General features: G+C 62.6%; 53 protein-coding genes and 3 pseudogenes. 26 read left to right on the top strand and 30 right to left on the bottom strand.

Annotated elements, in window-relative coordinates; translation table 11 throughout:
- Positions 1 to 155: 155 nt before the first annotated feature.
- From AB4Z51_RS31435 to AB4Z51_RS31425, 3 genes are all read right to left on the bottom strand, one after another.
- The gene (locus AB4Z51_RS31435) at positions 156 to 1406 is read right to left on the bottom strand and encodes a flavin-dependent oxidoreductase (protein WP_028156622.1); all 1251 of its coding nucleotides are present in this window, start codon (positions 1404 to 1406) and stop codon (positions 156 to 158) included.
- A 241-nt stretch (positions 1407 to 1647) separates the two neighbouring features.
- Positions 1648 to 2484: an enoyl-CoA hydratase family protein gene (locus AB4Z51_RS31430; RefSeq protein WP_441498695.1), complete on the bottom strand. Its 837-nt coding sequence runs from the start codon at positions 2482 to 2484 to the stop codon at positions 1648 to 1650.
- A gap of 31 nt (positions 2485 to 2515) precedes the next feature.
- Positions 2516 to 3277, bottom strand: a complete 762-nt coding sequence (locus tag AB4Z51_RS31425) for an SDR family NAD(P)-dependent oxidoreductase (RefSeq protein WP_135215112.1) — start codon at positions 3275 to 3277, stop codon at positions 2516 to 2518.
- 210 nt (positions 3278 to 3487) lie between these two features.
- Between AB4Z51_RS31425 and AB4Z51_RS31420 the strand changes: the two genes are divergently transcribed.
- Genes AB4Z51_RS31420 through AB4Z51_RS31400 form a run of 5 tightly spaced genes read left to right on the top strand, consistent with a single transcriptional unit; the run spans position 3488 to position 9197 of the window.
- Positions 3488 to 4285, top strand: a complete 798-nt coding sequence (locus AB4Z51_RS31420) for an alpha/beta fold hydrolase (RefSeq protein WP_441498694.1) — start codon at positions 3488 to 3490, stop codon at positions 4283 to 4285.
- Positions 4286 to 4297: 12 nt separating this feature from the next.
- Positions 4298 to 5587 carry an acyl-CoA dehydrogenase family protein gene (locus AB4Z51_RS31415; RefSeq protein ID WP_135215114.1) on the top strand — a complete coding sequence of 430 codons (1290 nt, stop codon included), beginning with the start codon at positions 4298 to 4300 and terminating at the stop codon, positions 5585 to 5587.
- A gap of 2 nt (positions 5588 to 5589) precedes the next feature.
- Positions 5590 to 7116, top strand: coding sequence for a class I adenylate-forming enzyme family protein (locus AB4Z51_RS31410; RefSeq protein ID WP_441498693.1), 1527 nt, complete (start codon positions 5590 to 5592; stop codon positions 7114 to 7116).
- Positions 7113 to 8201 (top strand): NAD/NADP octopine/nopaline dehydrogenase family protein, encoded by a 1089-nt coding sequence (locus AB4Z51_RS31405; RefSeq protein WP_441498692.1) that lies wholly within the window; start codon positions 7113 to 7115, stop codon positions 8199 to 8201. Before AB4Z51_RS31410 ends, AB4Z51_RS31405 begins: the two co-directional genes overlap by 4 nt.
- 3 nt (positions 8202 to 8204) lie before the next feature.
- Positions 8205 to 9197, top strand: coding sequence for a 3-hydroxybutyryl-CoA dehydrogenase (locus AB4Z51_RS31400; protein WP_441498691.1), 993 nt, complete (start codon positions 8205 to 8207; stop codon positions 9195 to 9197).
- Here the strand turns inward: AB4Z51_RS31400 and AB4Z51_RS31395 are convergent.
- The 6 genes from AB4Z51_RS31395 to AB4Z51_RS31370 form a co-directional block, all read right to left on the bottom strand.
- Positions 9194 to 10240, bottom strand: a complete 1047-nt coding sequence (locus AB4Z51_RS31395) for a peptidase M29 (protein WP_028156630.1) — start codon at positions 10238 to 10240, stop codon at positions 9194 to 9196. The genes AB4Z51_RS31400 and AB4Z51_RS31395 overlap by 4 nt on opposite strands.
- 39 nt (positions 10241 to 10279) lie before the next feature.
- On the bottom strand, positions 10280 to 11047 hold the full coding sequence (locus AB4Z51_RS31390) for an ABC transporter permease (protein ID WP_135215118.1): 768 nt from the start codon (positions 11045 to 11047) through the stop codon (positions 10280 to 10282).
- A complete protein-coding gene (locus AB4Z51_RS31385) occupies positions 11044 to 11829 on the bottom strand; it encodes an ABC transporter permease (protein ID WP_135215119.1) in 786 nt (261 codons plus the stop codon). Before AB4Z51_RS31385 ends, AB4Z51_RS31390 begins: the two co-directional genes overlap by 4 nt.
- On the bottom strand, positions 11826 to 12671 hold the full coding sequence (locus AB4Z51_RS31380) for an ABC transporter ATP-binding protein (protein WP_441498690.1): 846 nt from the start codon (positions 12669 to 12671) through the stop codon (positions 11826 to 11828). The genes AB4Z51_RS31385 and AB4Z51_RS31380 overlap by 4 nt, the downstream gene beginning before the upstream one ends.
- Before the next feature lie 124 nt (positions 12672 to 12795).
- A complete protein-coding gene (gene ilvD / locus AB4Z51_RS31375; protein WP_166100142.1) occupies positions 12796 to 14490 on the bottom strand; it encodes a dihydroxy-acid dehydratase in 1695 nt (564 codons plus the stop codon).
- 75 nt (positions 14491 to 14565) lie between these two features.
- Entirely contained in the window at positions 14566 to 15549 is a 984-nt protein-coding gene (locus tag AB4Z51_RS31370) for an ABC transporter substrate-binding protein (protein ID WP_038958560.1), read from the bottom strand.
- A gap of 166 nt (positions 15550 to 15715) precedes the next feature.
- Here AB4Z51_RS31370 and AB4Z51_RS31365 point away from each other — a divergent pair, with 166 nt between their 5' ends.
- The gene (locus AB4Z51_RS31365; protein WP_441498689.1) at positions 15716 to 16624 is read left to right on the top strand and encodes an NAD(P)-dependent oxidoreductase; all 909 of its coding nucleotides are present in this window, start codon (positions 15716 to 15718) and stop codon (positions 16622 to 16624) included.
- Positions 16625 to 16648: 24 nt separating this feature from the next.
- Here the strand turns inward: AB4Z51_RS31365 and AB4Z51_RS31360 are convergent, their stop codons facing one another.
- From AB4Z51_RS31360 to AB4Z51_RS31345, 4 genes are all read right to left on the bottom strand, one after another.
- Entirely contained in the window at positions 16649 to 17212 is a 564-nt protein-coding gene (locus AB4Z51_RS31360; RefSeq protein WP_354123894.1) for a flavin reductase family protein, read from the bottom strand.
- Positions 17213 to 17221: 9 nt separating this feature from the next.
- On the bottom strand, positions 17222 to 18451 hold the full coding sequence (locus AB4Z51_RS31355; RefSeq protein WP_135215125.1) for an acyl-CoA dehydrogenase family protein: 1230 nt from the start codon (positions 18449 to 18451) through the stop codon (positions 17222 to 17224).
- A 189-nt stretch (positions 18452 to 18640) separates the two neighbouring features.
- The gene (locus AB4Z51_RS31350; protein WP_167768092.1) at positions 18641 to 19909 is read right to left on the bottom strand and encodes a CaiB/BaiF CoA transferase family protein; all 1269 of its coding nucleotides are present in this window, start codon (positions 19907 to 19909) and stop codon (positions 18641 to 18643) included.
- A gap of 660 nt (positions 19910 to 20569) precedes the next feature.
- Positions 20570 to 20893, bottom strand: a complete 324-nt coding sequence (locus AB4Z51_RS31345; RefSeq protein WP_135215178.1) for a hypothetical protein — start codon at positions 20891 to 20893, stop codon at positions 20570 to 20572.
- A 551-nt stretch (positions 20894 to 21444) separates the two neighbouring features.
- On the opposite strand from AB4Z51_RS31345, the gene AB4Z51_RS31340 reads away from it, so the two are divergent.
- The 3 genes from AB4Z51_RS31340 to AB4Z51_RS31330 all read left to right on the top strand — a co-directional run bounded on the left by AB4Z51_RS31340 (position 21445) and on the right by AB4Z51_RS31330 (position 26552).
- Positions 21445 to 21789: a response regulator gene (locus AB4Z51_RS31340; RefSeq protein ID WP_135215179.1), complete on the top strand. Its 345-nt coding sequence runs from the start codon at positions 21445 to 21447 to the stop codon at positions 21787 to 21789.
- Positions 21790 to 22028: 239 nt separating this feature from the next.
- Positions 22029 to 23558: an FAD-dependent monooxygenase gene (locus tag AB4Z51_RS31335; RefSeq protein ID WP_441498688.1), complete on the top strand. Its 1530-nt coding sequence runs from the start codon at positions 22029 to 22031 to the stop codon at positions 23556 to 23558.
- A 1005-nt stretch (positions 23559 to 24563) separates the two neighbouring features.
- Entirely contained in the window at positions 24564 to 26552 is a 1989-nt protein-coding gene (locus AB4Z51_RS31330) for an acyltransferase family protein (protein WP_135215129.1), read from the top strand.
- A 914-nt stretch (positions 26553 to 27466) separates the two neighbouring features.
- Here AB4Z51_RS31330 and AB4Z51_RS31325 read toward each other — a convergent pair.
- Positions 27467 to 28249 carry an outer membrane protein gene (locus tag AB4Z51_RS31325; RefSeq protein ID WP_071911808.1) on the bottom strand — a complete coding sequence of 261 codons (783 nt, stop codon included), beginning with the start codon at positions 28247 to 28249 and terminating at the stop codon, positions 27467 to 27469.
- A gap of 111 nt (positions 28250 to 28360) precedes the next feature.
- On the opposite strand from AB4Z51_RS31325, the gene AB4Z51_RS31320 reads away from it, so the two are divergent.
- The 4 genes and pseudogenes from AB4Z51_RS31320 (at position 28361) to AB4Z51_RS31305 (ending at position 30173) form a co-directional block, all read left to right on the top strand.
- Positions 28361 to 28963 (top strand): helix-turn-helix domain-containing transcriptional regulator, encoded by a 603-nt coding sequence (locus AB4Z51_RS31320; protein ID WP_135215130.1) that lies wholly within the window; start codon positions 28361 to 28363, stop codon positions 28961 to 28963.
- 356 nt (positions 28964 to 29319) lie between these two features.
- A pseudogene (locus tag AB4Z51_RS31315) lies at positions 29320 to 29567 on the top strand (SOS response-associated peptidase); the annotation flags it as partial.
- 211 nt (positions 29568 to 29778) lie between these two features.
- Positions 29779 to 29979 carry a hypothetical protein gene (locus AB4Z51_RS31310; protein ID WP_135215131.1) on the top strand — a complete coding sequence of 67 codons (201 nt, stop codon included), beginning with the start codon at positions 29779 to 29781 and terminating at the stop codon, positions 29977 to 29979.
- On the top strand, positions 29976 to 30173 hold the full coding sequence (locus AB4Z51_RS31305) for a hypothetical protein (RefSeq protein ID WP_028153017.1): 198 nt from the start codon (positions 29976 to 29978) through the stop codon (positions 30171 to 30173). Before AB4Z51_RS31310 ends, AB4Z51_RS31305 begins: the two co-directional genes overlap by 4 nt.
- Positions 30174 to 30211: 38 nt before the next feature.
- Here AB4Z51_RS31305 and AB4Z51_RS31300 read toward each other — a convergent pair whose 3' ends face one another.
- From AB4Z51_RS31300 to AB4Z51_RS31290, 3 genes are all read right to left on the bottom strand, one after another.
- On the bottom strand, positions 30212 to 30460 hold the full coding sequence (locus AB4Z51_RS31300) for a hypothetical protein (protein WP_014493719.1): 249 nt from the start codon (positions 30458 to 30460) through the stop codon (positions 30212 to 30214).
- Between the two features lie 454 nt (positions 30461 to 30914).
- Positions 30915 to 31106 carry a hypothetical protein gene (locus AB4Z51_RS31295; RefSeq protein ID WP_231142698.1) on the bottom strand — a complete coding sequence of 64 codons (192 nt, stop codon included), beginning with the start codon at positions 31104 to 31106 and terminating at the stop codon, positions 30915 to 30917.
- A 42-nt stretch (positions 31107 to 31148) separates the two neighbouring features.
- Positions 31149 to 31463, bottom strand: a complete 315-nt coding sequence (locus AB4Z51_RS31290; protein WP_135215132.1) for a hypothetical protein — start codon at positions 31461 to 31463, stop codon at positions 31149 to 31151.
- A gap of 127 nt (positions 31464 to 31590) precedes the next feature.
- Here AB4Z51_RS31290 and AB4Z51_RS31285 point away from each other — a divergent pair, with 127 nt between their 5' ends.
- Positions 31591 to 31749, top strand: a complete 159-nt coding sequence (locus AB4Z51_RS31285; RefSeq protein WP_193560894.1) for a hypothetical protein — start codon at positions 31591 to 31593, stop codon at positions 31747 to 31749.
- Positions 31750 to 31916: 167 nt separating this feature from the next.
- Entirely contained in the window at positions 31917 to 32102 is a 186-nt protein-coding gene (locus AB4Z51_RS31280) for a hypothetical protein (RefSeq protein ID WP_014493715.1), read from the top strand.
- 34 nt (positions 32103 to 32136) lie between these two features.
- On the opposite strand, the gene AB4Z51_RS31275 is transcribed toward AB4Z51_RS31280, so the two are convergent.
- Both AB4Z51_RS31275 and AB4Z51_RS31270 read right to left on the bottom strand, forming a co-directional pair.
- On the bottom strand, positions 32137 to 32310 hold the full coding sequence (locus AB4Z51_RS31275) for a DUF3606 domain-containing protein (RefSeq protein ID WP_085405743.1): 174 nt from the start codon (positions 32308 to 32310) through the stop codon (positions 32137 to 32139).
- A 96-nt stretch (positions 32311 to 32406) separates the two neighbouring features.
- Positions 32407 to 32676, bottom strand: coding sequence for a hypothetical protein (locus AB4Z51_RS31270; RefSeq protein ID WP_354134643.1), 270 nt, complete (start codon positions 32674 to 32676; stop codon positions 32407 to 32409).
- Positions 32677 to 33001: 325 nt separating this feature from the next.
- Between AB4Z51_RS31270 and AB4Z51_RS31265 the strand changes: the two genes are divergently transcribed.
- Positions 33002 to 34369 (top strand): NRAMP family divalent metal transporter, encoded by a 1368-nt coding sequence (locus AB4Z51_RS31265; protein WP_441498687.1) that lies wholly within the window; start codon positions 33002 to 33004, stop codon positions 34367 to 34369.
- A gap of 116 nt (positions 34370 to 34485) precedes the next feature.
- Here the strand turns inward: AB4Z51_RS31265 and AB4Z51_RS31260 are convergent, their stop codons facing one another.
- From AB4Z51_RS31260 to rocF, 4 genes are all read right to left on the bottom strand, one after another.
- Positions 34486 to 34770: a hypothetical protein gene (locus AB4Z51_RS31260; protein ID WP_135215133.1), complete on the bottom strand. Its 285-nt coding sequence runs from the start codon at positions 34768 to 34770 to the stop codon at positions 34486 to 34488.
- Between the two features lie 113 nt (positions 34771 to 34883).
- Complete coding sequence (locus tag AB4Z51_RS31255; RefSeq protein WP_441498686.1) at positions 34884 to 35426, bottom strand: c-type cytochrome; 543 nt, start codon at positions 35424 to 35426, stop codon at positions 34884 to 34886.
- On the bottom strand, positions 35413 to 36684 hold the full coding sequence (gene soxC / locus AB4Z51_RS31250) for a sulfite dehydrogenase (protein ID WP_441498685.1): 1272 nt from the start codon (positions 36682 to 36684) through the stop codon (positions 35413 to 35415). The genes AB4Z51_RS31255 and soxC overlap by 14 nt, the downstream gene beginning before the upstream one ends.
- A 160-nt stretch (positions 36685 to 36844) precedes the next feature.
- Positions 36845 to 37822 (bottom strand): arginase, encoded by a 978-nt coding sequence (gene rocF / locus AB4Z51_RS31245; RefSeq protein ID WP_135215136.1) that lies wholly within the window; start codon positions 37820 to 37822, stop codon positions 36845 to 36847.
- A 277-nt stretch (positions 37823 to 38099) separates the two neighbouring features.
- Here rocF and AB4Z51_RS31240 point away from each other — a divergent pair, with 277 nt between their 5' ends.
- Positions 38100 to 38360, top strand: a complete 261-nt coding sequence (locus tag AB4Z51_RS31240; protein ID WP_135215137.1) for a hypothetical protein — start codon at positions 38100 to 38102, stop codon at positions 38358 to 38360.
- Positions 38361 to 38379: 19 nt separating this feature from the next.
- On the opposite strand, the gene AB4Z51_RS31235 is transcribed toward AB4Z51_RS31240, so the two are convergent.
- Together AB4Z51_RS31235 and AB4Z51_RS31230 are read right to left on the bottom strand one after the other, a co-directional pair.
- Positions 38380 to 41124, bottom strand: coding sequence for an EAL domain-containing protein (locus AB4Z51_RS31235; protein WP_441498684.1), 2745 nt, complete (start codon positions 41122 to 41124; stop codon positions 38380 to 38382).
- Positions 41125 to 41185: 61 nt separating this feature from the next.
- Entirely contained in the window at positions 41186 to 42430 is a 1245-nt protein-coding gene (locus AB4Z51_RS31230; RefSeq protein ID WP_441498683.1) for a FecR domain-containing protein, read from the bottom strand.
- A gap of 131 nt (positions 42431 to 42561) precedes the next feature.
- On the opposite strand from AB4Z51_RS31230, the pseudogene AB4Z51_RS31225 reads away from it, so the two are divergent.
- From AB4Z51_RS31225 to AB4Z51_RS31215, 3 genes and pseudogenes are all read left to right on the top strand, one after another.
- A pseudogene (locus tag AB4Z51_RS31225) lies at positions 42562 to 44359 on the top strand (ShlB/FhaC/HecB family hemolysin secretion/activation protein).
- Between the two features lie 148 nt (positions 44360 to 44507).
- Entirely contained in the window at positions 44508 to 45338 is an 831-nt protein-coding gene (locus AB4Z51_RS31220; protein WP_063982042.1) for an alpha/beta hydrolase, read from the top strand.
- Between the two features lie 78 nt (positions 45339 to 45416).
- Positions 45417 to 45593, top strand: coding sequence for a hypothetical protein (locus AB4Z51_RS31215; protein ID WP_441498682.1), 177 nt, complete (start codon positions 45417 to 45419; stop codon positions 45591 to 45593).
- 50 nt (positions 45594 to 45643) lie between these two features.
- On the opposite strand, the gene AB4Z51_RS31210 is transcribed toward AB4Z51_RS31215, so the two are convergent.
- Positions 45644 to 45985 (bottom strand): phasin, encoded by a 342-nt coding sequence (locus AB4Z51_RS31210; protein WP_014493705.1) that lies wholly within the window; start codon positions 45983 to 45985, stop codon positions 45644 to 45646.
- Positions 45986 to 46137: 152 nt separating this feature from the next.
- A complete protein-coding gene (locus tag AB4Z51_RS31205) occupies positions 46138 to 46323 on the bottom strand; it encodes a hypothetical protein (protein WP_063982041.1) in 186 nt (61 codons plus the stop codon).
- A gap of 678 nt (positions 46324 to 47001) precedes the next feature.
- Between AB4Z51_RS31205 and AB4Z51_RS31200 the strand changes: the two genes are divergently transcribed.
- Positions 47002 to 47358, top strand: coding sequence for a hypothetical protein (locus AB4Z51_RS31200; RefSeq protein ID WP_063982040.1), 357 nt, complete (start codon positions 47002 to 47004; stop codon positions 47356 to 47358).
- Between the two features lie 50 nt (positions 47359 to 47408).
- Here the strand turns inward: AB4Z51_RS31200 and AB4Z51_RS31195 are convergent, their stop codons facing one another.
- Both AB4Z51_RS31195 and AB4Z51_RS31190 read right to left on the bottom strand, forming a co-directional pair.
- Positions 47409 to 47981, bottom strand: a complete 573-nt coding sequence (locus tag AB4Z51_RS31195) for a hypothetical protein (RefSeq protein ID WP_071911769.1) — start codon at positions 47979 to 47981, stop codon at positions 47409 to 47411.
- Between the two features lie 38 nt (positions 47982 to 48019).
- The gene (locus tag AB4Z51_RS31190; RefSeq protein WP_441498681.1) at positions 48020 to 48550 is read right to left on the bottom strand and encodes a GcrA family cell cycle regulator; all 531 of its coding nucleotides are present in this window, start codon (positions 48548 to 48550) and stop codon (positions 48020 to 48022) included.
- Between the two features lie 166 nt (positions 48551 to 48716).
- On the opposite strand from AB4Z51_RS31190, the gene AB4Z51_RS31185 reads away from it, so the two are divergent.
- Together AB4Z51_RS31185 and AB4Z51_RS31180 are read left to right on the top strand one after the other, a co-directional pair.
- Positions 48717 to 49325: a S24 family peptidase gene (locus AB4Z51_RS31185; protein ID WP_028152904.1), complete on the top strand. Its 609-nt coding sequence runs from the start codon at positions 48717 to 48719 to the stop codon at positions 49323 to 49325.
- Positions 49326 to 49424: 99 nt separating this feature from the next.
- Positions 49425 to 49700: a hypothetical protein gene (locus AB4Z51_RS31180; protein ID WP_441498680.1), complete on the top strand. Its 276-nt coding sequence runs from the start codon at positions 49425 to 49427 to the stop codon at positions 49698 to 49700.
- Between the two features lie 39 nt (positions 49701 to 49739).
- On the opposite strand, the gene AB4Z51_RS31175 is transcribed toward AB4Z51_RS31180, so the two are convergent.
- Positions 49740 to 50714: a quinone oxidoreductase family protein gene (locus tag AB4Z51_RS31175; protein WP_441498679.1), complete on the bottom strand. Its 975-nt coding sequence runs from the start codon at positions 50712 to 50714 to the stop codon at positions 49740 to 49742.
- 227 nt (positions 50715 to 50941) lie between these two features.
- Between AB4Z51_RS31175 and AB4Z51_RS31170 the strand changes: the two genes are divergently transcribed.
- From AB4Z51_RS31170 to AB4Z51_RS31160, 3 genes and pseudogenes are all read left to right on the top strand, one after another.
- Positions 50942 to 51139, top strand: a complete 198-nt coding sequence (locus tag AB4Z51_RS31170; protein ID WP_028152902.1) for a hypothetical protein — start codon at positions 50942 to 50944, stop codon at positions 51137 to 51139.
- A gap of 146 nt (positions 51140 to 51285) precedes the next feature.
- A complete protein-coding gene (locus tag AB4Z51_RS31165) occupies positions 51286 to 52233 on the top strand; it encodes an AAA family ATPase (RefSeq protein WP_354115674.1) in 948 nt (315 codons plus the stop codon).
- Positions 52234 to 52238: 5 nt separating this feature from the next.
- Positions 52239 to 52386, top strand: a pseudogene (locus tag AB4Z51_RS31160) (VWA containing CoxE family protein); the annotation flags it as partial.

Raw genomic sequence — 52386 nt, 5'->3', positions numbered from 1 at the left:
CGATCGCGGACACGACACGCTTGCGAAGATCCAGAGAATAAGGCTTGCCCATCCATGCTGGCCTCCAACCCAGCCAGAATGGTGAATCAGAAACACACCGATTTGGGAATCCCAAATCGATTCAACCTAACCCCATCCCGCTTTAGCAGCGAGTCCTAAGCGCGCACCGCCGCCAGACCCGGCACTGCGGCGAAGCCGGCCTTGGTGGCGTAGCCGCGGACGATCGCCTCGCGCTGGGAATAGCTCAGCACGTTGTCGACGTTGTCGAAGCCATCGGGCGCAAGCTGCTCGACTGCGTCGATGACGCCCTCGGGACCGCCGCGCCGGTTGGATCGGACGATGTCAGCGGTCATCGGCAGACGCTTCTTCTCATATTCAAGCAAAGCCTGGCGCGGATGCTCGGCGCGCACCAGCGCATCGGCAAGGCAGCGCGCGTCGAGGATCGCCTGAGATGCGCCGTTGGAGCCGACCGGATACATCGGATGCGCGGCGTCACCGAGCAGCGTAACGCGCCCGGACGACCAATAAGGCAAGGGATCGCGGTCGCAGGTCGGATATTCGTAGAATTCCGGCGTTGCCGAGATCAGGCTCTTGACGTCGATATAAGGCACCGAGAAGCGCGCGACATGCGGCATCAACTCCTCGCGCCGGCCGGGCCGCGACCAGTCTTCCTTCCGGGGCGGCGGGGCATTACCTTCGCCGACCTTCACCAGCACCGCCCAGTTGGTGAGACGGCTCGCCGGGCTCGATCCCTCTGCGATCGGATAGATCACCACCTTGGCGTTGAGGCCGCCGGCCACGATCATCGACTTGCCGGTGAGGAACAGCGGCCAATCGCGCGCACCGCGCCATAGCATCAGGCCGTTCCAGCACGGCGGTCCCTCGTTCGGGAACAGCGTGTCGCGAACGCGTGAATGGATGCCGTCAGCGCCGATCAGGATATCGCCGCGCGCAGTATGGATGTGCGCGCCCGAGCGGTCGAAGAAATAAGCGGTGACGCCGCCCTCGTCCTGCGTGAAGGCGCCGAGGCGGCAGCCGGTGTGAATTGCCTCCGGTCCGAGCCGCTCCTCGACGGCGCGATGGATGACGCCCTGAAGGCGGCCGCGGTGAATCGAGAATTGCGGCACGTCATGGCCGGCGTCGATGCCGCGGGCTTCACGCCAGACCTCCTGGCCGTGGCGATTGAGGTAATAGAGCTGGTCGGTGCGGATCGCGACGTCGTCGAGCTGCTGGAGGAGACCGAGGCCGGCAAGCTCCCGCATCGCATGCGGCAGCGTGTTGATGCCGACGCCGAGTTCGCGGATGGTGTCGGCCTGCTCGAAAATCTCGCATCCGATGCCGCGCGAGCGCAGCATCAATGCCGTGGTGAGACCACCGATACCGCCACCGACGATAATCGCCTTCATCGCCCTTACTCCACTCGAAAATACGCCAGGCAATGGGGTTAAAGTCGCACGGGCGGTCACTCCGCCGCAAGCGGCTTTGTCGCCTCCGCCTTGAGCTCGGCCCCGGTCTTGGGCTTAGCCTTAATTCTCAGCTTCTCGAGATCCCGCCGGCCGCGCACGTCGTTGCAGAAAATCTGATCTGTTCCGTGCAAGTACTGCGGCGCAAATCCCCATTGCTGGCTTCCCGCAGCAAGTCCGGGGCTCAGTCGCCCCTGAAGACCGGCTTGACCTTGTTGGCGAACGCTTCAAAGGCGCGCTCGAAATCCGCTGTGGTCATGCACAAGGCCTGGGCAACGGCTTCCGCTTCGATCGCCTCTTCAATCGACATCGCCCATTCCATCGCCAGCATCCGCTTGGTCATGGTATTGCCGAAGGTCGGGCCTTCCGCGACCTGCTTGGCCAGCAACTGCGCCTGGGGCAGCACCTGCTCGGGCGTGACGATGCGGCTGAAAAAGCCCCAGCGCTCGCCCTCCTCCGCCGTCATGAACCGGCCGGTGTAGAGCAGCTCGGAGGCGCGGGACTGTCCAATGATCCGCGGCAGGATCGCGCAGGCGCCCATGTCGCAGCCGCCAAGGCCGACCTTGTTGAAGAGGAACGCGACCTTCGCGCCGCTCGCCGCGAGCCGCATATCCGATGCCATCGCGATGATCGCGCCGGCGCCGGCGCAGATGCCTTCGACCGCGGCCACAATGGGTTGAGGGCAGGCCCGCATCGCTTTGACGAGGTCGCCGGTCATCCGCGTGAAAGCGGTCAGCCCCTTGGTGTCCATCTTCACGAGCGGGCCGATGATCTCGAACACATCGCCGCCGGACGAGAAGTTACCGCCGGCGCCGGTGACGATGATGGCCTTGACTRCATCATCGAAAGCGCAGGCGCGGAAGAAATCCGTCAGTTCCCGATAGCTCTCGAAGGTCAGTGGATTCTTCCGCTCGGGACGGTTGAGCGTCACCGTGGCAACGCTGTCGACCACCGCCAGCAGGAAGTGCTGCGGCGAATAATCCGCGAGCGGCACGGTCACAGGATTGGCTGGTCTGCTCATGCGATCTCCTAACTATGTTTGTTCCGCGCTACTAGATTTCGCCGCCTGCGACTGCAATCGCCTGCCCGGTGATCGCACCAGCGCCTTCGCCGCACAACCAAAGCACTGCGTCAGCCACCTCTTGAGGCGTGATCAGCCGTCCCTGCGGATTGTGCTTCGCGAGCTCGGCGATCGCCTGCTCGCGGCTCCTGCCGGTCTTCCTCATGATGTTTTCAATGCTGCCGGCGACCAGATCGGTGTCGGTGAAGCCCGGACACACCGCATTCACAGTCACATTGCTTCCGGCCGTCTCGAGGGCAAGAGAGCGCACGAGACCGACGACGGCGTGCTTCGCCGCCGTATACGCGCTGACATAGGCGTAGCCCTTGAGCCCCGCCGTCGAGGCAATCGCGACGATGCGGCCATAGGGACGATCCTTCATGCCCGGCAGAACGCCCTGGATGGCATGGACAACGCCCATGAAATTGACGTCCATCATGCGCGCAAACAGGGCAGCGTCCGATTTCGCGAACGGCGCGGATTCTGCACTTCCCGCGTTGGCGATCAGGATGTCGATCGGCTTTCGCGCGCTCGCTTCAGCGATAGCGGCTTTCAGTGATAATTCGTTCGAGACGTCGGCGACCGCAGCAAAATGCGCGGCACCTGCGCTGACCGCCTCTTCTAGAACAGCCGCGTTCCGGCCGAGCACCGTCACGGTTGCACCTACCCCGACAAGAGAGGCTGCGATGGCGCGGCCAATGCCGCGACCGCCACCGGTCACGAGCGCGTGCGGCGAGTGCGGCAATTCGGACATGCGCTGGCTCCTTGGCTCTGCTGATCGTTCCTCGATATATTTTAACCTTCAAGTTTTTGCAACGAAGCTGCCGCAGCGCCGCGAACGCCTTCGCGCGAGAGACCGGCCCGAAAATTGCTTTAAGTATAAAATTATCGCTTCCCATCCCCCACAGGCCTGTTAGCATCGCCCAGCCGAGCAAAAGGATGTCGCGTGTCGCAGCCTGCGCCAATGATAACAAAAGACGGCCGCTTCGCCTATGAAGCCGCGGGCGATCTGGACGCGACGCCCCTGATCTTCCTGCATGGCATTGGCGGCGCGGCACGGGCCTGGCGGCAGCAGCTTGCCAGATTCAGCACCCAGTTCCGCACGATTGCGTGGGACATGCCGGGCTACGGCGGATCGGCGCCACTCGCCACCGTCAGCATCACGGCCCTTGCCGATGTGCTCCAGCAATTCATTGAGCAGCTTGGTGCAAGCAAGCCAATTCTGGTCGGCCATTCGATCGGTGGCATGATCGTGCAGAAATGGCTGGCGCAATTTCCGAAGCTGGCCCGCGCGGTCGTCCTCGCGCAGACCAGCCCGGCCTTCGGCAAGGCCGATGGCGATTGGCAAAAATCGTTCATCGCGGCGCGGCTTGGGCCGCTCGATCGCGGTGAGACCATGAAGTCGCTGGCTCCCTCCCTGGTGAAGGAGCTTGTCGGCGACGATCCCGATCCGAAGGGAATGGAGCTTGCGCGCGAGTGCATGGCAAGCGTGCCCGAGGCGAGCTATCGCGCCATGATGCTGGCTTTGATGGGCTTCGATCAGCGCAGCACACTCAAGGACATTTCCGTCCCGACGCTGTTGTTGTCCGGCTCCAAGGACAATAATGCGCCTGCCCCTATGATGGCAAAGACGGTAACATTCATTCCCTCTGCCGAATATGTCGAGCTGGCTGGGGTCGGCCATCTCGCCAATCTTGAACGCCCTGACGCGTTCGACGAAGCCCTCGGCCGGTTCCTGAATTCCGTCGCAACCAAAACGTAAGGTGGCTGCGCAATGACCATGCAAGTCAGCAAGAACATCGGCGTAACCGACAAGGTCGCGCTGGATACGCCGATCTTCGATCCCGTCGCATTCCGCCTGAACGACGAGCAGGCCGGCATCATCGCGCGCGCCCGCGAGATCGGCCAAAGCGTGTTCGCTGGTCGCGCGGCGACTTACGATCGCGAGGCGATTTTCCCGACTGAGAACTATCGCGACCTGCATCGCGTCGGCCTACTCGGCATCGCGGTGCCCAAGAAGCATGGCGGGCTCGGCGCGAACTATCAAACCTACGCACTGGCGGCAGCGGAAATCGGCCGCTATTGCGGCGCGACCGCCCTCACCTGGAACATGCACGTCTGCTCGACCCTGTGGTCCGGTCCGCTCGCCGACGATCTCGACATGGACGCGGAGACCCGCGCCGAGCACGAGCGGCGGCGCGCGGTGCATTACAAGCGTATCGTCGAGGATGGCGCGATCTACTCGCAGCCCTTTTCCGAGGGCGGAGCGGCCGCGGCCGGCGGCGTCGCGTTCGGCACGGAAGCAAAGCCCGTAAAGGGCGGTTGGATCGTCAACGGCAAGAAGATCTTTGCATCGCTGTCCGGTCATGCCGACTATTACGGCGTGCTCTGCACCGAGATGGAGGAGGGCGAAAAAGCCTCGCGCCGCAACACCCTTTACCTCGCGATCTCCGCGAAATCGGACGGTGTCTCGGTAGTCGGCGACTGGGATCCGCTCGGCATGCGCGGCACAGTCTCTCGCACGCTGCTGTTCAAGGATGTGTTCGTCCCTGAGGATTCCGCGCTGATGCCGCGCGGCGTCTATTTCCAGGCGGCGATGCGCTGGCCTCACATGTTCCTGACGCTGTCGCCGACCTATATGGGCCTGGCGCAAGCCGCCTATGATTTCACCGTGCGCTATCTTCGCGGCGAGGTACCGGGCATGCCGCCGGTCAAGCGCCGGATGTACCCCACCAAGCAGATCGCGGTCGCGCAGATGCAGATCAAGCTCGAGCAGATCAAGGCGATCTGGTTCCAGGCCGTCACCGAGGCCCGCGCCAATCCAAGCAAGGAGCAGGTGCTGCGCGCCTATGCCGCGCAATATTCGGTGATGGAGGGCGCCAATGAGCTCGCCGCGCTCGCGATCCGCACCTGCGGCGGTCAGGCCATGCTCCGCTCGCTGCCGCTGGAGCGCATCTATCGCGACAGCCGCTGCGGCTCGCTCATGCTGCCCTGGACCGCCGAGCTCTGCCTCGACCGGATCGGGCGCGAGGCGCTGTACGAGGCCGGTGAAACGGACGACTGACCGTGGACCTCTGTAGTCTGATCGATCGCAACGCGGCGTTCGCGCCAGACAAGACGGCGATCGCCTTCGAGGGTGAGCGGCTGAGCTACGCCGCACTCGCCGCGCGCATCGAACGGACCGCCACGGCGTTGAAGCAGGAGCTCGGCGTCGGCCGAGGCGACCGCGTCGCAATCCTGAGCCTGAACCGGCCGGACTATCTGGTTCTGCTCTACGCATGCGCGCGACTTGGTGCGATGCTGGTGCCGCTGAACTGGCGGCTGGCGGTTGCCGAGCAGCGCTTCATTCTCACCGATGCGGGCGCAAAGGTCCTGGTACTCGAGCAGGCATTTGCCGGAGTTCTCCCGGAGCTTGCGCCGGGGACGGCCGTCATCGGCCTCGATTTCGCGCCGTCGCGGGGCGTAACATTCGAAGACCTGCTGGCTCGCAGCGAAGGCAGCGGCCGCAATCCGCACACTGATCTCTCCTGCCCGCTGCTCGTCGTCTACACGTCTGGAACGACGGGACGGCCGAAGGGCGCTGTTCTGCGGCAAGAAGCCTTGTTCTGGAACGGCGTCATGAGCCAGCACATGCAGAACATGACGTCAGATGATCGCGTGCTGACGGTACTGCCGTTCTTCCATGTCGGTGGCCTCAACATCCAAACCACGCCGGCGCTGCAGCTTGGTGCGACGGTCACGATCCACGCCCGCTTCACGCCAGATACTGCGCTCGCGGCCATTGAACGGGAAAGACCGACCCTGACGGTGATGGTGCCTGCAATCCTCCAGGCCGTGAGCGAGCATCCCGCCTGGACAACGACCGATCTCTCGTCGCTCAAGGCCGTCTCGACCGGCTCGACCATCGTGCCACCGCACCTGATCGATCGCTTCGTGGCGCGCGATGTTCCGGTGCTTCAGGTCTATGGTTCGACGGAAACCTGCCCCATCGCAATCTACACCCGGCTTGGCGGCGATCTTTCGCGCGCGGGATCGACCGGACTTGCCGGCCTGTGCTGCGAAGCGAAGGTGATCGATCAGGYCGGCAATGAGGTCCCTGCGGGTACGCCGGGCGAAATCGCCGTGCGAGGGCCCAACGTGTTCTTCGAATATTGGGGCAATGCGGATGCCACGCGCGATGCGCTGCACGACGGTTGGTATCGCACCGGCGATATCGGCCTGTGCGACGCCGACGGCTATTTCTGGGTCCGCGACCGCAAGAAGAATGTGATTATTTCCGGCGGCGAGAACGTCTATCCGGCCGAGATCGAGCGCGTCCTGCTCGAACATCCCGATGTCAGCGAATGCGCCGTGATCGGCCGGCCGGACCCGCGCTGGGACGAGGTGCCGATCGCCTATGTCATCGGGCGGTCCGGCTGCCGGCTCGAAGCGGAGGAGCTGAGAGCGCATCTTCAGACGCAGCTCGCCCGTTACAAGGTTCCGCGCGACATCGTCTTCGTCGACGACCTGCCGCGCACGGCGCTGGGCAAGGTCCAGCATTTCCTGCTGAAGCAGCTTGATGCGCAATCGCGCGCGCAAGGAGAAGCATCTTGAAGATTGCAGTTCTGGGTGGGGGAAACGGCTCTTTCGCGGCCGCGGGCGATTTTGCGCTGTCGGGGCATGAGGTCCGGCTCTGGCGCCGCGACACCGATCAGGTGACGGCGCATCGCGCGGCCGGCTCGCGCATCCTGGTGAAGGATCATAATGGCCGGCACGATGTGAAGCTCGCGCTGGTGACGACGGACATCGCCGAAGCAATTGATGGCACCGAGCTGATTCTGTGCCCCGCCCCTGCCTTCGCGCAGCCGGACATTGCTCGTTTGCTCGCTCCGCATTTGCGGGACGGCCAGGTCGTATTCCTGCCGCCCGCCACATTCGGCTCGATGATCTTCGCCCAAGCCGCGCGGGATGCCGGAAACCACGCCAAGGCAAGCTTTGCCGAGACCGGCACGCTGCCTTGGCTGACCCGCAAGCACGGGCCGTTCGAGGTCGCGATCACCATCCGTGCCAAGCGGCTGCCGGTCGGCGTGTTCCCGCTCGATCAGGCCGCGCATGCACTCGAAGTGATCGGACGCGCTTTCCCTGATGCGATCGAGCCCTGCGGCGATGCGCTCTCCGGCGCGCTGATGAATGCTGGGCCCATCATTCACCCGCCGCTGATCGTGATGAACGCGGGCCCGATCGAGCATTTCGAACGATGGGACATCCATAAGGAAGGAACGCAGGCCGCGATCCGCCGGGTGACCGACGCGCTCGACGCAGAACGGATCGCCGTGCGCGAAGCGCTTGGCTATGGCGCGCCGCATTTTCCGCTGGCCCACCACTACGCCAAAGAAGGCGAGATCTGGATGTATGGCCGTGGCTCGCACGACCGGCTGACCGATTCCGGCGACTGGCGTGAGCGAATCGTGCTGACCGAGCACCGCTATATGCGTGAGGATCTGCGGCTTGGGCTGTCGCTGCTGGTCTCCGCCGCCGCCCTGGCGGGCACGCCTACACCGTTGGCCAAGGCCTTTCTGGCCATCGGCGGCGCGATTTGCGGCGAGGATTTTGCGCAGGGCGGCCGAACGCTCGAGATGCTGGGGCTTGGCAATCTCGGCAAGGCCGAGCTCCGGGCGCTTCTTCGCAGGGGATTTTGACCGATGACCAGTCGCGCCAACATTGCCTGTCTGGGAGCCGGCCGCATGGGGCGCGGCATCGCCGTCGCGTTCGCCTACGCGGGGCATATGGTCACGATGATCGATATCAAGGGCCGTTCCGCGGAAGATTTCGCCAGGCTGGAGGCGGACGCGCTCGACGAAGTCAGGAAGACCTTTGCCAGCCTGTCGAAGCTGGGACTGCTGAGCGAGGCAGATGTCGATCCGCTTATCGCACGGGTCTCGGTGGTACCAGCCAGCCGAAGCAGCGCAGCGCTGGCCGAAGCCGGGATGGTCTTCGAGGGCGTTCCCGAGGTCGTCGAGCTCAAGCGCGAGGTGCTGGGGGCGGCCTCAAAGCAGGTCGGCCCGGATACGATCATCGCTTCGACCACGTCGACCATCCTCGTCGACGATCTCGCTGGGGCGATCGTGAACCCTCGGCGCTTCCTCAATGTGCACTGGCTCAATCCGGCCTATCTAATCCCGCTGGTCGAGGTTTCGCCCGGCAAAGCCACTGACCCCGCCATCATCGATGAGGTCAAGGCGCTGCTCGAAGCCATCGGAAAGGTCCCCGTGGTCTGCGCGGCGACGCCCGGCTTCATCGTCCCGCGCATCCAGGCGCTGGCGATGAACGAGGCTGCACGCATGGTCGAGGAAGGCGTCGCCAGCGCCGAGGAGATCGACAAAGCGATCCGTTACGGCTTTGGCTTCCGCTATGCCGTGCTCGGACTGCTCGAGTTCATCGACTGGGGCGGCGGCGACATCTTGTACTACGCCAGCCGGTACCTCGAAGGCGCGCTCGGCAGCGACCGCTATCGCGCGCCGGACGTCATTTCCCGCAATATGCAAGAAGGCCGGATCGGCTTGCGAACGGGTGCCGGCTTCCTCGATTATTCAGGCATGGACGTCGATGCCTATCGCGTGAAGCGGCTTCAGGCCATGGTCGACCTGCTCCGGCATTTCGGCCTGGCGCGCCCACCGGTCCTCGACCGCAGCTAGCCGAAAACGTCCTGCAGCACGCCTTCGCGAACGACCGCGACGCCATCGAGTTCGATCGTCGTCCCCATCATCGGCAAATCAAAGTGGCCCGCCGTGTAGCGGCCGGCAAATTCGTTCGCGCCGGTCGAGAACAGGAAATTGCCGGAGACGGCACGAATTTCAGTGCCGTTGGTGTCGCGCTGGTCATACATCGAGAGGGCCTCGTAGCGGGCTCCCGGATTCATGCCGAAACCGACATGCGAGACCGCATAGGCCTCGCGATCGCCCCACGCTGCGAGATAGGCGCGCATCATCGCGGCATCTGTGCCCTCGCCCTCCAGCTCGACGACATAATCGTCCTTCAGCGTCATTTTCACCGGGGACGCCAGGTAGCGCTTGAAGGTCAGATTGATGTCACCGGGGGCCATCACCAACGTCCCGTTGATCGTTCCGCTCTTGGGAAAGCTAACCACAATGCCACCCGGCCAGTGCGCCAGCGTGCCGGGCTTGTCGGTCCAGCCCCACACGCCGACCGTGGACGCACCGACCATGTCAACGTCGAGCGCCGTGCCGGCCTTCGATGTCACGCGCATCCGCTTCGTCCCACGCAACAACTTCGCCGCCGCGCGAACGCGCTTCTCGAGTGCGGGATCCGGCACCATCCGCTCCAGCGCTTCCGGATGTTCGTTGGAGATCACCAGTATCCGCGCACCGGCCTTGAGGATCTCCGGCGTTTCCACCGCATGCATCAGGCCCTCGATGGTGCAATCCACCACAAAGCCGGCCTGCTGGAGTGCGGTGATGACCGGACCAAGCCGCTGGATTGCCTCGCTTGCCCCGGTCGAGCGAACCGGCACGATATTCCGGTTACGTGGCGTCGGCATCACCACATGAAACGGCCGCGCGCCCATCCGCAGCAGGGCGAGCTCCGCCAAATGAACGTTCAGCGCGCGCGATTGGGTTTCCGAGAGGATTGCCGCGGTGTCGCCGGCCTTGACGGCGCAGCGCTCAAAGATCTCGCAAAACGCGTCGATCCATTTTGCCTCGATGCGATCCGCCAGCATGGTTCACTCCCGGTCTTCTGGTTTCTTTGTTCAGTCAGATCACGCTTCGGGGAAGCCCCGCAAGAGATACGATCGCAGGGCACCCAGCAAGCCGTTCAGGATCAACCCCAGCAGCGAAATCGTGATCAGCGGTACGAACATGTCGACGGCCTGAAAAGTTCGGGCCGCCGTCACCAGCACGTGCCCCAACCCGTCCGTCGACGTGATCATCTCGGCCAGAAACACCACGATGCAGGAAATGACAAGGCCGATCCGGCAGCCGGTCAGGATCGAGGGCATCGCTGCCGGCAAGACCACCTTGAACAAGATTTCATAGCGCGGCGTTCCCGCTGCCATCGCCGACCAGATCAGCTTCTGCTCGACGGCTGATGCGCCGTAATAAGTGGACAGCAGAATGGGAAAGAGTGCGTCCGCCGCCACCAGCGTGATCTTCGATCCGTGGCCGAAGCCGAGCAGAAGCAACAGCGCCGGATAGAGTGCGACTTTAGGCAACGGCGCCAATACGCGCACGATTGGCCGAACTACGGCATTGATCGCTTGATTGGCGGCCGCGGCGATGCCGATACTTACACCGAGCACGACCGCAATCGCAAAGCCGGCAAACAGCCGGATCAGGGTCGCCGCGATCTCCTGCTGAAACGTCCACGTCACGAGTTGCTGGAGCAACCTGCTGAAGACGTATCCCGGGGGCGGCAGCAAGACCGCAGGCGCAAAGCCGAACGATACGAGGCCTTGCCAAACCGCGATCACCAGCGCGATTGGCGCGAGCCCGAGAACGACGTTTGCTGAGGGAAGACGCGATGTCATGAGAAGCTCAGCGGCATGTCGAACTGAGGCTCGGACCAGCGCACCAGCCGTGCGCGGACCCGCTCGAAAATCGCATCGAGGCAAATTCCCATCGCCCCCACGATGATGATCATCGCGAAGACGGTGTCGTATTGGCCCATGTCCAGCGCATTGAACAGAATGTTGCCGGCGCCGGACTGGCGGGCGATCATCTCGCTGGTGATCATCGTGATCAGCGCCAGCACGAGACCGGTGCGACATCCGGTCAGGATCTCCGGCAGCGCCGCCGGCAGCACGATCCGCACCAGCCGTTGCAGCGGCGAAAGTCCCATCGCGGCGCCCGACCACAGCATCTTCTCTTCGACGGCCTGGGCGCCCTCAAAGCTGTGATAGATCACGGGGAGGCTGACGCCGAGGAAGATCACCAGCGTCTTCGTGATGTCGCCGACGCCCAGCCAAAGCATGATGATCGGCATCAGCGCCGCTTTCGGCACCGGATAGATCACCATTAGAAGCGGGTTGAAGAAGGCCGCGACGGCGCGGCTACGCCCCATCAACAGACCCAGCGGGATCGAAACCAGCACGGCTACGCCGAATCCGATCGCCATGCGGCGAAGCGAGGCCAGGATGTTGATCAGCGACTCCTTGTCGCCAAGGATGTCCGGGATCGCGCGGATCGCCTCGATCGCCGTCGGAAAGCTGTCGTTCTTCAGCGCGAGCGACGCGACCTGCCACACCGCCAGCAGCCCGATGCAAGCGAACACCGGGGCGGCACGTCTGGAGGCTGCAGCCAGCGATGTCATGACGGCGATCCGGTTTCGTCAACCTCGTCGAACATGCGCTCGATGTCGACGACGTATTTCTGGTAGCGCGGATCGAGCAACAGCTCGTTGCGGCGACGCGGCCGAGGCAGATCGATGTCGATCACCTGCCGAATGCGGCCGGGAGATTTCGACATCATCACGACCTTGTCCGACAGGAAGACGGCCTCGTCGACCGAATGGGTCACGAACAGCACCGTCTTGCGGTCACGCTCCCAGATGTTCAGGAGATCATTCTGGAGGCGTGTACGGGTGTGCGCGTCGAGCGCGCCGAACGGCTCGTCCATCAGCAGAACTTCAGGGTGGTAAGCCAATGTCCGGGCCAGCGCGACGCGCTGCTTCATTCCACCCGAGAGCTCCTTGGGATAAAAGTTCTCATAGCCTTTGAGGCCGACCATCTCGATCAAGGCCCGGCTCTGTGCTCCGGCCTCGGTGGCAGGCACACCTTGCTGGCGCGGGCCATACATCACATTGCCCAACACGGTCTTCCAGGGAAACAGAGCGAACTCTTGAAACACTGGTCCGCGATCCGGACCCGGCCCCGTGATCGTCTGTCCCTTCATCCTCGCCACGCCGCTGGTCGGGTTGACGAAGCCGCCGACGATATAAAGAAGTGTCGACTTGCCGCAGCCGGACGGACCAAGGATGGAAACGAAGGCTCCTTCCCCGATCGTCAGCGAGATGTCCGATAGCGCCAAATGATCCTTGCGCGCCGAGGTCTGGAAAACCTGGGAGACGCGGTCGATCTCGATGATCGCAGAAGCCGGCCTTTGTGACGTCACCGGATTCACCCATTCGCTCGATCTCGAAGGCACTACCCTCATCCCGTCTCTCGCTTGACTCACGCGCGAACGTCACGCAACCGATCCGTTGATGTCCTCCATCAGCCGATCGAGCTTAGCAAGAAACTTGCCAGACAGGCGGTCATTCTCGCACGGAAGCGGCGCATCATTCGAACCAAGGCCATTCTGCAGGGCCCTCATGTGTGACGGCCCCGCCCGGCGCCTGTCCGACCAGCCGCGCATACTTTGCGAGCGCACCTGCACGGTGACGGGGCGGCCTCGGCTTCCAATCGCGTCGGCGCGCCGTGAGTTCCTGGTCGTCGACCAGCATATCCATCCGCCGGTTTGCGGCATCGATCCGGATCCTGTCGCCGTCGCGAACAAGCGCCAACGGACCGCCGACAAACGCTTCGGGGGACACGTAGCCGATGCACATGCCGCGAGTAGCGCCGGAGAACCGTCCATCGGTGATCAGGGCCACTTTCTCGCCCATACCCTGGCCGTAGATCAGCGCGGTAACGCCGAGCATCTCACGCATGCCCGGGCCGCCGACTGGCCCTTCATTGCGGATCACCAGCACCTCGCCCGCCGTGTAGGCGCGGTCACGGACCGCTTTGACACACGCCTCCTCATCTTCGAAGACGCGCGCAACGCCCTCGAAGTGCTGACTCTTTAAACCTGCGACCTTGATCACCGCACCGTCTGGACAGAGATTGCCCTTCAGAACCGCCACGCCACCATCAGGCATGATCGGCGCACGAGACGCGTAAACGACTTCACCATCGGGAGCGTTGGCCGCGCCATATTCTTCGGCGAGCGTGCGCCCCGTGACGGACAAGCAGCTCCCATCGATGTGCCCACTCTGGATCAACTCGCGGATCACGACGGCCGCGCCGCCGATGTCGTAGACATCCTTCGCAGTGTACTTGCCGCCCGGCCGCAAGTTTCCAATCAGCGGCGTCCTGGCAAAGACCTTGCCGACGTCATCGATCGTGAATGCGATCCCGGCCTCATTCGCGATCGCCGGCAGATGCAGCGCAGCGTTGGTCGAGCCGCCCGTGGCGGCAACAATCGCCGCACCGTTCTCGAGGGATTTCCGAGTCACGAGGTCGCGCGGCAGCGGGCCGCCACGTTCCAGCATCTCCATCACCAGCCGCCCGGCGCGGCGCGAGATCTGTGCACGTTCGGCATAGACACCGGGCACCATCGAGACGTTGGGAATGGTCAGCCCCATCGCCTCCGACACCATCCCCATCGTGTTCGCGGTAAACTGGCCCGCGCACGCGCCAATGGTCGGCAGGCAGGCGCGCTCGATCCGTTCGAGCGTGGCGCCGTCGATCTCTCCGGTCATGAAGCTGCCGACAGCTTCATAGGAGTCGAGCACCGTGAGCGTCCGCCCGTCCACCCGGCCCGGCAGCGAGCTGCCGCCGTAGATGAAAATGGACGGTACGTTGCAACGAACCATGCCCATCATCACGCCGGGAAGTGTCTTGTCGCATCCGCCGTACCCGATCAGCGCGTCATAGGCGAGACCATGAACGACGGCTTCGATCGAATCGGCAATCAGCTCGCGCGAAAAGAGAGAAAACTTCATTCCCTCGTGATTCATGCTGATGCCGTCGGAGACCGACACGGTGGAGAATTCGCGCGGCGTGCCACCCGCCTCCTCGATTCCCGTCTTTGCCGCGGCCACTTGGAAGTCGTGGGTCATATTGCAGGGCGTCTGCTCGCCCTTCATGCTGACGACGCCCACCATCGGCTTGGCGATCGCTGCGTCGTCGAGCCCCATTGCGCGCATGAAAGCGCGGTGTGGGGCCCGGTCGAGGCCGTCAGTCGTGACCCGTGATCGCAACTTCTTCATGCGCGCATCTTTTTCATGCAACGTCCGGGATGATCCGGGACGCCGCGCCCCTTGTTGGGACAATTCGCCCGTCGCCTATTCCAGCGGCGCGACGATCGTCGCGTGCTTGAACTGCATGGCATCCAGCTTCGGCAGCATTCCGGTCTCCGCGTAGATGTCCAGCATCTTCTGGATCGCGGGGAAGTTCGGCGCCGCACCCGGATCGCGGCCGAAATCGTTGTCCTTGAGCAGATAGGTCTCAAGCACCGGAATAGGCGCCTTCAGAACCTCATTCACGACCTTTAGCGTCTCTTCGCGGTTGGCCAGCGCTTTCTTCATACCTGAGGTAATGTCACGCACGTAGGCCTTCACCAAGTCGGGGTTCTTGTCGACGAAATCAGCGCGGCAGGCTTCCAGGATGTGCACGATGTTCGGCATCGCCTGCGACAACGAGAACAGCTTTCTTGTGCCCCCCTTCGCCTCCGCACGTGCGGCAAACGGCTGGTTCATGTTGACTGCGTCGACGCGGCCCTGACGCAGAGCATCTTCGGAGACGGCAAATCCGACCTCGACCAGCTTGATGTCCTTCGCCGGATCGACACCATTCTGCTTGAGCAACAGGTTGAAGGGGCCTTGCGTGCCGCCGCCGATCACGGAAATGCCGACCGTCTTGCCTTTGAGATCGGCGATCGTCTTGATCGGCGAGTCATCCATCACCGCCCAATAGACCGAGAAACCGCCGGGCTTCTCGAAGACGTGCTGCGCCACGATGTAGGCCTTGAGATTGCCGCCAACCACACCGTTGGCGAGCGACAGCGGCGCTTGCGTCGCGCAGTCCAGCGCGCCGGCCGCCAATGCCTGCGTCATCGGCGCGGTGCCCTGAAATTGGGTCCATTCGATGTTGTAGGCCTTGCCGATATTGGGAAACTCAGCCGGCCTGCGCATCATCCAGTACTTGGATTCCTCGGCCGGAATGGTCCAGCCGACGCGAATGGTCTGCTGTGCCCATGACGGGCCTGCCCCCGCGCTCGCAGCCGCGGCCGCTCCCAAAGCCAGGATCCACTTCGAAACGGTTCGCATCGTGCCCACTCCGCTGCTCCGGCGCCGACCGGCGCCGCCCAACCCGACCACTCAAATGTTTCATGGTTCAAACAATCAGGCAAGCCATGCGAGCCGGACGGTTTCGCTGTCCGACCCGCAATGTATGGTAAGGCGGCGTTTGCGCTGCGACAGAAGGAGGCAACCTATGGCTGATGCGAGCAAGACAAACCCGCAGGGCGTCGAGAGGCTCGGCTATCTCGGCCTTGGACTGATGGGAACGCCGATGACCCGGCGCTTGCTCAAAGCCGGCCATCAGGTCGCTGTCTGGAATCGTTCGGAGGGCAAGGTCGCTCCGCTCGTCGCGGCCGGCGCCAGGCGCGCAGCCACGCCCCGCGACATGTTGGCGAACGCGGATATCGTCTTCATGTGCGTAACCGATGCCGCCGCCGTCGAAGACGTGATTTTCGGCCCCGACGGTCTTGCAGCGGCTTCCGGCGCAGGCAAGCTCGTCGTTGACTTCTCGTCAATCCATCCCGACGCCGCGCGCGATCTTGCAGCGCGGCTGAAAGACGCGAATGGCGCAGGCTGGATAGATGCGCCGGTGTCCGGCGGCACCAAGGGCGCAGAGGAAGGCACGCTCGCCATCATGGCCGGCGGAGAAGCTGCTGACATCGAGCGGRCACGGCCCTACGTGCTGCACATAGCACGCAGGTTCACCCACATGGGCCCGATCGGGGCTGGCCAAACCACAAAACTCTGCAACCAGGTGATCGTCGGATGCGCGATGGCCGTTCTGGCGGAAGCAACGCGCCTTGCCTCGAACGCAGGAATTGACGCAAGCCGGCTGCCCGAGGCGCTCGCCGGCGGCTTTGCGGATTCCATCCCGCTTCAACTCTTCGTGCCGCGCATGGTCCAGGGCATCCACTCGCCGCCGCTTGGCCATATCGCGACAATGCTCAAGGATCTCGACACGGTCGCCGATGTCGCCCAGGCGACGTCAACGCCGGTGCCGATGGCGACCCTCGCGGGACAGATATTCAGGCTGGCCAAGGCTGCACGCGGCGCCGACGCGGACGCTTTGGAAATCTACAAGCTCTCGGCCACAGACCGCTGAGCCGACGCGCGTCCTTGAATCGCCTTATGGCAACTTCTTGCGTTCATCATCAGCTAGGAACCGGCCATACCCCCCGCGCGCAAACAGCAGGGGCTCCTTGGCACTGTAGGCATAGGCCTCGACCGCGCCGAGAAAGATCACGTGGTCACCGCCATAATAGCGATTGACCGATCGGCATTGAAAGTTGGCTACACTCTCGGCAAGCACCGGCGCGTTCCCGAGGCCCGGGGTCCAGTCGACCCCGGCGAACTTGTCCTCGGACGATTTTGCAAATTTGTTTGCAAGCGCCTGCTGCGACGTGCCGAGTATGTGAACGGCGAAATGGCTGGCGTTCTGAAACACGGGGAGGCTTGAGGAATAGAATCCGAGGCTCCACAGGACCAGAGGGGGATTCAGCGAGACTGACGCGAACGAATTGCAGGTGATGCCATAGGGCTTTCCATCAGCGGCCATGGCCGTGATGATCGTTACGCCCGTTCCGTATGTGCCAAGCGCGTTGCGAAAATCGCGAGGATCGATCGGCGAACTGTCGCTGGCGAGTTCATTGGCTGGATCGGAAATGGCCGGCTGCTTCGGCAGGTCATTCATCGGCCGGCCTCACAGCGTGAGATTCTCGGACGGCAGGCCCAGAGCCACCCGTCCGTAATTGGTTCCGGCCGCATCGAAGTTGAACGCAAGATGCGAGTTGATCGCGTGCGCATCGCGGAACTGCCGCTGCAACACGCCCGTCGTGAACAGACCGCGCGCTCCGCTCGCCGCAAACAGCATCGAAACTGCGTCGGTGCACAGATTCACCGAAAATGCTCCATCGCGACGATATCTGGTCTTGGTCGCCATATCAGGAATACGATCGCGCCTCGCATCTTCCATTGCATTGACGCAGGCCGAACGCATGATCAGGCGCGCAGCGTCGATCTTGGCCGAGGCTTCCGCGATCTTGATCTGCGTGCTTTGAAAGTCGCTGAGCTTGGCACGGTTGTAGGTCGAGATGCGATGACGCGCGACCTCCGCATAATCGTCGAGACATACTTGAGCGTTCCCCAGCGCGACGCCAGAGAGGACGTAAGGAAAAAGCGAGAACACAGGTAGCGAATACAGCGGATTGGGATTGACCTTGCTTCCCGGCGTCGGGCCGCCGGCAAGATCACCGACCGCGACCGTCATATAGTCGGCCACGAAAGTGTCCCTGACTTCGACGTCGCAGGAGCCGGTACCGCGCAGTCCCGTAACATTCCAGGTGTCGAGCACCTTGTAGTCGACTTTCGGCAACAGGAAGATTCGGTACTCGATGCCGTCCGCTTCGTCGTCAGAATAGACAACGCTTGCAAGCATGTTCCATTCGCAGGAGGCAACGCCCGAGGAGAACGGCCAGCTGCCGTGCAACCTGTAACCGCCCTCGACCCTCGTGGCACGACCAGCTGGAAAAATGAACGAGGACGCAATCAGCGCGTCGGGATCACGGCGCCAGACCAGATCCTGCGCCTTCTGCTCGAACATGCCGAGCATCCAATGGTGGCTCGCCAGGTTAGCGAGATTCCACGCCACTGACGCATCCGCCATTCCCAGCAGTTCGGCGCAGTCGACAAGAGCGACATAGTCAAGCTCGGCACCGCCGATGCGCTTCGGCTGCAGCATGCGGAACAGGCCGGCGTCGTGGAGATCCTTCTCGGTTTCCGTCGGAAGATGCCGCAGTTCCTCCGTACGGGCAGCCCGCTCTCGCAGCCGCGGCACGAGCGCCCGGGTCCTCGCGATCATTGCCGCATAGGCGCGTTCGCCGGCTTCCTGCCCCGTCGGCTGGCCCATGCTCGGCTCTTGACCAGGCGCCATTCGTGTCCCTCGCTTTCACATAGTTATGCGGCGGGAACTTCGCCGAATCAAGCTGGGCAGGGTTAACGTTGCGTGGTCGCCCCTACACCCCAGCTGTTCGCAGGAATGCGATGTCGCGTACACCGTGTTCTCAAAGCAGCTTTCCGCAAGCTTTGCGATGCCTGGCTCCACGGAGCTGACCGCTCAAGCTTAGCCTGAGGTCGATGGCTTGCCTGATCCAAAGACGCCCTTCTGAGTGAACTCCGAAATCCGGCGCTCGTCGTAACCGAGCGTATCACGCAGGACGTCTTCGGTATGCTCGCCTAACAAGGGAGCAGCGACGGGATCAATTGCTCCCGTCAGGCTCATATTGATCGGAGGTTCGATATTAGGGACCCACTCCGCGGTACGGTGCGGAATCCTGTTCAGGCGATGACGCTCGCGGGCCTCGGGCGCATTGAACCCCTCCTCGACCGTTCGGAGATAGCCGACCGGGATATTGGCCAGCTTCATCTTTGCCATCCAGTTCTCGAGGGTATCGCTCGCGAAGACCTCTGCAATGGCTGCCCGCAGGAGCTCCTTGTTCTCAGAGCGCGCCTTGCGCGACGCGAACTGCGGATCAGTGATCAAATCGGGGCGGTTCAGCACCTCGACCACCAGCCGACGATAGAGCCGGTCATTGGCGCAGGCCAGGTAAAGCGGCCCATCGGAAGCTTCATAGACACCGACCGTGGGGGACCCGTTCGGCGAATTACCGAACCGGCCAGGGTTTTCGCCGTTGATCAGATAGGCCATGCCGTAGAAGCCGGTCATGCCCATGGCGACGTCGAACAGGGCGACCTCGACATGCTGCCCACGGCCGAGCCGATCGCGCGCCAAAAGCGCCAGCAGGATGGCGTTGCAGGCGGACATCCCCGTCGCCATGTCCACGATCGGGGGGCCGGTACGAACCGCAGGCCCATCGGCAAACCCATTGAGGGACATGAAGCCGCTTTCCGCCTGCGTGATGGGATCGAAGCCGGGCCGCGCGGCAAATGGTCCTGAGCGTCCGTAAGCYGAGATCGAGCAATAGACGAGCCGCGGGTTGAGCGGCGCGACCGCCTCGTAGTCGAGGCCGAATTTCTTCATGACTCCACTTGAAAAATTCTCCACGACCACATCCGCCTTCCGGATCAGGTCCAATGCGATCTCGCGAGCCTGCGGCACGGTCAGGTCGAGCGCGATACCGCGCTTGTTGCGGTTCAGGCTCAGATAAGCGGCGCTTTCGCCGCCGATTTCGGCGTGCTCGTAGGCGCGCGTATCGTCGCCACCATCCGGATTCTCGATCTTGATGACGCGTGCACCGAAATCGGCAAGCGTCTGCGTGCAGGCCGGCCCCGCCACGACCCGCGTAAAATCGACGACCAACAGACCGTCGAGCGCGGTAGGCGCGCCCGTCGCCCGCGACGAACGTTCCGGTAATTGAGGCTTGGTGGGCATCGACGGCGCTCCCTTACATCGGCTTATGGTTGCCGAATTTCTTGCAAGAGCAAACTTAAAGCCCGGCGCCGCCAACTTCGCAAGTGCTTCACCCGCATCGCTTCAATACGCAAAAAGAGCCCGGCAGCCATCAAGCCGTCGGGCCCGAACATTTTGGGAGTGCGAGCTACGCTGTGTCTCGCATTGGCCATCCTGCACCGAGAAAAACTCGTTCCGCATTACGGGAAACCCCGCTCAGCGAAGCCACTTCCGCCAATAGAGCGTGTGCGCCGAGGCCTCGGGTCCTCTGGCTCGAAGAGCCGATAGCCCGCCTGGATGAAGTTGTCCGTCGTATTCAAGAGAATGGCATCCCTTTCGATACGCAGCCCCCTGAAGTCCCCGCTCCGAATGCCGTCGCAGCACGCCGACCCTGAGAAGTAGCGCCGTTTCGAATGTGCGTCGACGGTATGACGCCGGCAAATGCGACCGCCTCATCGCCATGCCACCACGCTCCCAACTCGAATTGCGGCATGGCCGCCGCGTCGAAGAGCGTCGACCGATGCAGATCAGCCAACGTATCGACGAGGTCGTCATCGGATGCATCAACGATACGAATTTTGTACGGCCCGTTTGCGGGAAATAGCGTGCGTGCAAGTGCAGAGATGTCGGCACCGTGGGAGCTCACTTGCCCAGCACGACCCTAACGCCTAGCAAAACGGCCCCCATCAGTCCGGTCGCGATCACCGTGATAACGGCCTTGAAGGTGTAGCTCTGCGCCTGCTCCACGCTCTTTCGCCACCTCCGCACGTGTTGGAGATCAGCCCTTAGCTCCTTCCGGTCGTCGTGTTCGATTCCGAAGGAAGTTAGCACCGATGCGACGGCCTTCAGTACGAAGGCATCGATGCTCTCCTGTTGCAGCCTGTGTTGCTCGGCAAGTGTCTCAGCCACGATCGCCCTGATTTCATCATCTGGTTGATGATCCTTGCAACGTTCTCGAAACGACACTTGGCGAAGTAGAAGGATACAATCAGTCTCGGTCAGCATCCGCGCCTTAGACGTCTTCCGTCGCGCGGGCGGGCGGGCCGGCTCGCTCGCGAGCTCGCCTTCGATCTCATCTTTCAAGAAAATGTCTCCCACAACACGATTGCAACCAAGCCCGCGAGTGCGAGCGATATCAGTTAGGCGGTCATCGTCTCTCCACTAAAAGGAAGAAAGCGGCAGATCGCGTGACCAAGCGCGATCGTCTCGGGCGCGAACCCTATGTCCGTGAGCCCCGAGACCGCAGCGGCGCGAGCAACGGACCCGGCGCCGCGCCGGTCGGCGTTCCTTGAACGTGGTCTAGCGAGTGCGTGGCCGGATGCGCGGCCACCGTCTGATCTCAAAATCGAGACGAAAAACCCGCGGCGGGTGCTTCCAGCGCGGGTGACCAAACTCGTCTCGATGATGTCATTTGCCAGTGTTTCGACATGTCAAACATCCCTCGTTCGACCACACCGTGCCGGAACTTAGCCGAAGAGCGGCGCGTTTATTCCTTCGGTCAAAGGACCGTGCGCGCGATGAGCCATACTGTACTGGTTGTTGACGACGATCCCGGCGTCCTCGACGTCATCGTGGGCATGCTGGAAGATCTCGGCTGCGAGGTGACAAGCGCCCAAAGCGGCCCGGATGCGCTTGATCGGCTCAGGCAGAACGAGAACATCTCCATCCTCATCACGGACATCAGTATGCCGGGCATGGACGGTCAGAAACTGGCCGAACTGGCGAAGCAGCTACGCCCGGAATTGAAGATCCTGCAATTATCGGGGCGCGAACCGCGGCGCGGGGGCCTGCCAATGATCAGGAAGCCGTTTTCGTTCGAGGAGCCCCCCGACACCATGCGGCGAACCACCGGCGTTCGCTGAACGCCAGAGCCCAAAAGAAAACCCGCGGCGGGAGCTCCCGCGCGGGTCGAACCAAACTCAGGTCGATGATGCCATTCAGCCGGTGTTTTGCCCGACGTGTCAACACGGCGAACGCGGAAGAAGGAGCCCTTCCTCCCAGTTTGATATGTGGTGCGCAAGGGGCTTGCTTCAAGTCCCCCGCCCTGCCGTAGAACCCCCGCCCCAATGAGCATCCAAAGCAGCAACGCGAGGGGGTCCACATGCCTGTATTGCTTCCGTCGTCCCGGCCGCGCGGCCGTACCAAGCGGGCCGGCGCCAGCCGCGCGAGTCACCATGCCGTGCTGATCGCCGGCGGCGGCCCGACCGGTTTGATGCTGGCCGCCGAGCTCGCGCTCGCGGATGTCGACGTCGCCGTGGTCGAGCGGCGCCCGGATCAGGAGCTCGTCGGTACGCGGGCCGGCGGATTGCACGCGCGGACCATCGAGATCCTCGATCAGCGCGGCGTCGCGGAGCGCTTCCTGCGCGAGGGGCAAGTCACCCAGCTCGCGGGCTTCGCCTGGACCAGGCTCGACATCGGCGATCTCCCCACCCGGCACGCTTATGGCCTCGCGCTGCGGCAGAGCCACATCGAGCGCATCCTGGCCGACTGGGTCGAGGAGCTCGCGGTGCCGATCTATCGAAACTCCGAGGTGATCGGCTTCGTTCAGGATGCGACCAGCATCGACGTTGCGCTCGCCGGCGGCAAGACATTGCGCGCAAGCTACCTCGTCGGCTGCGACGGCGGTCGCAGCCGGGTACGCAAGAAGGCCGGCATCGATTTCGTCGGCTCCGATCCGACGCTCAGCAATCTCATGGCCGAAGTCGAGATGCGCGACGAGCCGGTATGGGGTCTCCGCCACGACGCCATCGGCTTTCACGGCCTCAGCAAGGCGGAGAGCGGTCGCGTGCTGGTCGTCGTGACGGAAGCGACGCTCGACCGCACCGGCGAACCCGGCCTGCGCGATCTCAGCGATGCGCTCGTCGCCGTGTACGGCACCGACTTCGGGCTCCAAAATCCCGCCTGGATCTCCCGCTTCACCGATGCGGCGCGGCAGGCCGTGTCCTATCGCCGGGAGCGCGTGCTGCTCGCCGGCGATGCCGCGCATATCCATCACTCCGTCGGCGGGCAAGGCCTCAACACCGGCGTGCAGGACGCGGTCAATCTCGGCTGGAAGCTGGCGCAGGTGGTCAGGGGAATTTCGCCCGACGGCCTGCTCGATACCTACCACGCCGAGCGTCATCCCGTTGCTGCGCGCGTCTTGCGCAACACCCTGGCGCAAATCGCCATGCTCCGCCGCGGCGAGGCTGGCCTCAAGGCCGCGCGCGACGTGGTGTCCGACCTGCTCGCCATGGACGAGCCGCGCCAACGTTTTGGCGCGATGATGAGCGGACTCGACATCCGCTATGATCTCGGCGAAGGACACGAACTGCTCGGGCGCCGGATGCCCGATCTCGACCTGATCGTCGAGGGCCATCCGCAGAGATTGTTCACGCTGCTGCACGGAGCGCAGGCCCTGCTGATCAATTTCGGCAAGTCCGGCGGGTTCGACATCGCACCCTGGGCAGACCGCATCAGGGTCGTCAACGCCAGCCACGACGGCGCGTGGGAGCTCCCCGCCATCGGGCAGGTCGCCGCGCCCGAAGCCGTGCTGGTTCGGCCAGACGGGCACGTGGCGTGGGTCGGCGATGAAAGCCAACGAGGACCCGAGGACGCGCTGACCACCTGGTTTGGACCGGCTGCTGCGGTGTAGCGCGCGAACGTCAGAGGCGCCATACAAACAAAGCCCGCGGGATTCCGCGGGCTTGATTGGCATCAGGTTTTCGAAACACGGCTCAATATCCGAACATTACGCCGCTCGCTGCTCTCCGAAGGCAAAGGTCACACGTTCGAATCGTGTCGGGTGCGCCAGTGTTTCTCTCGATCTACCAACCTCTTAGAGCGTTGGTGGTAGCTCCTCAAAAGCTCCTCAGACCGGCCGGTCACAAGCTGGTCACGCGAGAGGAGCTTTTTGAATGGCAAGCCTACGGTTCAGGAACGGGAAGTGGCAGGTCCAAGTCAGACGCCACGGACACACACAACAAGCCAAGTCGTTTCAATCAAAATCTGATGCACAACGTTGGGCACGGCAGATCGAAGCCGAGTTAGATCGGACTTTGATCCCCAATGACGTACGATCTCTCAATACAATCACTGTTGCGCAGCTTCTCAYGCGCTATCGCGACAACGTCACCAATGAGAAGGCACGCCAGTGAGAGGCGCTGAGAGGCTTCAGAGATCCGTCGTTCAGGATGTACCGCAATACGCTGAGACGGACTGGCATGGCTCTGAGGGGCCGCGTCAGCCCCGCTTATGCGGTCGGCAGCGACCATACCGAATTACGCGATCATATCGCTGGTCAGTTTCGTACGGGAATGCGTTGGGAGAGGTATCGGCAATGGGAAGTCGATCATATCAGGCTGCTTTCGTCGGCGCGAACACCAAGCGAATTGATCGCGCTATGCCACTTCAGCAACCTCCAACCGCTGTGGCGAAGCGAGAACCTAAGAAAGGGCGGGGCCTAGCGCCCTGTCCACTCCCTCGTGCATCTGTCTTTTGCCTTTTTCCCCTAGAGTTAGACCCCAATAGCGGGATTGGCCCTAGCTGTTTGTCTAGATCGCTGTACGGCGGGTAGGACGGCTACCTTTATTTGAAGCCAAAATTGAGGTTTACACCCTGAAATCCTCTCAGGTAATAGACTGCAATCCAGTAGAAATATTTGGAAACGTTGCAGCTTCTGGTGGCCTCATTGGAGATGATAGGTTCGGAGGGGACGAGCTTTCGCAGGGAAATCGTTCAACTTCGAGCGATTGCTGTCCTGAGCGTTCTGCTGTTTCACTTGAAAGTACCGGGCTTTCAGGGCGGCTTCGTCGGAGTCGACGTCTTTTTCGTCATCTCCGGCTACTTGATCACTCGCAATATCCTCGTGGACGACGCTGGCGGTCGCTTCTCCTTCAGCGCGTTCTACTTGCGACGAACGAGGCGCATCTATCCAGCCCTGATCTTCACGGTGCTTATGACGTACCTGTCGGGCGCGTTATGGACGGCGCCTCTACTGTTTCTCGATATTGCGAAGGAGTGCACGCATGCGCTGCTGTCGATCGCAAACATCCAATATTGGAGAGAAGCAAGCCATTACTTCGCAGCGAAGTCGGACGAACTCGCTCTGCTTCACTGTTGGTCGCTGTCGCTTGAAGAGCAGTTCTATCTTATTTGGCCCGCACTCCTGATCGCCGCGGCGCGCGTTGGATGCATAAGATCGGCAATCGTCCTGTTGTCGCTTGCATCCTTCTTGGCCACGATATGGGTTGGCCCCATCGACAGCTCTGCCGTTTTCTTCTTGATGCCGTTTCGCATGTTCGAGTTCGGTTGTGGCGCCTTGGTGCTTTTCGCCGGTCAAACGCCACGCCGCCAATCGGTCCGTGAATTGCTTTCGGCGGCTGGCTTCGCTGTGATCTTGTCCAGTGCCCTTTTGTTGCAGCCAGACACGTCACGGCAAGAATTGCTCGTTGTGATCCCATGCCTTGGCGCTGCTGCTGTGATTTGGACCGGAGATACAACCTTCGTTTCTCGCGCTCTACGCTCTCAGGCGCTAACCGCCATCGGAACAATCTCGTATTCACTCTATCTTTGCCACTGGCCGATCATTTTCTACTCGCGCTTCATCTTTGGTGAGGCGGCCGACACTGCTGGAGGCAATATAGTCATGCTTGTAACGATGCTTTTCGTCGCTACCAGCATGTACTATTTCGTGGAACGTCGCTTCATCGTTGCTGGAGGCGCAGCCTCTGGAGCGCCGTTGAAGACATTGATGAAATTCAGCGCGGCTATTCTGGCATTTGCGATTCTGACTCACGCAACATTCATTCTGAAGGGCTTTGCATGGCGGGTGCCTGAGTCGGTTTTGGCGGATGGAAGGCTCGACAGTTCTCCCACTACTGATCAAGTCGTTTGGCCGCCGGGCCTACCGATTGTTGACTTGGCTGGAGACTCCCATGCTGAAATGTACGTGGCGGCAATGTTGCCGTTAGTCGAGAGCCTAGGTGGAAACCTTCAGTACATTGGCACTGCCGGATGCCCGATTGTCAAAGGAGCAGCCATCAGATCGCGACGACGCGTGGATTGTCTTCGGGGTCGCGATGAGCAAATCGCTCAACTTGAGACCCAAACGCGCCCGCTGATATTCATCCAGCGGTGGGAAACCTATGACGATGCGGGCATCGATTACGACCAACCAGGCATGTGGCCGAACGATGCTGGATCGTTCGCCAAGCTCGAAGCGGCCCTTTCTGAGACGCTACGCGTGTTAACGCCTGTTCGGCGTGTAATGATTGTGGGCGCCCAAGTTCCTGCCGGCTGCGAGATCAATCGGCCGCGGTTACTTCAAGGGCCGCTGCCTCATGTGCCACCTCCCCCATGTTCGCCCATGTCAAAGGTGAACGCGGTAGCGGCGGGCGCAGCCATCAATGCAATGCTCGCCCGTGTGCAGTCTAAGTATCCCGGAAGGGTCGACTTGCTCAAACCGGTCGATTATCTCTGCTACCAAACGTGCCCAACGTATCACGCAGGCCATTGGCTTTATTGGGACGCTACGCATTTTACCTTGGCCGGATCGACTTTCATGACCGATAGGGCTGCCTCAACATTTCGCACGTTCATCCTGGGTCGATCGAACGCGATGTCTTCAGGCGCACCAACTGAGAACTGATCCATTTCGCCTTCGCGCTCGACGAGGTCCGTCCTCTCGCATACTTCGTCGTGCGCGTGGTGCACGTTGTCGATCACGTATGAAGTAACAGGAGTAAGATTTGGATTCATGCACGAGCTCTCCTGTGTCCGACAAGTACACGCTGGGATGTGCGCCAACTTAAACTTGCGAAGAATGACGGATTTTTTTGTGGGGGCATCAGATAGGTTGACGCTTGCAAGTTTCCCCCATGCCGCGTGCGTCGGCAAATTGTGGTCACAGCACTGTCACAACGGTCACATCAATTGGGCTTGCCTCGACTTGACCTTTGGGGGGTACGCCCCCTACCATATTGTCGTGATCGCCAGTGTTTTCAGGGACTTTTGAGACTTGCACTAGAGAGACGCCAAGCCCACCGAACCGGTCGCGTTGCCCTCCAATGCAGCCGTTTCACCCGGCGAGCCGACGCCTAGAGCCGGGCTCTGTGGTCTGTATGCAAGCGCGTCGGCCATCCAGCGCGGCCAACCGGTCAATTCCGCAATGCCTTGAACTGGGGGATCTGACTCAATCCGCGGTTGGCGCGGCTTCTGTCGGTCAGTGCTCATGTATTCTCCTGCGAACGCAGCCAAAGCTCTTCGTCGAAATCGCCCGTCGCGCCGAAGCTTCCAAGAACGCTCAGCCACAGCCGCCGGCAACGTAGCCGAGGCCGAAAGCACCCCCGACCTTCATTACCGGCCGAAACGACAAAGCCCGCCGCGGAGGTCCGGGCGAGCGTAATTCGGCATTCAATGTGATCGTGCAGGTCATTTTRCATATTCCAGCGCTAGGCGTTTGCCTGGATCCCATCGCACTTCGTGTTGCACGAGCGTTCAGGACAAACGAAAAAGCCCCGGCGATGCCGGGGCTTTGACGTCTGAATTTTGGTTCAGTTCAGATCAGTACTTCGCGACGACCGGACCGGTCCAGTTGAAGCGGTAGACCAGCGAGGTCGAGATCGTCTGATTCCAGCTGTTGGCACGGATGCTGTTGCCGACCGGAACGTTGCCGACGTCGAACAGCTCGTCCTGGGTCTTGGCGTTGTAGAAGGCCGAACGATATTCGGTCTTCATGAACCAGCCGGGCGAGCTGATGCCGAAGAAGTTCAGGCTATTCTCGACGCCGCCACCGATGAACCAACCGTTGCGGTTGTAGCTGTTGAGGTGGGCACCGACGGGAACGCCGGCGAGGTCCGTGAAGTTGGTCTGGCCGAAGTGGGCGCCCGAGTAACCGCCGTTGACGTAGGTGAGAACGTTCGGGGCGGCCAGCCAGCCGAGGCGCACACCAGCGGCCCACGACGTCTCGAGCTTCTGGGAGCCCGTGATCTGATTGAGCGGATCCTGGATGGTGGCGCGGATGCTGCCGAACTGACCGTCAGCGAACACGCCAGCGACCCAGGTGCCGCTGAACTGCCAGTCGTAACCGGCGCCCACGGTGCCGAACCAGCCCGAGCCGCCCTGGCGCTGTGTGATCGTCAGCGGCGTACCGGAAACCGTATCCACAACGCTCTGGTCAGCATTCGAGAGGCCGCCACCGCCACCGCCGAAAATGTAAAAGCCGGTCCAATTGGCGACCGGCGCCGGCATCGGAGCCTTCACATAGGGACGGGCAGCCAGGTCAGCGGCCGAGGCCGAACCGGTCATCGCCACAACCGCGGCGAGAGCGAGCAAAGTCTTTTTCATTGTCAAAATTACCCCAAGTGGAAGCGTCGTCGATGTCTGTGAGGTAATCTAGACGTATTGGCCGATAATGCTGTAGCTGGAAGGCCACAGTGACGGACAAACGCTCTGGAAATGCTGGCTGGCAACGAAGAAGACATAGCCAATTTAGTCCGCGACAATCCAGCGGCTATAGCCATCTATCTATCTGATAACTTTGAAGAAAATGAGATACTAAAGGCTAAGACGGCGCTCAGCCTCGTCACGCGAGCTCATAACGTACAGATCCTGGCACGGGACGCGGGCCTTCGACGCGACACCCTCTATAGGACGTTTGGCGGTCGAATCGACCCGCAGCTCAGCCGGGTTCTTAGGCTGCTCGAAGCGCTGAACGTAAAGGCCCGGGTTACGCCTGCGTCCGGGATCGCCAGCCCCAGCGCGATCGCTACACGGCTCAGTCAAGCCTTCGCTTTCGACGATCCGACTGACACCATCCGGGAGCTGAGCACCGTCGTCAAATCGCAGAACGTCACCTCGCTCGCGCGCGAACTCGGCATTATGCGGACGACGGTTTACAAGACGTTCGGAGGAACCGTCGATCCGCAGCTAAGCCGGGTCCTAAGTCTCTTTGAGACTTTCCGGGTCAGGCTGGAGGTCGTGCCGTCGACTGAGCCCAAGGTCAGACCACCCCGTCCGAAGCTTGGTCGACCGCGAAAGACCCTGGTCGAGCGGCCTTAGCATTTCTCAAGTTGAGCCCCGTTCCCAGCACTTATCTGCGACCGGGCTGGTGGACTCGTAGGGGAAATTCTTTCAAGCCAGAAAACGGCAAAGAAAACCCGCGGACCTCGCATGATGTGCAGGACCGCGTACCACGTCCCGCGACCAGTGCGGCGGCGGCGAGTACCTCACGGTAGTGATCCGCGAGCTTAGCAATGCCGAGCCAGTCTGGGCGGCCCCCTTCGACACCTCGCCAGCCTCGAAAGCGAAGCCCCTGAGATCGACTTCGCTCAGCCACCTCTTTTCGAATAGGTGGTACTTTCCGAATGGGTCGAAAGCGTCAGCCCGTGCATTTCGGAATCCCTGCCCTGCGCTAGGTCCCCGGGACGTTGGTCTATGGCTTTCTCACGACGGCGCCGAATGCCATTGTCGAGCCCATTCATCAAAAGGCAATGCCGGTGATCCTGACGACGGCCGAAGAACGAGATGTTTGGCTGCGGGCGCCATGGGACGAGGCCAAGGCGCTGCAACGGCCTTTGTCAGATCAAGCGCTCAAAATCGTGGCGCGGGCGCAGACAAGGAGGATAGACCTCCAATCGCCGACGCCACTTCCGTTCAATCGTGAACTTAGGAACTACCTGCACGCGATAGGAAATAAACTGCTCAAACCGAGCTGCGATGACGCCCGAGAGATTCTTCGAACCACTTAACAAATGATACTGACTCTCCTCGGCCCGAAGCGTAGAGTTGAAATGTCACCGCAGCGGCACTTGGCATCGGTCGGTGATGAGAACGCCAGTTGCRCTCCCGCCCCACTCTAATGAGGGAGCAGTGTCATGCTGAAGCGGCGTCGGGTTAAACAGGTCAAAACTCTCAAGGAGCGGCTCGCAGACGAGGCTGCACGCCTTCGCGACGAGGCCCAGGCGCTTGCGCCGGGACGGCGCCGTGAGATCCTGCTGCGCCGGGCGCGACAGGACGAGACGGCCATGCAGATCGAGTCCTGGCTGCATTCGCCGGGCCTGAGGGCGCCGACATGAGCCGGCAATACCGCGCCTATCTGGTCGGCGAGAACGGCGTGTTTCGCTCCGCCGAAGCGTTCGAGGCCGATTCCGATGCATCCGCGCTTCGCGTTGCACAACAGTTCACGCGCCGGGGCAACGTCGAGGTCTGGCAGCTCGACCGGAAGATCGGGCTGTTGCTGGCGCAAGCCACGCCGCCCATCGCAGCCTGACTGGCAGCCACGCGCCTGAACCGCCGCACCGGAAGGCGTCACTCCTCCGCAAGCTTGCGCTCGATATAGGCGTCCACCGTCTCGGCGAAGGAGCGCTGCACCCCCACCGCGGCACCATGCTGGTCGAGCGCGTCGCGCTGGAGGACGCGCAGGCCACGCCCCCGGAGGCTGGCCGGCGCGGTGTTCAAGTATTGATCGATGGCGCCTTTGGCGAGCGGAATAGCCCTCGGATCGCCCCTTGCGATCAAGAGACGCAAGAGGCTCTGGCAATCGGCCAAACCGGGCATGGCTCAGCCTTCAGCGTTGCTGCGATTTCGGGTTCGGTCGCTTGACCGGCTGGGTGTGGGTGCCGAACAGCGCCAGCAGAAACGCGACTTCTTCCTTCGAACCGACCTGGATCATGACTTGTCTCCTTCTCGCTCCGTTGGTCGGGGCCAACGGGCGCGGCGTTCAGGACAATCGGGTTTCAGCAATGTTTCAGGCGTGTTTCGTCGAGACCGAAAACGATCTCCAGAACACGATCTACCGGTGCCTGCTGAAGGTCTGCCGATGATGCAAAGGGCCTGCACCGATGTTTTTGTCGGACCAGCCCTAACTCCTGAAAACGGCCCCGGCGCGGGACGGGGGGCTGGGGGCGCCGGAGCCGCCATTCCAGGCCGGCCATCGGCGGTGGGCCGACCACAAAGCTAATTCCAGTTTGGAGCAAGAAGTTCCAATGGGGGACCTGGCAAAGCGAACAGCTCAATACTGAGGACGCTTCAACAGCTCCGGCAATCGCGCGATTGCCGTTGCGATCCGTCGCGCCTCGTCGCGCGATAGATACTGGTGGGCATATTGGTAGCCCCACGAGTGCAGATCATCGCGATGAAGAACGCAGCAGATCGTGAAGCCGTTCGCGTCCTTGACTCGGAAGCACTCCTCTTCCGCGATCATGACCCACGGCGCCGGAAACCGCCTGAGATTGTCCATCCATGATCACTGGCGTGCGTGGCCCCGTTGCTGCTCAATTCCGCGCGGTACGAGGCGGCGCTTGGCAAGACCAGTCCGCGGCGCTGCCGGCGGCCGGCGCGGAACGAAGAGGCTGTTCACAAGAATAGGTTCGCTGTCGCCGAGCCGTGTCCGCTCGTGAACCAGGCCGCTCATCACGACGCGCATCTTCATGATCTCTTCCGCCACGAAGGTGCAGTCCTCGTCGCGATTGATCTGCTCATGCATGATGGCTTCGGCCTCTCGCATGCTGACGCGTAACGCTCTGACGATGTTGCGGATTTCATTGATGCGGTTATCCACGGCCCATCTCCACCTGACGACGGGACAATAAGAACAAATCATGAACAATGAGTCAATACGATCTTCACTTCGGGTTCACGGTGCCTTGCCTAAAGCTGCGGCCAATAACGGCACGTAGGTAGGAAACATGTCCTTTGACCCGATGGCCGCTGCGGTTGACTGGCTTGACGCCTACCGCACCGGCGACATCGAAACGATTTTGGGAATGTACGCCGATGATGCGATCGTCCATTGCGCCTGCGGCGGCATGAAGAGGATTTCGACCCGGCAGGGCCTGCGCGCCTAGTGGGTCGCCCGTCGTGGCCCGCGCGTTGGCACACGGTTCACTCTGCTACCTGACGCTTCGAATTTTATCCAAATGCGGCGAAGCGGATTCGGCGGAATGAAATCTCCCCGCGTCATGCTGGGACATGTCCCTTGCGAGGGCGCATGGGCAAGCTGGAGATTCCGTCGATGTATTACGTCGCCGCCGCATTGCTGGTGCTGTCGGGACTGTTCTACTCCGCGAGCCATCACGAGCTCGGCCAGTTCGGTGCGAACGTGTGCAGCTATGGCAGCACGTTCTGCGACAACCCGGTGGTCGTCTTCACCGGCGGCGCGCTGGCCGCCGCCTGGGGCATGTTCGTCAGCATCAAGTAGCGGCACGCGCGTCGGCGCGCATGCATTGGGCGCGTTACCTCGCCAATTCCTTGCGGACGGCGGCGGCGGAATTGCCGACCTTGTCGACGGCCTTTTGCAACTCCTCCTTCGATATGCCGAGCGCGTGCGTCCAGTACTTGACCTCGAAGGCCTCGTGCATGTTGATCTTGCTGCGGTCCGGTTGCCCGCGCTTCGTCAGATTGTCCATCGCGTGTCCTCCCTCATGGAAGAGCAAACGCCACCATGGACCGGCCGTTCCTAACGGCAGGACGAGACTCATACGGCGGAGCTCACGCGTCGAGGCTCACACGTTCAGCCACAGCATGGAAGCGAGCACCGCTGAAAACAGAAACAGCCCGACAATTGCAATTCTGAAAACCAGATCGGCGGCCAAATGTGCCCCCTTTTGTCGTTGCAAATTCTTTGCTCGTACGGCGCGCGGCCCCGCCTTGGGCAAGGCAGGACCACACCGTGACTTTGCTGACGGGGCGGGTTGAAACGGCCCGTCAAGCAGCACCGCAACGCGCGCATCCAGCTTTGTTTCCAGGTTTTCGGAAGGCGCGAATCGGAGCAACGATAACCCCACCGGTCGGCAAGCGCCACTGGCATGAGAACCAGACCGTGCCGCGCGACAGCGGACAGCCGAGCAGCTGCAGCCTGATCGCCGGCGGGTTCTGAGTCCAGGGATCAGCCGACCGTCGGCGATGTGCTCTGGCGAGCGGCTGGCGATCGCTTTGAACGGGAGGCAAAGGAAGAGCCCACAACCGGTAACGGTGCGGGCTCGACGATCTCTGTGATGGTACTACTCTACGTGTGTTTTGCCCGACGTGTCAAAGGATGACGGGGTGTTGGCATCAGCAGACGGCGCGGGCGCTGGCCGACGCAGGAACTTTGCGGCCATGACGGGCTTGAAGCACACTTCGCAATTCCGGAAGCCGGAAAGTCAGCCCCTGTCAAACCGATCGAAGCAGCACGCCGCCACGCACGACAGCGCCGAAGGATCGGCGAAGTCCGGGCCGGGGCTGCTGCAACGGCTGGGGCCCGGGCTCATCACCGGCGCAGCCGACGACGATCCGTCGGGCATCGCCACCTATTCGCAGGCGGGTGCGCAATTCGGCTACGGGCTGCTCTGGACGGTGTTTCTGACCCTGCCGTTCATGATCGCGATTCAGCTCGTCAGCGCTCGCATCGGCCGGGTCACCGGCAAAGGGCTCGCCGCCAACGTCCTGCAGCTCGCGCCGCGCTGGATCGTGCTGGGGCTCGTCTCGCTGCTCGTCATCGCCAACACCTTCAACATCGCCGCCGACATCGCCGCGATGGCGGAGGCGCTCTCGCTGGTCATCGGCGGGCTCAATCACGAGCACGCCCTGATCTTCGCGGCGGGTTCGACCCTGCTCCAGGTGTTCGTGCCCTATCGCCGCTATTCGCCGGTGCTGAAATTCCTGACGCTGACGCTGTTCGCCTATGTCGCCACCGCCTTCACCGTGGAGATCCCGTGGAGCACCGCGTTGCTCGCCGCGGTATGGCCGAAGGCGACGATCAGCGCCGACTATTTCCTGATGGTCGTCGCCGTGCTCGGCACCACCATCAGCCCCTATCTCTTCTTCTGGCAGGCCTCGCAAGAAGTCGAGGAGATGAACCAGGGCAAGCGCGACAAGCCGCTGCGCGACCTTTCAACCGGGGGCGCCCCTGAAATCGCGCGCATCAAGGCCGACACCATCGTCGGCATGCTGCTCTCCAACAGCATCGCCTTCTTCATCATCCTGACCACGGCGGCCGTGCTGAACGGCAATGGCATCACCAGGATCAACTCGGCGACGGAAGCGGCCGAAGCGCTGCGTCCGCTCGCCGGCGATTTCACCTTCGCGCTGTTCGCGCTCGGCATCATCGGCACCGGCCTTCTGGCGATCCCGGTGCTGGCCGGCTCGGCGGCTTACGCCGTTGCGGAGACTTTCGGCTGGCACGCCACGCTGGAGGCGAAGCCGGAAAAAGCGGTCGGCTTCTACACCATCATCGCGGCCGCAACCATCATCGGCTTCGGGCTCGGCTTCACCGGCATCGACTCGATACACATGCTGGTCTGGAGCGCGGTGCTCAACGGCATCGTTGCCGTACCGGTCATGGCCATGATGATGCTGATCGTCTCGAGCCGTGCGATCATGGGCCGCTTCAAGGCCCGCTCACGGCTGGTCGCGCTGGGCTGGCTCGGCACCGCGATCATGGTGCTGGCCGTCCTCGCTCTGCTCGGCTCGTCCGCGATCGGCTGACCAGACCGGCGACAGCGACGACGAGATCTGCGATGCCAAGATCTGCGACGCCAAAATCTGCGACGCGACGACGATGATGAAGGCCGCGAGCACGGCCCGCACGCTGATGAACCGTATTACGGCGTCACGGGATTGACGGTCGGAGATGTCTTCGGCCCCGGCCGCTCCGGCTCGACCGGCGACTTCGGTGCGGTGGGAAGCACCTTGGCGCCGGCGGCATGTGCGGCCTCGCCCGTCGTCGCATACATCGCAACATGAGCCGGCTGAGTCTTGGCGCGGTTCCACGGCCCGTGATCGACGATCACCATCGCAGCAATCGCCAAGCCGGCCACGATCAGCGCGATCACGCCGGGATGGCGAAGCGCCGAGGACATGGAGTTTGCGAAGCGATGTGTTGTCATCGAAGGACCCGTGCTGTTTCCTCTCGCGGGTTAACTCAAACGCATCCTGCGAGTTCCGCCCTTCGCTTAAGCAAGTTCCGAGCCACTGCGCGGAACCGATCGTCCCGATGCGATCACTTTTTCACGTCCGGGCGCGCGTCGCCGACGAAGCTGTCGCGGTTCGGCATTTTGACAGCCGAAAGCGATTTGGCATCGAGTGTCGCATCGGCTCCCACCAGCCCGTTCAGGTTCAGGATATAGGCGGACACCGCATAGACGTCATCGTCGCTCAGCGACTGCGGCGCGTTCTGCGGCATGGCGCGGCGGATATAATCGAACAGCGTCGGCGCATAAGGCCAATAGCTGCCGACGGTGCGGATCGGCTTGGCCGTTGCGATCGTGCCCTGCCCACCGGCGAGCCGGTCACCCAAGCCACCCTCGCCTTTATCGCCATGGCACGAAGCACATTGCTGGGCGAACACCTCGCGCCCATGGCTGACCGAACCGCCTCCCTGCGGTAGATTGCGGCCGTCACGTCCGACATCGATATTCCAGCCCGCGATCTCCGCAGCCGTCGCAGGGCGACCGATGCCATAAGGGCTTTGCGCCTGCGCTCCGCTCGCGAAGGCACCCAGCACGATTGCGACGGCAACGCCGCAGGTCTCACGCCAGCGCATTGGTCACCTCGCCGTCGGCCGCGATGCGCCAGGGCCAGATCGCGTTGTTGTGGTAGAAATAGTTCTCCCCGCGCACCGCGAGCAGCTCGGCCAGCGTCGGCTGCACATAGCCGGTCTCGTCGACGGCACGGCTCTGGATCACGGCTGGCTTGCCGTCCCATTGCCAAGGCAGGCGGAAGCGCGTGAGGGCGCGCGTCAACACCGGCTCCTGCAATCGCGCATCCTGCCAGCTCCTGCCGTCACCGACCGAAACCTCGACACGCTTGATCTTGCCATGTCCGCTCCAGGCGATGCCGGTGATCTCGTGGAAGCCGGGCGCGCTCAGGCGTTGACCGCCCGAGGGGCGCGTAATGATCGACTTCGCTTCCATGTAGAAGGAAAACTCGCGCGCCGTGCCGTCGGGCAAGAGATCGGTGTATTTCGAGGTCTCTTCGCGCGAATAAGTGGGCTCCGCAGTCACGTGCAGGCGGCGCAGCCACTTCACGCTCATATTGCCTTCGAAGCCCGGCAGAAACAGCCGCAAGGGATAGCCCTGCTGCGGACGCAAGCGCTCGCCGTTCTGGCTGTAGACCAGAAGGGCGTCCTCGAGGCATTTCTCGATCGGAATGCTGCGCGTCAGCGCGGCGGCGTCAGCGCCTTCGGCGACGACCCATTTGGCGTCCGGTTTCAATCCGGCCTCCTGGAGCACGAGCTTCAGGCTCACGCCGGTCCATTCGGCGCAACTCACCAGACCCACGAGGTCCGATGCCGTCTTGCCATAGGGCTTGGTGTAACCGGGATTGCCGGAGCATTCGAGGAAGTGGATGCGCGACTCCGACGGAAAGCGCCTGAGATCGTCCATCGTGAAGATCAGAGGCCGCTCGACGAGGCCGTGCAGCATCAACCGATGCTGCGCCGGGTCGATGGTCGGAACACCGCCATGATGCCGCTCGTAGAACAGTCCATTCGGCGTGATGATGCCGTCGAGCTCCTGCAATGGCGTCCGGCTGGAGGCCGATATGTACTGCTTGAGAGTCTTCGAGATGTTCTTGACGACGCCCTTCTCGAACGGTGACGGCGCGCCATAGGGCTGGGCTCCCATCGGCTCGCCCGGCGCCTTCATCCATTCGGGAATGTTGGGCGGAAGGTTGTCCGTCTCCGCCGCGGCCGACGTAACAGCGCCCAGAACGGCGCCGCCCGCCACCGCGGTGCCGACCTGCAGGAAGCGACGGCGTGTTGTTCTCGCGGATTTTCCGGCGGCGTCGATCGTGCTGCTCATTGCGGATCCTCGGCTGAAGCGCGACCCGCATCAAACCCTCCGCGAAGGGCGTTTGCAATCCGCACCTATTTCAAAAACAGGCGATTTCGACCAGGACTGATCTAGATCAGCCAGCCGCAACAGCCAATCCGTTCTTCGCAATGCAAAACAGCTCTCGGCGTCACTCGCCCGGTGCGATCGCGTTACTCGGCGTCGGGCGGTCGGTGATCTGCTGTCCGAACAGGCTGCCGATCAGCTCGACCGCAGTGCGCGCGGTGCGACCGCGCTCGTCCAGGAACGGATTGAGCTCGACGATGTCGACCGATCCGACCACGCCGGAATCATGAAGCAGCTCCATGATCAGATGCGCCTCGCGATAGGTCGCTCCGCCCGGCACCGTGGTGCCGACCCCCGGCGCCACACACGGATCGAGGAAATCGACATCGAAGCTGACATGGAGCACGCCATCGCACGCCTTGACGCGCTCGATGACGCGCCGGATCAGCACGGCGACGCCGAACTCGTCGATCTGGCGCATGTCGACAACCCTGATCCGGCGCGTGCGCATCAATTCCTTTTCGAGCTTGTCGATCGAACGCGCGCCGAACAGGTCCAGCCTGTCGGGATCAATCGAGGCGCGCGGATCATCGCCGAGCAATCCGTCGAGGCCGGGCTCGCCACACAAGAACGCCGCCGACATGCCGTGCATGTTTGCGGTGATCGTCGTCTCTGGCGTATTGTAATCGGCATGGGCGTCGAGCCAGAGCACGAACAGCTTGCGTCCGCGCTCCTGCCAGTGGCGCGCCATGGCATTCACCGAGCCCATCGACAATGTGTGATCGCCGCCGAGGAAGATCGGCAACGCGCCGGTCTGTGCGATCTCATGGCCTCTGCGGCTCAGCAGGCGCGTCCAGCGCTGGATTTCGCGATAGTGGTTGGCTTTTTCGGGCAGCCTGTCAGCGAGGTCCCTGACCTCCGCCACGGAGAGATCGCCATAATCGACAACTTCGAAATCAAGGCTTTCGAGCAATGCCGCAAGCCCGGCGGTGCGCAGCGCCGCAGGGCCCATCAAGGTGCCGCGCTGCGAAGCGCCCATGTCGATGGGCGCGCCGAGCAAGGCGATGCGCCGGGCTCGATCCGGCATGGTCCGATCGGTCACGGCAGTCTCCTGACATCCACAAGGTCGTGACAGCCTAACAGAGATTCGGACCCGTCGTTTCACGGGTATTTCCCGCCGAAAAGACGCCGCGCGAGAAGCCGTCCCGGAACAAAATCCCGCGCGCCGCATTTTCCCTGCAAGGCCGGCACCCGCCGTACATTACGGCGCCTGTCGCGGATAGCCAAAGGTCTTCGGACCCGCTGTTCAAAACGAGCGCTCGCGCGGATAGCCAAAGGTGCCGGCCTCATTCACTTCATCAGAAGCGGAGTTTACGAATTTGAGCACCGAGATTCCGCAGCCCCCGTCCCAGCCCGGCATGGCCGAGCGCGCCATCGACGCGGCGGCCGACGTCTCCCACACGATCGGAGAGGTCGCAGGAGGCTTGCGCGCCGCTGTCGACCGCTTGACGCATGTCATCGACGACGCTCGAAAGCCGGGTAAACCGCTCGCGACGGTCGCCGCGATCACGCGCGAAGCGCCCTTGGCCAGTCTGTTCGTCGCCTTCCTCTTTGGCGTCGCAGTCGCACGCCGGCGCTAGCGGTCGGAGTCGAAGCGGTTCAGGCCGCGCTGACAGCTTCGAGTTCAGCCGGCAGGAATTGCCTCTCGAACGCCTCGGCAGGCATCGGGCGGCCAAAGAAATATCCCTGCCCTTCCTCGCATCCCATGCTGACCAGGAAGTCGGCCGTGGCACGGTTCTCGATGCCCTCCGCCACGACAGTGAGCCCGAGCTGCTTGCTGAGACCGATGGTCGAGCCGACGATCGCGGCGTCGTCGGAATCGGCGAGCAGGTTAAGCACGAACGACCGATCGATCTTGAGCCCGTCGAGCGGAAACTTCTTCAGATAGCTCAGGCTCGCATAGCCCGTGCCGAAATCGTCGAACAGAACACGGACGCCGAGCTGCTGGATCCGCTCGAACATGTCGAGCACGCGGCTTTCGTCATGCAGCAGGATATCCTCGGTGACTTCGAGCTCGAGCAGTGACGGCGTGAGCCCCGTCTCCGCGAGCAGCGCCGCAACGGAATGCGCGAGGTCGCCGGACTCGAGCTGCGACGGCGAGAGGTTGATCGCGACGCGCACGCTGTTTCCGGACAATTCCCAGGCTCGCGCCTGCCGACAGGCGGTCTCCATCACCCAGTTCGCGATCCGCTCGGACAGGGGCGAGGTGTTGACCACCGGCATGAATTCCCCGGGCGAGACATAGCCGCGCGCGGGATGCCGCCAGCGGATGAGCGCTTCAGCCCCGAGCAGGCTGCCGTCGACCAGCCGAACCTGTGGCTGGTAGAACAGTTCGAACTCGCCGCGATCCGCGGCAAGCGCCAGTTCGCTCTCCAATGTCAGCCGGTTCTCCAGCTCCTGCCTGATCGCGCTCTCGAAGATCACGTGGCTGCCGCGCCGCGTCATCTTTGCCTTGCTCAGCGCCAGATGACCATTGCCGAGAAGATCATCGGCGTTGTGCCCACCTTCCGGATAAACGGCGACGCCAATGCTGATCCTGACGCGATGTTGGCGCGCGCCCGTTGCGAGCGGCACTTCGAACGCGCGCGCGATCCGCTCGGCAAACTCCACAATCGGCTCGCCAGCCTCCGTGCAATCAAGCGCGATGGCGAACTCGTCGCCGCTGAGCCGGGCGACGACCGCCTTGCCATCGACCTTGGTCCGGAGGCGCTCCGCGACGGCCCGCAGCACGAGGTCGCCGGCCGAATGTCCAAGCATGTCGTTGATCTGCTGGAAGCCGTCGAGCCCGAGCACGAGCAGCGCGACGTCGGACGATCGCCGCTCCGCCGCGGCGATCAGATTGGCGAGGCTCGCATGCAGCATGTTGCGGTTGGCAAGACCGGTCAACGCGTCATGTTCGGCGAGATACCTGACGCGTTCGGCTTCGCGCTTGCGGACCGAGATGGCGCGCAGGATCGCTCCGTACTGGAAGCCGTCCGTGCCCTGCCAGCCCGAAAAGCTCGCTTCGACCGGGAACGTCTCGCCGTTCTTCCGCCGCCCCTGGAACTCGACGACGACGGCACCGCCGGGCACCAACAGCGCCTGGCGCGCAGCATCGCGCATGGCAAAAGCCTTTGCGCCACCGCCGGTGGGCTCCGCACAGAGCGTTTCGAACGGACGTCCGATCATTTCGGTCGGCATGTAACCGAAGATCGCACTGGCGCCCGGATTCCACACCGTGATCCGATGATCCTCGTCGGTGCAGATCAGACCGTCGCCGAGCGACATCGCGATACGATGAAAGCGGCTCTCGGCAATACGTCCCAGGAGACTACGGAAATCGATCTCGTCGAGTGCAATCGCGGTCAGATAGGCAATGATCGCAATGTGAAACAGCGACGTGTCGATGATGAGCGGCCAGCTTGCCTGCACGAGCGCAGCGGCAAGTTCCGCGCCCGCTCCTGCGGCGACGAGGATGGTGACGCGGACGCCCGGTGCGGAACGGCGCCACGAATACATCATCGCCAGGCAGATCAGGCCCAAGCCAATGATCATGCCGGCATCGGACGTCCAGCGCAGCATCCGATTCTGGAGGATCGATTCCGCCGCGAGCGCCTGGAGGACGGGCCCAGAGACGCTCTTACCGTTTGGAACACTGAACCGGTCGCCCAGTTCGAGGGCAGTAGCACCGACGATGATCTTCTTGTCTCTCAGCTTGTCCAAGGTCGCGGCATCGCCGTGCAGCACGTCAAAATAGGAGACACTTGGGATGGAGGCCGCACGAATGCCGAAATCGATCAGGAAGGGCGGGCGCCGATTGGCATCCTGCCCGGCCAACACGACGGCCATCGACGGCATCACGGCATCGCCAAGCTTCTCTCCGACCGGATAGCGGCGCACGAGCCCGTCGGATTCGATCGCAACATTGACGACGGCCGGCCACGACTGGTTGCTGAACGGCTTCAGTGGACGATTGACGTGAACCGCGCCACCATTCGGCGTCGGCTGCTTGAAGGAGGGCAGGATCGTCGAACCGCCAACCTCCCGAAGCGCGGTGACGAGGGCTTCGTCAGAGGCCGGATCCGATGGTGTGCTGAAATCGACGTCGAAGGCGACGTCCTGTGCCCCCGCCGCCTCGAGCCTGTGCAACAGCTCCGCGTGGAGCCGGCGCGGCCAGGGCCATATCCCGATCTGGTCGATCGAGGGTGCGTCGATGGCCACCACGACGACATTGCCGCTGGCCGTACGCGATTGCCAGGCGAAGCGCAGATCGGTGAGCGCATTGCGGAGCGCGCCGTGCCACCCCGTGGACAGCACGACCGCAAGCGCGATCATGACAAGAATATGCGGCCGATGGCGTTTCACTTTGCTCCCCTGCACCGGCGGTCCCTGCCGCCAGGCGCTCCCCTATACCGACGACACGGTCCTAGCGATGGCCTCTGCCCCAATACCAACCGTAGTGGTGGCCATGATTGCCGTTACCGTTGTTGCCGTTATTCCCGTTTCCGCTGTTCCCGTTACCGTTGTTGCCATTATTGCCGGTGCCGCCGCTTCCGTTGCTGGTCGCGCCAGTCCCGCTGCTTCCGCTCACAGAGCTTCCGCCGGACACATCGCTGGTCGAACCAGCGGTAGTCGCAACGGTCGTCGTCGTATTTGACGACGTCGACGTGGCACTGGCCGCGGGTGCACTGCTGCTCACCGTAACCGCCGTGACGTTGGAGCTGTTGGCGGCCGTGGTCGTCGTGCTCGCCTTCGTATCGCTCCACACCGTCTCCGTCCCGGTGCTGGCGTTCGCGTTGCGCACGTGCCCCGTTGTCACGGCGCCGTGGGCGAGCCCGTTCGTAACCTTGTGGACGTTCAGCTTGACCTCGCCGAGCGAACTGGAGATACGCACGACGCCTTTGGGCGCCTGACCGCCGGCCGCTTGATGCGATTGCGCCGGCGCGCCGGCCGCCTTGGTCCCCTTGTCGATCGGACCGAGCGCATGGATCGCATGGCCACTCGCCGCATTGCGCGGTGCCGACAGGCCCGATTTCGGCACCGGGACTCGCTCGATCGTCGAGGCGCGCGGCTTGCCGTGCTCGATCGGATTGAAGGTKCCGGCACCACTCAGGCTGAGGCCGGGCTTGCCGTGCTCAAAGGAGGTGGCGGCCTGTCCCGGCATGACCTGTGCGATCTGTCCGGACTTGAAGTCGGAGACTTCAACCTGGCCGCGGAGCACGCCGACCTTGGTGCTGCTAGCATTCACGGTGACGCTGAATTGCGTTCCCTTGACCACGGCGGCGAGATACGGCGTCTCGACCTCGAAATGCTTGACGTTGCGCTTCTCGACCTCGAGCAGGATCGAACCCGCCTGCTGGATGATGGTGGTCGAGAGCCCTTCCTTCTTCTCGGCCGGCAAACCGACCACCGAGTTCGGGGAGATCAAAATCGATTCCTCGCCGCGGACGAGTAGCACGCGTCCGTTGCGTCCGGTGCGAATGGTATCACCGGCCCTCAGCGTCCCTTCCTGGGTCAATGACACAGGCTGCGCGCCGTTGGCGGCAAGCCAGACCTCACCCGAGGACTTGCTGACTGACCAGACGCCATCGTCCGCGGCAGATGCGAACGAGGCCGTACCCAGGATCAGCGCGGCCACGAAAGCGCACCGCATTCCAACTCTGCCCAGCATCACGATCCTCAGTCCCGCATTACAGCCAGTGCTGAGGCGTATCCGAAATCACTCAAGAGAGAATTAGCGGGAAGCGGCAAGTCCAGTGGCTGCATTAACCATTCATTGACCATAAAAAACTAAGAAAAATCATGCAGCTAACGAACTCTTACCGGCTACTGGGCACCGCTCCGTTATACTACGGTGAGCGGCTCGCTGCGCGTATTGAGAAGCGGCATCTCCTCGTTGCACTGGTGCTGGCGGCACCGATTTTCACGGGAGTTTCGCAGGCGTTCGCTCAACAGGCGARCCAACCGGGCTTTGATCCGCGGCAGCCCGAGAAATACTTTGAAAACCAAACCGAGCAGGAATCGCTGAGCCGTCCTCCGGTCACGCTGCCGGCGGTCGGCCGGCCCAACACAGGCGGGGATACGAAACCGCAATTCGTGTTGCGCGGGATCGATGTCAGCGGCGCCCAAGCCATTCCCCGCGATCGCATCGCCGCAGCCTATCAGCCCTATCTCGGAAAGAAGGTCTCGCAAGCCGACCTCGCCGCGATCGCCGGCGCGATCAGCGATCTCTACCGCGCAGACGGCTTTCATCTGAGCCGGGCGATCGTGCCGCCGCAGGACATCGCCGACGGCCGCGTCCGGATCCAGGTGATTGAAGGCGCCATCGTGCAGGCCGAGCTGAAAGGCGACGGCGCCGAGCAGTTTGGCGTGAGGCCGATGCTGGGCCCGGTTCTCGCCGAGCAGCCGTCGCGCCTGGCAACGCTCGAACGTCAGCTCTTCCTCATCAATAGCGGGCCGGGCATCCGGATCACCGACACCGCGCTCGAGGAGATCGGCGGTGCCACCGGTCGCTTCCGCCTCATCGTCCATTTGAAGACCTGGCACGTCTTCTCGTCGTTCGGCCTGGATAATCTGGGCTCATCGTCGGTCGGCCCGTGGCAGACCTACGCGACCGGCGCTTTCAACTCCTACCTCACGCCCGGCGATACGCTGGCGGTCAACCTGTCGACCATTGCCAACGATCCGCGTGAGCTTGGCTTCGCGCGATTATCCTATGACGCGCCCGTCGGCGTCGACGGCGTGCGCCTCGGCGCTTCCGTCCTGTACAGCGCGGTCCGGCCGGGTGACGCCCGCCGCCTCGACAGCGACATCACCACGACAGAGGCGTTCGAGCTGCGGGCAAGCACCGTGCCCTTCATGTCGCAATCATCGGCGTTGACGCTGACCTTGGCCGGGACCTCCAGCAACGTGTCCGAGCACGATCTTTACGGCCCCTGGTACCAACGACCACATCAGGACCGCGAGCCTGACCGCCGATTACCGGCTCCAGGATCGCTTCGGCGGCACCAATTTCGCGACGCTCACCTACCGCCAGGGTCTCGACATCTTCGGTGCCTCGCATTTCGACGACGATCTGCTCTCGCGCGACGGCGCCGCGTCGAACTTCTCGGTGCTGAACCTCTGGTTCACGCGCTACCAGACCCTCAACGACGTCTGGTCGCTCAAGCTGTCGACCGCCAGCCAGACGGCATCGCGGCCGCTGTTCATTTCGCAGCAGTTCTATCTCGGCGGCGCGGCTTTCGGCCGGGGCTATGGTGCAGCCGAGATCAGCGGCGACAACGGTCTTGCCGGCTAGCTCGAGCTGCGCTTCGACCAGAAGCTCAATTTCCGCTACTGGACCGGCTATCAGCTCTACGCCTTTGGCGACGCCGGCGCAGTCTGGAACGACGGCTACCGCCTGAGCGACGGCCTGTCGCTGACATCGGCCGGAGCCGGCGTGCGGTTCTTTCTGCCGGATGATCTTCAAGCCGATCTCGGCGTAGCCGTCCCCTTGAGCTACCGGGCTCCAGACAACGAGCGCCGCAGCCCACGCTTCCTGTTCACCCTCTCGAGCGCATTCCGGCTCTGCCCCGAACGCGGCAGGGGCGGCTGCCTCTAGCTGCCGCGCTTTGAGCACACCCGGCATGCGGCCCTTTTGCGGCCTTGCTCACAGACTTGCCTAAATTTAATCCCGTAACCTGCTCACGATCGCTCGATCCGGGGGCTTGCAATGACCATTTTCAGTCGAAAGTGATTGGGACGGAACCATGAAGAGGGTGTTTGCAATCCTGGCCTTTCTCTGCGTACTCGGCGTCGGCCAGTATTTCGTGGTCAGCCGGTTCGCGATCCGACATGAGATTTTGACCCTGTTCGATGCCTCGCGCCAACGGCCGATCTCGGTCGAGATCGCGGTGCGGCGCGACTACGAGACCAAGGCCAATCTCGGGCTCTGGAAGCTCCCGCTCGCCATCATCAGCAACGGCAACACCGTCAAGGCGACCGAGTATTCCTTCCTCGCCAACGTGCTCGCGGCGCGCGGTTATCTCGTTGCCAGCATCCAGCAGGACCTGCCGAGCGATCCGCCGTTGATGACCCATGTCGGTCAGCAATATGTCGGGCGGCGCGAGGTCTATATCCGCTGCGAGGCCAACATCCTTTTCGCCCTGGCCGAACTGAAGCGACGGCAGGAAAACACCGACTACGACCACATCACCCTCGTCGGCCATTCCAACGGTGGCGACGTCTCGATGTATGTCGCCCATCAGCACCCGGAGATCGTGTCGAAGGTGATCACGCTCGACAATCTGCGGGTGCCCTTCGTGCTCAGCGACAACCTGAAGATCCTGTCGTTCCGCTCCAAGGATCCRCATTTCCAGACCGACCCGGGCGTGCTGCCGACGCCTGAAGAGGCCAAAGCGCGCGGCATCGACATCGTCCATACCGGTGCTCAGCACACCGAGATGAGCGATCGCGGTCCCGATGCGGTCAAGGAGAAGATCCAGGCGACACTCGACCGCTTCCTGCGTGACAGTGCCAGCAGCTCGCTCGCGCCGGCTGACACCAGAAGCCCGATGATCATGAACCCCGGCGACTACTAGCCGGGCCCCCTTTGCGGCAGATCAAGGCAGCTCTAGACTGGCGACGATAGGAAGGGCCTCACCATCCCGGAGAGGCACGTGTCGCACTCCATCGAAAGCCTTGATCCGAAACGTCTCGATACGGCAGGCCTTGGCCTGCCGGCTGCGAGGACACCGGCATTCGCGCGGCATCTCTATCGTGCGACCCGCAAGCTGCTGCGGTCGATCATCGCCCGCATCGATCTCTCGCAATTTCCAGGATCGTGCTGCGGCTGAGCGCGGCATCACGCAGGATCAATTTGCGGGCACGCGGCGCACACTGGAACTCAGGACTTTCCCTTGCCGGGCTGCATGAAACTGCCGGTCATCTGGCGCATGTGGTCGCCGGCGCTGGTGAACTGGCTGCGCAGGAAGTCGGACTGGATTCGCATCGCTTCCTGAAGGTCGGTGGCATGCACGAGCTTGCGCGCGTGCTCGAACGCCGACTTCATGTTCTGCTCAGTGAACGCGAGCGCCTGCTTGGACACTTCGGTACCCGCTCCGGGAACCGACGTCATCGACTTGGTGGCAGCTTCGAAAAACATGCCGAACGCCTGTTCCGCCTGGTCGATCGTCTTTTCGGCCAGGTCGCGCAGTTCGGCCGGGACTTCGAGCTTCGGTTCGATCATGGTCATACTCCTCCTCCTCCCCGTTTTTCCCAACTGAATACCACACTTGCCGGACCGCATTCCAGCGGCAGCCTGGGGGACAAACGTCGCCCGGCGGTCCGCTCCGGCAGGAAAACGAGGGATGAGGCGTAAGGCCGGCGCGCGGCCGGGGGTCAAGACAGGGGGTGCTCGGGAAGGGTTTCTTCGGTGCCGAGGTCTTCGACCAGCTTGATGACCTCGAAACGCTGTCGAGGCCCGAGCTTCAGGAACGCGCGAAGCAGGCGCAGACTTTCAACGGTGCTGCTTGCAGGCGCGCCGAGCTTAAGGTGCAGTTCAGCCGCGAAATTGAGGTTTTTCATCTCGCACCTATGACAAGCATCGGCCCTCGCGATCAAACGTCGAGTTCTCGCTCGAGAACCGAACACCATGACCGGACGCCATGGTGACCCTGAGATCTCGGCCGGGGCACCCGGTGGGTTAACACGCTGAACCATATACTGGCTCAACCGAACAGGTTGCAATTATGTCAAGAAACAACCCTTCCGGCAAGCCCAACCGTCGCCGTAGCGATGCTTCGTCCGCATCGCACCACGGCAATTCCGGATAACAGGAATATGGACCGTCGTCACCCACCTGCGTCAAGAAGCGGCATCACCCACGCACACGGCCTCGGTCGCTGTCAATCGGTGCGGCGTTTCGCCGTGTTTCCGGTGTGAACGAGGCCAGATTAAAGTTTTTTCAGCGTATACACGTAATTGTTGAGTCCGACCTCGGCGGTTGTATCGTCGGCAAAATGAACGTCGAGCCGCGCAGCCAGCCTGCAGCGTCTTGATCCGTTCGCCAGTGAAGCCCCCTTCAGCTGCTCGGCTTAGACGCGGTTCCCCGTACCGGGTTCATCGGTCCGAAGATATCTCCGCCAATGAACCGTCGTTCAAGGTGGAACGACCAAGCGGTTGCGAAGCGGCCACGCAGACCACGGGCGCCATGGCTGACGGACTTCTCGATTCGGGCGCGCCTCAGCACCAAAGGACGACAGCATGCTTTCCCGCTGCGATCTCATCAAGGGCGGCGCCGTCGCGCTTCTCACTTTCTCGATACAAGGCGCGTGGGCGCAGGAGACCAGGATGAATCTGTTCAAGATCGTCACCATCAAGGACGAAATCGTCGTCGGATTGTCGGCGGAGGAGCTCCAGGCGCTCGGCGGCAATGATGCGAGCGCGGTTGCGCACGCGCTGGCGCAGAAGGGCGATCTCACGGTCTGGCAGTACAACGTGCATCGCGGCCCGAACGGTGAATTGCAACAGGCGCCGACCGCGAAGATCGGGCTCTTGGCCAACGCGTCTCTCCGTGTCGAGCCCTACACGACGCCTTACCAGATCGTGCCGCATCCGTAACAAGCGACCCGGGCGCGCCTGCGGCGAGACCCGCAGGCGCGCCACTACTCTCAACGCTGCTTGGCGCGCCGAGCCCGGCCTTCCGTCGCAAAGCCGTAGATCAGCGCCAGCCGGTCCAGGCATTCGCGAAAGCGCCGCGCGAAATAGTCGTTCCAGCGCTGGGTACGAACAGCGCGCCGCTCCCCGATCTGATCCATGGTCAGCCCCAGCACCAGGACGTCGTGCACCAGCGCGGCGCCGTCGGTACCGAGTTCGCGCTCGACCCGGTTCAGGCGCAGCACAGCCTGGCGCTGGTCCTCGGTAACGGGCTCACGCGAGCGCGTCCCATCGACGTATTCGCGCGTCGGGTCCACCGCCTGGGGCCCGCGCTCCGCCCTCTCCCAGTCGCTCTGAAAGGCGCGCCCGCCGCGATATTGCGCCTCGTCGATCTGGTGATGCGCGTGCAACCGGCCGAGCGGATCGCCGCGGATCGAGCGGACGGCGACGATCTTCTCGCCGGCATCGAGCGCCAGCGGATTGTCGACCTCGACCTCCGCCACCTCGGCATTGAACGGCACCTCGCGCGAGCGCCGATCGTAGATTCCAGTCAATCTGTAGGACTTGTTGCGTCGTGCACCTGCCACTCGGATACTCCTCGCAAATTGAATGAATAGCGGCCCCGTCAGGCGGCAGAGATCAGCCTCAGGACGACGGGACCGGCGGCGCGAGCGGATGCAGCCTCAGACTTTCGCGTCAGGCGGGCATGCGGCGTGCAATAGCTGGAGCCCTGCTGGCGCGGATGGCCGCAGAAGGCGATCCCCTCCCCGTCCTTGTCGCCACCATAGGGATAGCGGCAGTCGTCGCGCCCGAGCTCGCCCAGCGCGACCAGGCGGGGGTGGACGCCGACACAGCGCAACTTGACTCGCGCGGGCTTCATTGCGGATTTCGGTGGCAAGTTCAGGTTCGGCACCACCGGTCGGGGCGGCCCGATGAGACAGGCTCCTGACGGCAAGGACGGCACGATCGATGGACTTGTCATCCGCGCCGGTGCCGCGAGTCCCAGCCGCTTGGCGCGGCCGGCCACCGCGTTGCGTGTGTAAGCCGTTCCAAACCTTCCGTTTATCTGTCTTCCGATCTCCGCATAAGACATCCCCTTGAGAAAATAGTCGCGAAGCGCGTCGGAGTGCTCCGACGGCCAATGACCCGGTTCCATGCTGCTGTCCTGTGATGCGCCTCCTCCGATCGTTCGATCGCGAGGCGGAGCGTACATTCCGTTATTCCGAAGCAACTGTCAAGCGACAATTCTGATATTCATAATTGCATCAATTCCGAATTTCGGATTACAAGAGGCGGGACGATGGGCAATCGAGGGAATCACCATGTTGGACGTTGCAATGATCGAGCGGGGCCTGGAGAAGACGGGCAAAAGCAAGGGCGGCCTGGCGGCGGCCATGGGCGTGCGGCCCGGCGCGGTGTCGGAGATCCTGGGCGGCGAGCGCCTGGTGAAGGCGTCCGAAATCATTCCGATCATGGAATATCTCGAGCTCAATCTCGCGCCGATCATGGGCCGCGTCGGGGCCGGCGCTGTGATCGAGCCCGATTATGAACAGGTTCCCCCGGAAGGCCTCGGCGATATCGCGCTGCCGTTCCCGATCATGGAAGAGACCGTCGCCTTCGAGATCGTTGGCGATTCGATGCTGCCCAAATACGAGAGCGGCGACGTGATCGTCGTCTACAAGGACCAGCGTCATCCGCTGTCGAGCTTCTACGGTGAAGAGGCCGTGGTCCGGCTCAAGACCGGTGAACGCTATTTGAAGACCATCGAACGCGGGAAAACTCCCTCCGTCGTCAATCTCAACAGCTTCAACGCCAAGCCGATCGTCGGCGTCAAGCTCGAGTGGGTCGGCGAGATCTGCCTGTCCATGCCCAAGGGCCAACTCGAGCGGCTGCGCGCCAAGTCGGCACGCCCTCGCAAGAAGAGCAAATAGGCGTCGATTTCCGATTTCTGGAAATCTCCCTTGACTTAATTCTGTTTTTCGGAAATACTCTGCCGCGCTCCCGGCTACGGGGCGCGGCAGGATCGTTTCATGCAGTATTTCGTCGTGATGATCGACTATGGGCGGCGCGGACGCGAAGCGGTCGTCGATCCCGAGATCACAAGGCGCGAGGTCATCTCCCGCGTCGCTTCGGGTGAATATCGAAACATCTCGTTCATCCACGAAATCGCGGAGAATGCGGTCGAGGACGTGACCGAGGCCATCCTGACCGAGGCGGCCCTCCCCCAGGTTCCGCCTGAAGAAGTCGACCTCCAGGCGATCCGTCTCGATCACGCCCACGACCTGCGCAAGCACGAGAAGACGTGACGCAGGCCCAAACGGCCTGCGTCACTGCCCGGCTGGCGATCACACCGTGAGGACGGTCGAGCCCGTGGTCTTGCGCGCGGCGAGATCGGCATGCGCCTTGGCGGCGTCCTTCAACGGATAGGTCTGGTGCACCTCGATCTTGACCGCGCCGGACTTCACGACGTCGAACAGCTCGTTCGCCATCGCGACCAGGGCCTCGCGCTTGGCAGCGTAGGTGAACAGCGTCGGACGGGTGACGTAGAGCGAGCCCTTCTGCGCGAGCAGGCCGAGGTTGAGCGGCTCGACAGCGCCGGAGGACGCACCGAACAGCGCGGCAACACCGAGCGGCGCAAGACAATCCAGCGACTTCAGGAACGTATCCTTGCCGACGGAATCATAGACCACCAGCACCTTCTTGCCGCCCGTGATCTCGTCCACGCGCTTCACGAAATCCTCGCGCGTGTAGATGATCACATGATCGCAGCCATGTGCCTTGGCGAGCTTTGCCTTCTCGTCGCTGCTGACGGTGCCGATCACTGTCGCGCCGAGATGTTTTGCCCACTGGCTCAAGATGAGACCAACGCCGCCGGCCGCGGCATGGAGCAGGATCGTGTCGCCGGCCTTCACGCGATAGGTCTGGCGGATCAGGTATTGCGTCGTGAGGCCCTTCAGCATCATGGCCGCTGCGGTCTTGTCGTCGACGCCGTCGGGCAGCTTCAACAGCCGGTCGGCCGGGATCAGCCGCGCCTCCGAATAGGCACCGAGCGGCGAGGCGCCATAGGCGACACGATCGCCCGGCTTCAGATCGGTGACACCGGCCCCGACTTCCTCGACGATTCCGGCCGCCTCGCTGCCAAGACCGCTCGGCAATTGCACCGGATACACACCGGAGCGGTTGTAGATGTCGACGAAGTTGAGGCCGACCGCCGTGTGGCGAATGCGCGCCTCGCCCGGCCCGGGCTTGCCGACACTGACTTCCTCCCAGACCAGGACTTCAGGACCGCCGGTCTTGTGAAAGCGAATGGCATGCGTCATGGGCGTTGCTCCCTTATTGTTGCAGTGAAGGTTCGTAGAAAACGGATCGGCCTGTGAAATAGGAATTTGGTCGGCCCGTTACAGTACAGAGACGTAACAAGAATGTCACAGCGAACGACAAACGCCTGCCGTTCCGCCTCTGTTCGAAAGAGTTGATGACGGCACCGGCGCGTTCCGGCAGTAGCCTTTTCGCGGGGTTTGGTGGTCGCCTGCGAAGGAGAGCCGAGATGCCAGCTTATGTACAGCATCATCAGGACATCGAAATCGCGCCTGTAATTTGTCCCGCCTGCATGGGGTTCCTGCCGATGTACGTCCGCGAGGTCGAACCGCATTGGGGCCTTGCCAGGATCGACTTCGTCTATGAATGCGCGGACTGCGGCGCGGAAGTCCGGCAGACCATCCGCAAGCCGGAGCTGCGGCACTGACCGCACGATCAGCCATCGCTTAAGTATTTGCGCTGAACGGAAAAAGCGACGTTCTGCGCGGGTCAGGCCGTCCCAAACGAGGCTTGTTCTTTGCCGGGAACGCAGGCAGAACAAGCCTCAAGCAAGACCTTTGGGAGCGCCCTTTCGTGGCTGAACAGAAGGCCTCGACCTCGATCGAGGCAGTGGAGAGCGGCCTCGCCGCGCAAGGCTATATCGCGAGCCGGCAGATCGCGACCGCCGTCTATTTGTCGCAGCAGATCGAGAAGCCGATTCTGGTCGAAGGCCCCGCGGGCGTCGGCAAGACCGAGCTTGCCAAGGCCATTGCCGCCTGGCGCGGCATGAAGATGATCCGCCTGCAATGCTACGAGGGCCTCGACGAGGCCAAGGCGCTCTACGAGTGGAAATACGCAAAGCAGCTTCTCTATACCCAGATCCTCAAGGACAAGCTCGGCGAAGTCCTCGGCGGCGCGCAGACGCTGCATGACGCACTCAATCAGCTCCACGATTTCGGCGACGTGTTCTTCTCGAAGGAGTTCGTCGAGCCGCGGCCGCTGCTCCAGGCGCTGGAGCAGCCGGGCGGCTGCGTGCTGCTGATCGACGAGATCGACAAGTCCGACGCTGAATTCGAATCGCTGCTGCTGGAAATCCTCTCCGATTTCCAGGTCACGATCCCGGAGCTCGGCACGGTCGCGGCGATCACGCCGCCGACGGTGATCCTCACCTCCAACAGCGAGCGTGACCTCGGCGACGCCCTGAAGCGGCGCTGCCTGCATCTGCATATCGGCTTCCCCGAGCAGCGGCTCGAAGAACGCATCGTCGAGAGCCGCGTCTCCGGCATCTCGCAGGCGCTGCGCCGGCAGATGGTCGGCTTCATCCACGAGATCCGCTCGCTCGACCTGAAGAAGCTGCCTTCGGTCAGTGAGACCATCGACTGGGCGCGCGTTCTGGTTCTACTTCAGGCCTCGGAGCTCGATACGGAGATCGTCAAGGACACGCTCAATGTGCTCCTGAAATACGAGGCCGATATCGAGGCGGCTCAGCCCCAGATTACGACCTTTATTGCCAAGGCGGCACGGTCCAACGTCTTCGGTTGACGCCGATGCGCGAGAACCTCCATCGTTTCTTTCGAGCGGCGCGCGGTGCCGGCGTGCATGTCTCGCCCGCCGAAAGCATCGATGCGATGCGCGCGGTCAAGCAGGTCGGCTTTTCCGACCGGGCCATCCTGCGCGATGCGCTGCTCCTGACAC

It is taken from the genome of Bradyrhizobium sp. 2TAF36 (assembly GCF_052114925.1).
GTDB classification, from domain to species: Bacteria; Pseudomonadota; Alphaproteobacteria; order Rhizobiales; family Xanthobacteraceae; genus Bradyrhizobium; species Bradyrhizobium barranii.
Note: the sequence above shows the minus strand (reverse complement) of the source record. Positions and strands in the feature narration are given on the sequence as shown.

Coding starts and splice junctions, on each gene's coding strand:
- AB4Z51_RS31185 (WP_028152904.1), top strand. CDS start 48,717: ATGTTGGACGTTGCAATGATCGAGCGGGGCCTGGAGAAGACGGGCAAA.
- soxC (WP_441498685.1), bottom strand. CDS start 36,684: ATGAGCAGCACGATCGACGCCGCCGGAAAATCCGCGAGAACAACACGC.
- AB4Z51_RS31400 (WP_441498691.1), top strand. CDS start 8,205: ATGACCAGTCGCGCCAACATTGCCTGTCTGGGAGCCGGCCGCATGGGG.
- AB4Z51_RS31310 (WP_135215131.1), top strand. CDS start 29,779: ATGCTGAAGCGGCGTCGGGTTAAACAGGTCAAAACTCTCAAGGAGCGG.
- AB4Z51_RS31385 (WP_135215119.1), bottom strand. CDS start 11,829: ATGACATCGCTGGCTGCAGCCTCCAGACGTGCCGCCCCGGTGTTCGCT.
- AB4Z51_RS31260 (WP_135215133.1), bottom strand. CDS start 34,770: ATGACAACACATCGCTTCGCAAACTCCATGTCCTCGGCGCTTCGCCAT.
- AB4Z51_RS31190 (WP_441498681.1), bottom strand. CDS start 48,550: ATGGAACCGGGTCATTGGCCGTCGGAGCACTCCGACGCGCTTCGCGAC.
- AB4Z51_RS31395 (WP_028156630.1), bottom strand. CDS start 10,240: ATGCTGGCGGATCGCATCGAGGCAAAATGGATCGACGCGTTTTGCGAG.
- AB4Z51_RS31210 (WP_014493705.1), bottom strand. CDS start 45,985: ATGATCGAACCGAAGCTCGAAGTCCCGGCCGAACTGCGCGACCTGGCC.
- AB4Z51_RS31340 (WP_135215179.1), top strand. CDS start 21,445: ATGAGCCATACTGTACTGGTTGTTGACGACGATCCCGGCGTCCTCGAC.
- AB4Z51_RS31390 (WP_135215118.1), bottom strand. CDS start 11,047: ATGACATCGCGTCTTCCCTCAGCAAACGTCGTTCTCGGGCTCGCGCCA.
- AB4Z51_RS31435 (WP_028156622.1), bottom strand. CDS start 1,406: ATGAAGGCGATTATCGTCGGTGGCGGTATCGGTGGTCTCACCACGGCA.
- AB4Z51_RS31335 (WP_441498688.1), top strand. CDS start 22,029: ATGCCTGTATTGCTTCCGTCGTCCCGGCCGCGCGGCCGTACCAAGCGG.
- AB4Z51_RS31295 (WP_231142698.1), bottom strand. CDS start 31,106: ATGATCGCGGAAGAGGAGTGCTTCCGAGTCAAGGACGCGAACGGCTTC.
- AB4Z51_RS31205 (WP_063982041.1), bottom strand. CDS start 46,323: ATGAAAAACCTCAATTTCGCGGCTGAACTGCACCTTAAGCTCGGCGCG.
- AB4Z51_RS31265 (WP_441498687.1), top strand. CDS start 33,002: ATGACGGGCTTGAAGCACACTTCGCAATTCCGGAAGCCGGAAAGTCAG.
- AB4Z51_RS31415 (WP_135215114.1), top strand. CDS start 4,298: ATGACCATGCAAGTCAGCAAGAACATCGGCGTAACCGACAAGGTCGCG.
- AB4Z51_RS31305 (WP_028153017.1), top strand. CDS start 29,976: ATGAGCCGGCAATACCGCGCCTATCTGGTCGGCGAGAACGGCGTGTTT.
- AB4Z51_RS31275 (WP_085405743.1), bottom strand. CDS start 32,310: ATGGACAATCTGACGAAGCGCGGGCAACCGGACCGCAGCAAGATCAAC.
- AB4Z51_RS31200 (WP_063982040.1), top strand. CDS start 47,002: ATGCTTTCCCGCTGCGATCTCATCAAGGGCGGCGCCGTCGCGCTTCTC.
- ilvD (WP_166100142.1), bottom strand. CDS start 14,490: ATGAAGAAGTTGCGATCACGGGTCACGACTGACGGCCTCGACCGGGCC.
- AB4Z51_RS31180 (WP_441498680.1), top strand. CDS start 49,425: ATGCAGTATTTCGTCGTGATGATCGACTATGGGCGGCGCGGACGCGAA.
- AB4Z51_RS31425 (WP_135215112.1), bottom strand. CDS start 3,277: ATGTCCGAATTGCCGCACTCGCCGCACGCGCTCGTGACCGGTGGCGGT.
- AB4Z51_RS31380 (WP_441498690.1), bottom strand. CDS start 12,671: ATGAGGGTAGTGCCTTCGAGATCGAGCGAATGGGTGAATCCGGTGACG.
- AB4Z51_RS31320 (WP_135215130.1), top strand. CDS start 28,361: ATGCTGGCTGGCAACGAAGAAGACATAGCCAATTTAGTCCGCGACAAT.
- AB4Z51_RS31285 (WP_193560894.1), top strand. CDS start 31,591: ATGTCCTTTGACCCGATGGCCGCTGCGGTTGACTGGCTTGACGCCTAC.
- AB4Z51_RS31175 (WP_441498679.1), bottom strand. CDS start 50,714: ATGACGCATGCCATTCGCTTTCACAAGACCGGCGGTCCTGAAGTCCTG.
- AB4Z51_RS31370 (WP_038958560.1), bottom strand. CDS start 15,549: ATGCGAACCGTTTCGAAGTGGATCCTGGCTTTGGGAGCGGCCGCGGCT.
- AB4Z51_RS31420 (WP_441498694.1), top strand. CDS start 3,488: ATGATAACAAAAGACGGCCGCTTCGCCTATGAAGCCGCGGGCGATCTG.
- AB4Z51_RS31300 (WP_014493719.1), bottom strand. CDS start 30,460: ATGCCCGGTTTGGCCGATTGCCAGAGCCTCTTGCGTCTCTTGATCGCA.
- AB4Z51_RS31255 (WP_441498686.1), bottom strand. CDS start 35,426: ATGCGCTGGCGTGAGACCTGCGGCGTTGCCGTCGCAATCGTGCTGGGT.
- AB4Z51_RS31325 (WP_071911808.1), bottom strand. CDS start 28,249: ATGAAAAAGACTTTGCTCGCTCTCGCCGCGGTTGTGGCGATGACCGGT.
- AB4Z51_RS31170 (WP_028152902.1), top strand. CDS start 50,942: ATGCCAGCTTATGTACAGCATCATCAGGACATCGAAATCGCGCCTGTA.
- AB4Z51_RS31360 (WP_354123894.1), bottom strand. CDS start 17,212: ATGAATGACCTGCCGAAGCAGCCGGCCATTTCCGATCCAGCCAATGAA.
- AB4Z51_RS31280 (WP_014493715.1), top strand. CDS start 31,917: ATGTATTACGTCGCCGCCGCATTGCTGGTGCTGTCGGGACTGTTCTAC.
- AB4Z51_RS31355 (WP_135215125.1), bottom strand. CDS start 18,451: ATGGCGCCTGGTCAAGAGCCGAGCATGGGCCAGCCGACGGGGCAGGAA.